This window comes from Emticicia sp. C21 (genome assembly GCF_003418935.1).
Lineage (GTDB): Bacteria > Bacteroidota > Bacteroidia > Cytophagales > Spirosomataceae > Emticicia.
The window spans coordinates 1,153,428-1,211,098 of record NZ_QVMT01000001.1 but is presented as its reverse complement, the minus strand read 5'-3'; the positions used below and the strand labels follow the sequence as shown (position 1 = coordinate 1,211,098).

Sequence of the window (57,671 nt, the reverse complement as noted above, 5' to 3'; positions counted from 1 at the left end):
AATACCCGGATTCAATACATCATATAGAAGATGGTCGTCGAAACTTACAATGCCTATTTTTGCATACTTACCGCCTAATTTACTGATAGCTTTTAAGCCGCCTAAGGTAAGAAAATTGGTGCTGAAAAATACCGAGTCTAAGGTATCGTTTGTGGTAAGAAATTGTGTGATTTTATGGATAATGCCCTCATAATTCAGCTCATAGGGCAGTTTGAGTATATTCGTGCTGAGATTTTGGGATTCTATAAAATCACTATACCCTTCTATACGCTCATTCTGACTATAGAGGTCGAGGGTGATAAAACCGATATTCCGGAAACCGTTTTCGAAGAGATGTTTCGTAGCCTCGTAAGCCCCACGTTTATTATCTACAACAATATTGTAAGTATCTAATTCAGGAAAAAAACAATTATAAATCACCATCGGCTTTCCCTCTTTTTTAAGATCGGCGATAGTTTCTTCTATCCCTGCAATGGGCGAGATAATAAAACCATCTACATTACGGTCGTTCAATAGCTTTATCACCGATTTCATCTGGTTCAGTTCGTTGTTAGAACTGGCCACGATGAGGGTGTATCCGGCCTTTACTGCAATTTTTTCTATCCCGCTGGCTACTTCTGAAAAAAAAGGATTATTGATGTCGCCCACAATCATCCCGATTGTTTTGCTTTTTCCGGTACTTAAGCTACGACCTAAATGATTGGGCTGATAGCCGACTTCTTTTACATAAGCTTCAATTTTTTGAATAACTTCCTTGCTGATTCTTTTTTCTTGTCCTTTGCCATTCAGTACAAAAGATAGGGTAGTAACAGAAACTTGCAGCTCACTGGCCACATCGTAGATGGACTTCTTCTTTTTCAATGCAGTTGGTTTGATTTAATTTCTCAAAAATAGAAATAATTCCTGGTATTTGAATAGAGGAGAAAGGAGAATGGAACAAGGAGAATGAAGCAGAGAGTGCTAAGGACATAAAAAAAGCCCTTGAAAGGGCTCCTTTGTTTGTCGAACAACTTTTTTTATTCCCCTTTAGAGGTTAAGGGCGTGCTATTACGCCAATCTGCCTTTCTGTTTCCAAAGAAAGCTGATGCCCTCTGAACCGAAATCAAGGAACAGAAAATCGAACGGGTCGATAAACTTATTGTTTTTCTTTAAGGTGTAGTGTAAATGCGGGCCTGTTACTGTGCCTGTAGCACCTACTTTACCAATCAACTGGCGGTGTGAAACTTTTTGTCCTCTCTTGACAGATATTTTACTCAAATGTCCGTAAATTGATTCAAAGCCATAGAGGTGTTTGATTTTAACATAATTACCTATATCGCTTTTGTAACCTGCTTCTACTACTTCGCCCTCGCCGGTTGCATATACTTTTTCGCCTGTACCACCTTTCAAATCAATACCTCTATGAAACTTCGTCACTTTGTGAACGGGATGGTTGCGTGAACCATAAAAGGAATTGATGTGAATGTCTTTGTCTAATGGGTAGCCTGCAGGTATCGTCTGTATGTAGTTTTCCTTAAAAGGATCGCTGTAAATGTAGCGCAGAATGTCGTTTACTTCGAGTAGTGAATTTAAACCTTTCCAGTTGTCTTCTTTGATTGTTTTGGTTGAATTGTTAAGGGCAATGTTCTGGGAAAATCCTGATGTGATACATCCAAAAAACATTAAAAATCCTAACACTGATTTCTTCATTCCTGACAGTTTTTATTAAAAGATTTGCAAAAGTAACCAATTTCTATGAAACGCAGTTATTAAATTATTATTGCGTAACTGAATAAATTGGACAATTTTAAGAGATAAAAGTTTAATCTATATTTAAATATTATTTATATTCAGACATTTTTGTAGAGGTTTTTCCTCGAAAATGTTTAAAATATTTATAAAATTGTATGCCCTTACGTATATTAGTGTTTGTGTTATTGTATGCATAATTGAGTAATAAATTGTATTTTACCACTACGTACTCTAAAGGCTCAAAAATGTGCGGTCTGGGATAAATTATATTGACAACCCAAATATCATTTTGGCATCTTATCTTTGGCATTGAATTTACTCATGAAACAACACAATGAATATTGAAATAACGAACCACAACGGTATTTTTATGGCCGAACTGATAGCAGAAGAGATTGTAATAATAGAAGTACAGGACGCTCTCGACATCATGGCCAATGCCGCTTATGCAGGTGCCACAAAACTGATATTACACGAAAAAAATATTACACCAGATTTTTTCGACCTGAAAACCAAAATAGCCGGAGAAATTCTGCAAAAATTCTCCAACTACAATATGCCCCTGGCCATTGTCGGCGATTTCTCTAAATACACCAGCAAAAGCCTGAGAGATTTTATTTATGAAAGCAATAATGGCAGAAGCGTAAACTTTGTGAGTAGTGTTGAAGAGGCCAAAGAGAAGTTGGCTAGGAGATAGAAATATATATAAATGTAACCATTTTCGTAGAGACGACCGATTCGCTGCGCGATGTAGGCGTCTCCGTTGGTCTATGCAATTACAAAAGTGTTATTTAAGAAGATAAAAAGAATAGCGATTTTCTTAAGCTCATATGCCTCTGGAGACGCCAGCATCGCGCGGCGAACCGGTCGTCTCTATAATAATGGATTTTAATTGATTTATTACCTCAGTCAGGCATAAACCCAAAATCTATAAACCCGGGAATCGAATGCGTATTATCTTCTATATCCGGATATTTTGCCGCTGAAGTTAACATAGGTTGAATGGTAGTGGCAAATGCCAGCACTTTCAGATTTCCTTTGATTATCGGATAAGTAATGGTTGAACCTGCTTTGGGATAAGCCTCATTCCAGTTATCAGAGATTATCGAAATAAAATATTCTTTGTTAGCCGCTAAGGCTAAAGCCGGAATATCTGCCCAACCTTGTACATTATCAATCATTTGATAGACATATTGCTGAACAATAACAGTCCTGGTCGCAACATCCCATACAGAAATACGATAGATACCTGCTTTGGGCAATCTGGAACCTACTTTTACCATTCTACCTTTTCTGGTTACAACAAACCTCAGACCATGTTCAAAGATATTCTGGTCGGGATTCGCCGTAGCCGTTACATTCATCGTATTATCAGCTAAAAAGTTCGAAAAAACTTCTGCCGACTTTAGTACTGATTTTGATTTGGTAATGATAACGGGTACACAATTTCTGGGCAGACAAGCTACAGTATTATTATTTTGATTAGCTGATACATCAGTATTTTCTTTAACAATTCCGGTCGTTTGTATAGATTTCCCTTTTGAAGGATTATCGCCGGAGACACAATTAGCCAACGCAGAAGCATTGCTGGTAAATAGCATAAAAATGCAAAATGCATAGCGCATATGTAATGATAGGTAGATTGTGGTTTTCATAAGAGTATTTTGATAAATACAGCAAGAGTTAATATTTAATAATCTTTTGTCAAAAACTATACCAAAACAATAAAGCCTATCTCCGTCAGGAAACAGGCTTTATTGCTGAATGAATCTAATCGGAATTAAATCTCTCTGATTCTAAGATTTTTAAACCATACTTTATTGCCATGGTCTTGCAAAGCAATTTTACCTTTCGCGTATTTGCCGAAACCCTCCCAGGTTTTAAATTTGCTGTTGGCTACCATATTATCCCAACCCGGGCCAGTCAAATCAAACTGAACGGTTTGTTTGCCATTCAACCAGAAAGTACCTTTATTCGCCTTATGGTCGATTCTCATTTTGGCAGTATTCCACTCGCCTGCAGGTTTTACGATATCAAAACTTGTCGGAGGAATCATGTCATATAACGAACCCGCTTTGTGGTTACCATCTTTACCTGCTTTAGCATCTGGGTGTCCCTGGTCGTCCAATACCTGCATTTCAGGGCCTGTTGAGTATGGGCAGCAGAATTTTTTATCTTCAACTACGCCCCACATTACGCCACTATTCCCTTTTTCTGAAATTTTCCAGTCCAGTTCAAATTCAAAGTTTTCGTATTCTTTATCGGTTACCAGGTCTCCGCCACCTCTGCCGGTTAATACCATAGCGCCATCTTCTACCTGCCATTTGTCTGAAACAGGCTCGGTTTTATTATAGGCATGCCAGCCGGTAAAATCTTTACCATTAAAAATTGTTACCCATTTGCCTGGTTTGTTGTTTACAAATGCTGTGGTAGCGCAGGTAACCATAAGGGCCACGGCTACAACACCTAATTTAATTTTTTTCATTGTAAATATGTAAGATTGAGGTTGATTTGAGTTCAAATTTCTTAATAAATCAAATGCAAACCAAGTGCAGGAAATTTATTATTCTTTGAATCGGAAATTATAACGAATGAGGATGGTTAATTATACGCTTGTGTAAAGGTTTTTATTTTTATACATCAAAGCCATGTATGAGTATCAGCGAATGAATTCGCCGTCTAAGAAAACAATGGATTTATTGCATACATCGCCGGACTTAAGCGGCCGTCGCGCGGTCCGGCTTACATACAAAACTGTTCCTTTGTTAATTTAGACAACGACCGCGACGGCGGACCGTTTCATTCGGTGAACAAGGGATGGTGGGTTACTTATCTAATCAAATCCCCAGAGCCTTACGGTTCACCTTTTCGTCAGCACCTGTTGCTGCAAAATCATCGAATGCACGTGTAGCTACCTGAATGATATGGCTGGCAATGAAAGGCGCACCCTCTGCCGCCCCTTGTTCAGAGGATTTAATGCAACATTCCCACTCCAATACGGCCCAGCTATCGTAGTCATATTGAGATAATTTGCTGAAAATACCTGAGAAATCTACCTGACCATCACCCAACGAACGGAAACGTCCGGCGCGGTCTGCCCAACCGGCATAACCACTATACACACCTTGACGGCCCGATGGATTAAACTCAGCATCTTTGACGTGGAATGCCTTGATGCGGTCATGATATAAATCAATGAAAGCTAAATAATCTAATTGTTGCAACACAAAGTGACTTGGGTCATAGTTGATACAAGCACGTTTGTGACCTTTCAGGTAATCAACAAACATCTCGAAAGTGGAACCGTCATACAAATCTTCTCCCGGGTGCAACTCGTAGCAATAGTCTACCCCATGTTCGTCAAATACATTCAGAATTGGTTTCCAACGGCGTGCCAATTCTTTGAATGCCGTCTCAATCAAACCTGCCGGACGTTGCGGCCACGGATATAAAAATGGCCACGCCAAAGCACCTGAGAAACCTACGTGTGTAGAAAGACCCAGGTTCTGAGAAGCTTTAGCTGCCCATATCAATTGCTGCTCTGCCCATTTGCGACGTGCCTTTTCGTTACCATGCACTGAAGCAGGTGCAAAAGCATCATACATGGCATTATAGGCTGGGTGAGAAGCAATCAACTGGCCTTGCAAGTGCGTGGATAGCTCAGTAATCGCCAGACCTTTGTCGGCTAATTTGCCTTTCAGTTCGTCGGCATACGTTTTAGATTCTGCTGCTTTTTGCAGGTCAATTACACGGCTATCCCAGGTAGGCAACTGGATACCTTTGTATCCCAAGCCTGCCATATAGTCGGCAATAGTATCTAATGAATTAAACGGGGCCTCATCGCCCAGAAATTGTGCTAAAAATATCGCTGGTCCTTTTATTGTTTTCATTGAATGTATTTTTGTTTTTATTGAGGGATTAGTCTTGAACTTTGCTGCGACTATATATCTTTTACCTGATTGGATTGATTAATATTTTAATTAAATAAATAATCCACTTTTGTAGAGACGCAATGCATTGCGTCTTCAAGGGACTATGCATAAATTAGAATTATCAATTATTTTCAAAAATCTACTCTCAAATAAAATTCGTCGAATTGGATAGACCAATGAAGACGCAATGCATTGCGTCTCTACAAAAATTCAATTCCTACTAAGATTTAAACTTTACCCATTTTGAATTGCTTTTTCCAGATGCTATAACCGTCTCCACAAACTGCATTCCACGTATCCCATCTTCTATTGTCGGGAAATCCAGTTCTATTTCTGTTGGTGTTTCGCCGTTCATGCGTTTACGAACAGTTCTGGCAAAATTGCGGTAGATATTGGCGAATGCCTCTAAATATCCCTCCGGATGGCCAGATGGAAGGCGGATATTAGCCTTGGCTTCCGGACATAGATTGCCTACTGACGGACGATACAAATGATGAAACTCCTGCGTTTTATGAGCCAGCGTATTGGGCTCCATTTGCTGCCAATGCACACTACCCAACTCACCATAAACTCTGATATTCAGGTTATTCTCATCACCATTGGCAATTTGGCTGCAATGCAGAATACCTTTGGCACCGTTATCGAAATGTAGTAGAATGTTGGCATCATCGTCCAGCAAACGTCCTTCTACAAAAGTGCTTACATCGGCACACATTTCCGTAATTTTCAAACCTGTGATGTATTCAGCCAGGTTTTCGGCGTGCGTACCAATATCACCTACCGCACCTGCAATACCTGAACGCTTAGGGTCTGTGCGCCATTCGGCTTGTTTGTAGCCGCGTTTTTCTTCCAGAAACGCCAGCCATCCCTGAGGATATTCTACAACTACTTTGCGGATGGCACCCAAAGCTCCGCTTTTTACTAAATGACGCGCCTGTTTCACCATCGGATACCCCGTGTAGTTGTGAGTAAGTGCAAAGGTCAATCCGGTTTTTTCTACCAGGTCTTTGAGTTTTCTGGCTTCAGAAAGCGTGAAAGTTACCGGTTTATCACAAATCACATGAAAGCCGTTTTCCAATGCCAGTTTAGCAGGGGCAAAGTGCATGTGGTTAGGTGTAACAATCGACACCGCATCCATTTTGTCTTTGCGGCGTTTTTCTTTCTGAATCATTTCTTTGAAATCGCCATAGCAGCGGTCAGGAGCAATCATGAGATCTTCTCCTGATGCTTTTGATTTCTCGGCTGTAGAACTAAAAGCCCCACACACTAAATCGATTTCGCCATCAATGGCAGCAGCTGTTCGGTGGACAGCACCAATAAACGCACCACGTCCGCCACCGACCATTCCCATTCGGATTTTTCGTTGCATATTGTAGACTAAAGGGTTGAAATTATGACTAATCTATCTATTAAAACCGCCTTTCATAAATCGATTCATGAAAAACGATTGGGTTTAATGCGCTTACAGCCTATTTTACTCCTATTGATTGTGAGAAGACCTATCTTGTTGAGTAAAACTTTGAATATATCGTCCCTACGGGACTTGAAACTTTATTCTATGGCCCCTTAGCTACCGATATATCATCCCTACGGGATATGGCGGCAGCGTTTTTGCAATTTAAGTCCCTTAGGGACGGTATATCTGTAAAAACAATGACTAATTACGTGCCTTGTATCCCGTAGGGATAATATATTTAAATTTTGCCAAACTTGCCTTTTAACCTATCCTGAATTATATTTTTCTTAACTCAAAATCGCCGCTACTCATCCCCCAATCCCAATCTCACCCCTCAAAAACCACTTTACAATATCATTAAACACATGAATTTGCAAATGCTAGGCAAAATTCTAACTTTGCGTAAAATAAAAAGGTTTCCTCTGATTTTACAATGAACACATTCCTTTTATTTATCTGATTTACTCCCACTTTTTATGAAAACCTGCCTTAATTGCGATAAGAAATATCAAGAATCTTATAAATTTTGCCCTACTTGTGGACAGAAATCGAGCGTTCATCGCATAAATACACATTTTCTGATTCATGAGGTGATTCATGCTTTTACGCATGCCGATACGGGTATTTTTTATTTAGTGAAAGAGTTAGCTATCAAACCCGGTATGGTAGTAAAAGAATATGTAGCCGGAGCCAGAAAAAAATACTACAACCCTTTTAATTTTTTCCTGATAACCGTTGCCATTTCCACTTTCCTGGCAGCCTATTTTCATATATTTGATGGAAACCCTCAATCCCCTAATCCGATTTCAAATCTGGTTACCAAATACGTGAACTGGATTTTCGTTGCTTCGGTACCATTGCAGGCGCTTTTTACCTGGCCGTTTTTCCGGAAAAAGAAATACAACTATGCCGAAAACATCATTTTTCACTTGTTTTTAGGCGGATTCAGGATTGTATTCTACGTTTTGTTATTTGTTGTCTTTATTACCCTTTTCAGGCAATACTACAATGTTATTTTATATTCTTACTTCTTCATTTATATACTATATGTTACGTGGGCGGCTAAGCAGTTTTATGAAGAAAATGTATACTTTACCTTTCTGAAAATTTTACTCTCCTTTGCACTTACACAAGCCCTGATAAGCGTTGTCATTGGCTTTATCTATCATGCATTTTTGAAGAATCAGCACTAAATAGCATGATAATTGTACAAATTACAATTATAAATATCATTTTCTTTTGAAATAATATTAAAAAAGTTACTTTTACGTTAGAAATTTATTAAACCCTAAAAAATTAAACACTATGAGCAATCAGTCGATTAACCAATCGCGCCTTTTTCTTGGAAGTTGTTTTGCTTTAATTACTACAGCTTTTTCATTCAGTATCCGTGCAGGTATCCTTAAGCAATTAGGTACAGAGTACGGCTTCTCTGCCGAGCAATTAGGAACTATCAACCAGATGTGGTTTTTGGGTTTTCCAATCGCTATGATTGTGGGTGGTTTAATCTATAACTCGGTAGGGGGTAAAAGAATTATGCAGTTTGCCTTTTTAGCGCATGCTATTGGGATTCTATCAACTATTTTCTCAGGCGGTGATTATACCGTTCTTTTAATCTCTACACTTTTCATTGGTTTGGGTAATGGTTGTACAGAGGCTGCTTGTAACCCAATGATTGCCGATGCCTACGAAGGCAACAAAATGAGCCAGATGTTAAACCGTTTCCACATGTGGTTCCCGGGTGGTATTGTAATCGGTGCCTTGATTTCTTATTTTATGACTGGCGCAGGCATGTCTTGGCAAACTCAAATCTGGATTATCATGATCCCGACTATTATCTATGTAGTTCTTTTCTGGGGTCAGGCGTTTCCTAGACCAAAAGTACAGGCAGCTGCTTCTATCAGCGAAAACCTGAAAGCAATGGCTACACCGCTTTTCATTTTCATGTTCTTGTGTATGGCCCTTACCTCAATTTCAGAGTTCGGCCCACAACAATGGATTGATTTGATTCTGGGTAGAAGTGGGGCAAACCCAATGGTATTATTAGCCTTGACTACTGGTACTATGGCTGTAGCCCGTTTCTTTGCCGGACCAATCATTCACAAAATCGACCAGACTGGTGTATTATTGATTTCAGCCATATTAACTGCTATCGGTTTATATATGTATAGCACCATGACAGGCGGTATATTATATGTAGTGGCTATTATTTATGCTTGCGGAATTGCTTATTTCTGGCCAAATATGGTAGGCTTTGTAGCAGATAAAATCCCGGCTAGTGGTGCTTTGGGTATGTCAATCATTGGTGGGGTAGGTATGTTCTCAAGCTCAATCTTCCAGCCAATCATCGGTCGTTGGATCGACAGTGCACGTGAAGAAAAAGCAGCCGAAGGCTTAACCGGAGACGCACTTGAACTGGCAGCAGGACAAGCTACCATCAGTACTATGGTGTTATTCCCTGTTATTCTTATTGTAGCATTTACAGGTCTATATTTCTACATGAAAAACAGAGGCAACAAAGTAGCTGTTGGCGCGTAATAAGTAGATTATATTATAAGTTATATAGGTTGGGGTTCAGAATTCTGAACCCCTATTTTTTTTAATACACACACTGTCATCGGTTAATTATACGCTTGTATGAGTACCTATAAATAATTCTAATTAAATTCTAACCTGTAATTGTTGTATTTTTCATAATATTCTATAAAATTTCTAATAAAAATTACAGGATATATCCCTGCCAGAGATTTTCTGAATAACTTTTGCTGTAAGACGTATCTAGCAGATACTACTTACAATTCCATGTTTTTTTTATTATGGTATGCCAGGCTAAAAACAATAAATAGCCTTTAGGATACTATTCAAAACAAGCAAGCCTGTCAACCGACAGGCTTGCTTGTATAGCTTTAGCACTCAATAGTTGCAAGCAATAAAAACAGGAAGGGATTCAATACGTATTGAATCCCTTCCTGTTTTTATATACCACTTTCTTTATAACCTCGTGGTTCTGTTCCCCGAAATAAGTCTTAAAAGAATCGCTATTACAGCAATAACTAAAAGTATATGAATAATGCCACCGGCACTATAAACAAAGAATCCTAATAACCATCCAATGATCAGGATTACGGCGATTAAATACAGTAAATTTCCCATTGTGTTTGAATTTAGTAGTTTAAACAATATTTTTCTGGCACTTATTCTTGTGCCTTTATGTCTAATAATACAAAAATTCCATGCCAGCTACTTCTTAATCATTTTAATATCTATATTCTGTACAATTCAAACATCAGAACGTATATATATCTGGTAAACAGTGTGGTATTTACTCCTCAATTTTGAAGAATAGAGGAAATAAGCCTGTCACATCGCCGGAAAGATAGAAATTACTTTTTTTAATTATCAGAGACCGTAATATCAAAGGCAGTTTTTTGCATTTGATAGAAAAAGCCACCATATATAATAATAATCAGGTATATTTATGAACCTTATTCGGTATGCAAGCATAATTTGAATAAAGTCAGTGAGTGGCGTATATTGGTGTATTTGACAGTATGTCAGATAAAGTGTTGTATTTGAATGACTATATTTTAATTATGCAAATTACCTGTTATGAAAGATTACCCATTAAGTATTGCCTTAATTGAGGAGGATGAAGACGACCAGTTCATATTTTCGTCAATTATAGAAAGTACTTCAATACCTGCTGCAATCAGTTTTTTAGAATGTAAAAAAGATATACAAACTAATTTAAGCACGCTTGAATCTCTCTTTCCTGATATTATTTTTCTTGGTTGTCCTTTAAAACATATAGCAGAAACCGAATATCTGGAAAAAATAAGGGACAATGCTATTTTAAAAGAGACTTTTTGTGTCATTATTTCAGGTTACACGCACAATAAATATTTAAAAGGAGTATTTAATGCCGGAGCTAATTTACACATCAATAAATTTAATGATATAGCCGTGCTGAAAAATATCATAATCAAAGTCTTAAAATTGGATTTAAAAAATTGTCCTCCTCCAACGTATGAGACTTTTCATGTAACAGAAAACTAATAAACGCTGGGGCCGTCCTTTCATGTTCATTTATCGGAGTTCAGCACGCTGAACCCCGATTATTATTTTACAGATTATCCTCCACAAACTTCCGGCAATACTCTTTTATCAGTCCTCTCACGCGCCTGAACTCCACTTTCGTTTCTTCCACATCTCCCTGAAATTTGGCAGGGTCAGGAAAATTGTAATGAAATTTCTTTGCCTCAGTCGGGAAATAGGGGCAACGTTCTTTGGCGTTGTCGCAAACCGTAATTACAAAATCGAAATCAATGTCCAGATATTCATTGACATTGTTCGACGTATGCCCCGAAATATCAATCCCATCTTCCTGCATGGTAGCTATGGCTTTGGGGTTCACACCGTGTGTTTCAACCCCTGCGCTATAAACCTTTGCCTTATCACCTGCAAAATGCTTCAGATACCCTTCAGCAATCTGGCTTCTGCACGAATTACCCGTGCATAAAACTAAAATGTTTTTCATATGATTAACAACAACCCGATTCAGGCGGACAACAATTAGATTTCGATAGAGCCTCTTTTTCGGCATAGACCGTTACACTGAAAATCCCACCTTCCTGATTTTTGAACGACTCAATTTCCTCAGCATTCAAGTAATTTCCAAGAATATCATCAGGAATCAGAATAGGCTTTTCTTTCTGCAAAGTTATATTCTGAAAACCACTTTCTTTAATAAGATTCAGATATTCAGTTTTTTGAATAGCCCCGGCTACACAACCGGCATACATTTCTGCCACATCTTTAATCTTATCAGGCAACTCACCCACCAATACAATATCCGATATGCTGAAATGTCCGCTTGGTTTTAGTATTCTTCGTATTTCGGCAAAGACTGCTTTCTTGTTTGGTACAAGATTCAATACACAGTTGCTCACCACTACATCAGCTAAATTATCTTTAAGCGGTATATCTTCAATATCTCCCAATCGGAATTCTACGTTCGCAAAACCCAGTTTTTCAGCATTCGCCTTAGCCTTTTCAATCATGTTTGCTGTGAAATCGATGCCATACACTTTGCCGGTTTCGCCCGTTTCAGCTCTGGCAACAAAACAGTCATTACCCGCACCCGAGCCTAGATCCACTACGGTATCGCCTGTTTTGATTTTAGCAAATTTAGTGGGTAGGCCGCAGCCAAGACCTAAATCGGCATCGGTAGCGTAGCCATCCAGTTCATTGTAATCATCGGCCATGATATTGTATACTTCGGTCGAGCAACCACCTGCACCACAGCAGGAGGCTTTATTGGTTGCTACCTCCTGTAAGGCTATTTCGCCGTACTTTTGCTTAACAATTTCTTTTAACTCTTGTTCAGTTGCTGTCATAACTATAATTGTTTATGGTTTATAAAATTGATTTCGTATAACGTAAACATACGACATAATAGGGTAAAAAATTTTAACAACAAGAGCCAGACTGATCTGAACCTGACTGCTCTTTCATGGTATTTTCAAAGAAATTACCAAACAGGGTTTTGATTTGCTCCAATACTTCTAAATCGAGGCAATAACACACATTCAGGCCACTTACTTCGCCCTGGATAATGCCCGATTCTTTCAACTCACTTAAATGCTGCGATACCGTTGTGCGGCTCAAGGGCAATTCATTAGAAATATCACCTGAAATACAGACCTGTTTGCGAGCCAGCAACTGGATAATAGCTATGCGTGCCGGATGCGAAAGCACCTTGGCAATTTTAGCTAGCTCTTGTTGGTCTGCCTGAAAAAGCTCTGTTTTGGCGTATGTCATTAATTATTTTTAATTATGACGTAAATATACGACATAGTTTTTGACTGATACAAGTATTTGAAATTTTATTTCTTTAAATTTTATTGAGAGGTTAAATTTTAATAGTTGTTATCCTCAACTTCTTTGTTTACCATGATAGTGAGTTATACTTATTTTGGGTTTTTTATTTAGATTTAATCAAATATAAAATCTTATTTGAAAAAATATACACTAATACAAGTCGTTAAATAAATGGTATTAAATTTGCTCCATTATTTGTATAATCACATTTAATAAGTTTTCACCTGAGAATATTGGCCTTCATATTCGGAGTGTTTACTCTAATCATGACAATGCAACCCGTATTGTTGCACAGTACTTTTTTTGCTAAAGAAAAGGGTTGTGATAGAGAAGGTTTTTGCTTAAAAGCGGTTTCTTGTAATGCAAAGAAAAAGTTGATTTCTGAAAAACAAGATATTAACGAAAAGTCTTGCCATGCGAAAAAAGAACTGGTATCTGAGAAAAAATCCTGCAGTTCCAAAAAAGCTCCTGCATCAGGCAAAGATGATTCAGAAAAAGGTTGCACTAAAAAAGATTGTGGCCCCTTTACCATTTGTTCTTATTGTTGCATTATACCGATGGACAGACCCGTTTTTTCATTTTCTTATTTCGTTGAGAAAGCTGAAAAAGCAAGGCTGATAAATGAAAATATTTCAAGTAACTACATTTCTGATTTATGGCATCCGCCTGAGTTTGTTTAAAATTCCCTGTTAATTTATTTCTTTAAGATTACCGCTATTCAAAAAAAGTCTGAGGCAGTATACTTCAGACATGGAGAACCTATGGCTAATCTGAAAAGAAAAACAGTCATTTTAAATCAATTCAAACATTCAAAATAAATACAGAAATGAAAAAAATATTTTTTAGTATCATTTGCTCAATGATTATGATAAGTGTGGCAGTTTATGCAGACAATGGTGGAACCAAAAAAACTTCCAAAAAGGCTTTGGCTAAAAAAGAGAGCGTGAAAGCCTGTTGCTCAACTGACCCGGATTGTGCTAAAAAAGATTGTCCGGTTACACCTGAATGTAAGAAAACAAGTTGCTCCAGTACACCAAGTGGTAGCAAGTAAAATAGATTAGTTAAAATAGCCCGTCAGATTTGATGGGCTATTCTAATAATAATAGATATTAGAATCATGTTCTGCGCTTTTTGAATATGCTACTCACATTATCCACCGTAACAATCGCCCAAAGAAAATTATAATAATCAATTTCTTTACCTGAGTTCCGTTCCTGAATACCCCATACATAGCCCAGACTACCTTTTATATAGGGCGAAAAAGTATAGTTTAACCCGGCATAGACCCGATTCTGATCAAATATATTAGGGTTCCCCCGCACAGCCTTGCCAAACTGGATAAAGATTTCATCATTCAGCACAGCCGTAACAGGTCTTTTTAAACGATTGAAATAAATTGGTTTTTCCAATCGCACCATATATCTAGCCCGGAAGTTTGGCTGAAAAATGCCATTATTTAATAAATCTCTCTGGCGGTATTCGAGACCGTAGCGATTGAATAGATTAAAGTATTTTACCCTAGTTTCCTGTTCTATCCTAGCTGAAACCCGCCATTCTTTTATCGGTTCTTTATGCACATTAGAGGGTTGGGCAATCAATATCCAACTTTCAAAATAGCCGATTGGAGAGAAAGATATTTTAGTAGTGGGGGTAAGGGTATAATGCAACCACGGCCAGTAACTATTAAACTGGTTTGCTGCAAATACATTCAAATCATTTTCTTCAAGATTTTGTCGGCGGTGTTGCAGCAGCATTTCTACCCGCAGGTTTTTATTGATGGTATCTGCCAGTACCAATCGCCCCCAGATAACATTGTGATGATAATTCGTTTGTGCGTGTAATTCTAATAGACTAGAAACAGTCAAGAAGAAAACAACAACCTTTTTCATAAAGTATTTATAAGATAAGTAGTAGGTATTCTGTAGTGAAAATACAATATAACTACTTTTAATCGATATAGTAAAATAAAAATTCTATAAATCCTATAGAGATGATAAACTACAAGAAGATTTGTTAATATTCTATTTGAAATAGTTGGAGGCTTTCTCTTTTTGCTATTTTTGTCTTTAAGTCAAGAATTAATGTTCTTTTGTAAAGATGATCGGTTCGCCGCGCGATGCATGGCGTCTCTACGAGAAAAACAATATAGTCAACACTACCACATTCATAACATGCTAACTATCTCTACTCCGGGCAGGATATGCCTTTTTGGTGAACATCAGGATTATTTAGGACTACCGGTTATTGCAGCGGCTATTTCCCGTCGAGTACAAATCAAAGGAGAACATCGGAACGACAACAAAATCATTATCCACCTGCCGGATATTGCTTCAGAACTACAGATGGAGGTTTCAGACAGCCGATTACCTTATATCGAAAAACGCGATTATTTCAGAAGCGGCTATAATGTATTGATTGATAAAGGCCTGCGCTTTTCGAAAGGCATAGAATGTACCGTCAATGGCAATATTCCTATCAATTCGGGCACCTCAAGTTCATCGGCCTTATTAGTTACCTGGATTCATTTCTTGTCTAAAATGGCTGATAATCCTTATGAATTTACCGAACAGGAACTAGGAGAACTGGCTTTTGTAGCTGAAATAGTGGAATTTAACGAACCGGGTGGGATGATGGATCACCTGTCAACAGCCATAGGCAATGCCGTCTATCTGGAGTTTGAACCAAAAGTAACAGCAGAGGCATTGCAACCCAATCTGGGTGCGTTTGTCCTGGCTGATTCCCTCGAACCAAAAGATACTATCGGTGTATTAAAACGTGCCAAATTTGCACGCTTAGATTTAATTGAAAAGATAAAACAGCATTTACCCAATTTCTCATTGCATACTTTTGAAACAGCTGATAAAGAGCAATTAAAAGAAGTATTAAGTGGAGACGAGTATGAATTGCTAAGCGGAACACTAAGAAACCGTGATATTCTGACCGAAGCGCTGGAATTATTCAGAAATCAGGCAATGACAGATGCGAAGGTGGGTGCCTTATTATCAGAACATCATGGTATTCTGAGAGATTTATTAGGCATCTCAACCCCAAAAATCGAACGTATGCTTTCAGCAGCCATAGAAGCAGGCGCATTAGGTGGAAAAATTAACGGCTCAGGTGGAGGGGGATGTATGTTTGTGTATGCGCCAAACAACCCTGAGAAAGTAGCCGCTGCCATTGATGCTGTCGGCGGAAAAAGCTTTGTGATTAAGATTGATAAAGGGACAATGAGCCTCTGAGAAAATAAATATTTCGTATAGGGGTAGTTTGGCATAAGTTTTCTATATAGTCATATGTGTACTTGTGTTTAATTAATCTATATTAAAAATAGTCATTTGTTAAACAATTTGGCTGAATCTGATTTTTAATGTCTGATTCTTCTGTTTTTTTTAAAACTAGTATAATCTTTGCCCAATAAATTTAGAAAAATACAACCTAATGAAAATACGTCAAACTAAATTTGTTGGTGACAACTGGAAAGAATTATCAAAAGAAGAAAATTTCTCGGCAGCAAAGGCCCAGTTAGTACTGGCTTTTGGCGAAAGAAAATTATTGGAATCGAACGATCCTTATCCATACCTACACCAGGAATATCCGGCTGCTGAGATTATTATCAATTCTACTTCTGGCGAAATATACGACGATAGTGTGCACGACGACTCTATCATTGTAACAGCCGTAGAATTTGACAAGACTATCGTTAAAACCACCAAAATTGATATTCACGACCATACAGAGAGTTTTGTAGCCGGAGAAACCATTGCCCGCAATTTAAAAGGCGATGATTTAGCTGCTATTCTGATAATCTCGGATGGAGGCAAGGTAAATGGCAGCAAGCTGATTGAAGCGCTGAATATAGCTACTAATCACGAAATACCGATTTCGGGTGGTTTGGCAGGTGATGCAGGTCGCTTTGAAAAAACATTGGTAGGCCTAAACGAGCAACCTACCGAGGGCCGCATTGTGGGTATTGGCCTCTACGGCAAAGACCTCAAAATAGGTCATGGCACGATGGGTGGATGGGATGTTTTCGGCCCTGAAAGAGAAGTGACGGAGTCGGAATACAATGTATTGTATAAAATAGGCGATAAAGCCGCTCTTGATTTGTATAAAGAGTATCTGGGTAAATATGCCAAAGAATTACCCGGTGCTGCGTTACTATTCCCGCTTTCGATGCGGGTAAAACCAGATTCAGAACCGATTGTACGGACGATTCTGACGATTGATGAAGAAAATAAAAGTATGACTTTTGCAGGAGAACTACCCAAAGGTGCGATGGTAAGATTTATGAAAGCCAATTTCGACCATCTGGTAGATGCTTCCTCTACAGCTGCCCAGAGTTCCATTAAAAACATGAAGCAATCGCCTGAACTTGCCTTATTGGTGAGTTGCGTAGGCCGAAAACTGGTTTTAGGACAGCGTACGGAAGAAGAAGTAGAAGCCGCCAGAGAAGTTTTCGGTAAAGATACGGTCATGACTGGTTTCTATTCGTATGGTGAGATTTCACCGCTTCATCCGAGTGCGCAATGCGAATTGCATAATCAGACCATGACAATCACTACCTTTTCAGAAAATTAACCAATGGAGCTTGAGAATTTACATAAACTACTTGCTAAACAATTAAAGAAATATCTGTCGGAAGAATGCCTTCAACATGAGGCATTTCAGAGTTTTATAAAAGTTGTCAACGATTCGTACCATAGTTTCGACCGCGATAAAGAATTATCAGAACACTCGGCATCTTTAAACGAAGTAGAATATTACGAAATCAATCAGAAATTAAAAAGTGAGATAACCCAGCGCCGTCAGTCAGTTGAAAAACTGATTGAGGCCATTTATTTGCTGGAAACCCCTGAAAGTGGTGAATTGGGTGAAGTGGATGACAGAAATCTATCATCATTGGTCGATGTGCTTCAACGCCAGATACAGGTCAGGAAACAGATTGAAGCTGAATTGATTCATGCCAAAGAAGTAGCCGAAAACGCTACACAGGCTAAATCTGAGTTCCTCTCAATGATGAGCCACGAAATCAGAACACCGCTGAATGCCATTATCGGTCTTACGTACCTCATGCAACAGGAAGAACAGACACCATCGGTGATGGAAAACCTGAAAACCTTGCATTTTTCAGCCGAAAACCTGCACATGTTGATTAATGATATTTTGGATTTCAGTAAGATTGAAGCCGGGAAAGTAGACCTGGAAGAGGTGCCTTTTGATCTGAAATTGCTGGTATCTAATGTGAAGAAAGCCAATCAGGTAAAAGCCGAAGAAAAGAGCAACAGAATTAAACTGATGCTCGACGACGATATTCCGAATACTTTAATCGGCGACCCGCTGAGAATCGCACAGGTATTAAACAATCTGGTCTCCAACGCCGTGAAGTTTACTATCAACGGTAGCGTAACCATTGAGGTATCTGTGATGAAGAAAAATGCTGAACATGTAAGCATTTATTTCTCAGTAAAAGACACTGGAATCGGGATTTCTCCGGAAAAGCAGAAACTCATTTTTGAAAGATTTACGCAGGCCAATTCTGAGACTACCCGTAAATTTGGCGGCACAGGCTTGGGCCTTGTAATCAGTAAAAAACTAGTGCAATTGCACGGCAGTGATATTGAGCTCGAAAGTGAAGAGGGTAAAGGTGCACAGTTTTCATTTACCCTGGATTTAAGAATAGGTACCACTGTTAAACAACAGATGGCCATCGCTTTATCGGAGACAGAAAATGAGGACGTAAGTCTGGAAGGTGTAAAGCTATTGCTGGTAGATGATTACTTTGTAAACATCAAAGTAGCTACCAAGTTTCTTGATAAATGGAAAGTTACCTACGATACCGCAGACAATGGTCTGGTAGCGATAGATAAGTTTAAAAAGAATGAATATGATTTGATTCTGATGGACTTACTGATGCCCGAAATGGATGGCTACACGGCAGTAGAGAAGATACGCGAAACAGGGGCAGAGATACCAATTATTGCCCTGACTGCCTCGGCTACCCTCAATAATCAGGACAGAGCCTTTAATGTAGGCATGAACGACTACGTAACCAAGCCTTTCAATCCAAAGGAATTGTATATGAAGATTGCTAAGTATAGTGGTAGGATTTAATTATAGGTAGATTTAAAGAAAAATCCTTTTGTGAAAACGCTATACTAGCTTTTTTACGAAAGGATTTTTTAGTTTACTAGATTAAGCTTTTACCCATTTACCATGCTCTGGTAACGCCACCTCATCCCAATGAGCAATTAATTCATCCAACCCTCTTTTTAATTCTTCACTCTGCATAGCTGTGCCATGCCCGGAGATAACTGTTTCAGGATTCAACTGTGCCAATCGTTTGACTGATTGATAGGCCGCCGCCCAATCGGTAGTTAAATAGACCGGAGGGCCACTCACTTCTTCTTCCTGCGTAAGCACTTTATACAAAGAATCCTGTTTCACCGTTACAAAGGCATCGGCAGAAATCAGTAGTCCATCTTCTTTTCGAAAAAGAGCAATTTGTCCGGGTGAATGTCCGGGCACATGAATCCATTGCCAGTCAGGCAACTGCGGAACTTTGCCATTGGCCGGTAAGCTTTGTAAAGCTTCCTGAATATTAATGGGTTCGTGTGGAAATAAGAATGATATTTTTGCAATTAAACCACCCTCTACCGAAGTATCAGGTTCAGGATAAGCCTGCTGACCCGTCAAAAAAGGAAATTCCAGCAAATGAGCATAAACAGGCACACGCCATTTGGAAAGCAGATAGACAATACTACCCACGTGGTCAAAATGCCCATGCGTTAATATAATAGCCGATGGCGGATTATTTTTGCCATATCGTAGTTCAACTGCCTCAATGATTTCTTCACCTGATTGAGGCATGCCTGCATCTACCAATACCCACGAGCTATCAGGTTTCCCAATCATAATCAGGTTCACAATCTGATTGGTAAAATAAGCCACATCAGGCGCCACCTCCCGAAGTTTTCCACTATCCACCGATGTCATCGGAATCATTTTATTGTCTTTACTCTGCTCCATAATCTTTTTTCGCTGAAACGCCCAAAGTCTATGCCAGTAGCCTTAAGTATATGGTTATGCTAGATGTTATAGAATGGCGGGTAAATGGTTACGCATGAAGTGGGGAGTGAGAATTTGGTAAAGAAGAAGACGAATGAATATAGTCTTAATCATAGTTAAATAAATAAGAGAATAATAGAGCCGTGAGGCGCACCACCGACATGCTGGCTCCTCTACGAAATCCGCGCACTTGCAAACTCCAAGAAAATTCCCTAAATTAGTAAACCAGACAGCATCCAGGAGACACAAACCTTGATAAAAACCATAGTAATCTCAGAATTCGGCACCATAAAAAAAGCAAGTGATTATGACTCGCCTGTGGATTCCTTTGCTGAAATTTTTGTTGCAGACAATGTCTTTCTTCGTATCAAAGAACTGGTATTCGGCTATGCCAATGATACCTTATTTTCTTACTCGGCTCAACGAGGCAAAGAACAGATAAAAGTCAAAAACTATGTGGGGCTGATACCCATTTCTGAAACCATTCAGATAGAAATTCTACCGAAATCTACTGCCGATTCCCCCAAAGAAGCCCGACGCATATTGCTGAAAATGCTGCAGAAGATACCCTCGTATCAGGCACTGGCCAAAGCACATCTGGCCATCAGTAACCTGCCATTATTGGAAATCTACGTCAAGGTTTTCTTAGATGAACTGGAAAGACTATTAAGCGCGGGGCTCGGCAGAAACTATGAGCCCATAGAAGCCAACGAAACCTTTATTAAAGGTAAGGTTTTAGTAGCCGAAAATATCCATCAGAATATGCTGAAACAGCATACAGTCTTTACCTCATACGATGATTTTATCCATGATATTCCGCAGAACAGAATCCTGAAAAGCTGTTTACATCGGCTGAAAAACTATTCTTTTTCTAACCCAACCATACAACGCATCTGGCAGAATCTATCGGTTTTCGATGAAATCAGTCTTTCAACCAATCTCAATCAGGATTTTACCAGAAGTACTACTGCTAGTCCGCATTTCGAGCGTTACGATAACCTCCTGCAATGGGCGTGGGTATTTCTGAATGAGCAATCATTCTTACCTTTTTCAGGAAATTATGCACAAATATCTTTGCTCTTCCCGATGGAAGTCTTGTTTGAAAACTATGTGGGCAAGCTCTTCTGTAAATATGCCCAGTCAGATTATCACGTAAGATTGCAGGACAGGCGCAAGCATCTGGTATCAAAACACAGGGAAAACGCCCGGTTCAGGCTCATCCCTGATATTGTGGTAGAAACGCATGCCGGAGAAATCTGGATTTTCGACACCAAATGGAAACTGATTGACGGCTCGAAACCTAAACAAAACTACGGCATAGAGCAAGCCGACTTATACCAGATGTATGCCTACGGCAAAAAGTATCAGGCCAGAAAGCTCTTCCTGATTTATCCTGCCAACGAAAACTTTCAGCAACCTCTGGAGGTATTCGACTACGACGAAGATTTAGTGCTTCACGTAATGCCTTTTGAACTCATGAACGAAGGAGAAGCTGAGGTTCGGAAAATATTGGGGTGAGTTTAAAGTGCGATAGGTGCTTTAGACATTTTTACTTATCTTGCACATCAAACCTTCAATCTATTCTAACCGATGCCTATTGTACTTACCCTGATTGCTATCGTAGCACTTGTAGTATTGGTAGCTTTTGTAAAACTCGATACCTTCATTTCATTCATTCTCATAGCTATTTGTCTGGGTCTGGCAACAGGCATGGATGTTCCTGCCATTGGCAAGGCCATTCAGACAGGTATAGGCGGAACCTTAGGCGACCTGATTCTGATTATCGGTTTCGGTGCCATGCTTGGTAAATTAGTGGCAGAAAGCGGTGCCGCCCAACGCATAACCGATACGCTCATTACTATTTTTGGTAAAAAATACCTCCAATGGGGGTTAGCTTTGGCGGGCTTCATTATCGGTATTCCTTTGTTTTATAATGCAGGTTTCATCATTGTAGTGCCCTTGATTTTCTCTATTGCGGTTTCAACAGGCATGCCTATTTTGTATATAGGTATCCCGATGCTTTCGGCTCTGTCTGTAGCACACGGGTATCTGCCGCCGCACCCATCACCTGCAGCTATTGCGTCTCAACTCAATGCCAATGTAGGGCAAACCCTCATCTACGGTATCATAGTAGCCATTCCTGCCATCGCCATTGCCGGGCCGATATTCGGACGTACCCTCAAAAAATACAAACCACAGATTGATAGTTCTCTTTTCAATTTAAAGCCTATCCCAAAAGAAAAACAACCAAGCCTGACAGAGAGTCTTCTGGTAGCATTAATGCCTGTGGTATTACTCACTTTGACCTCTTTCATTAAAGGTTATTTTCCTGATAACCAGATAGTATTATTGATTGCAGAACCATATGTCGGCATGTTACTTTCCTTATTGTTAGCCATGTATTTATTGGGCATCAAACAAGGCAAAAACATTAAAGAAGTCAGTAAACAACTGGAAGAAGCCTTTAAAAGTTGCGCGGGAATATTATTGATTATAGCCGGAGCCGGGGCATTAAAACAGATATTAAAAGATAGTGGTACAAGCGATTACATAGGAGCACAATTGCAAGGCTTTGATATCAACCCATTGATATTGGGCTGGACAATCGCCGCTGTGCTACGCCTATGCGTAGGCTCGGCAACTGTGGCAGGTTTAACAGCCGTAGGTATCCTTGCCCCACTGATTCAACACCAGACAGGCGTAAAACCGGAATTGATGGTATTATCGATTGGTGCCGGAAGTTTATTATTTTCACACCTGAATGACGGAGGATTCTGGTTATTCAAAGAATATTTCAATCTTTCTATCAAAGACACCATCAAAACCTGGTCAGTGATGGAAACCATTGTTTCTGTAGTAGGTCTATTGGGCGTTTTGGTTTTGAATTTGTTTGTGTAACAGATATTTTTGCCACAATGGAATTGCCACAATGGAATTGCCACAATGTACACGAAATTCACAATGTTTCACAATGAATTTAATAGTGAAACATTGGGGTACCATAGTGTACATTGTGGCAAAACGTTATTCGAACCCAATTGGATATTAATAAATCGTTTGTATAAAAATCACAGTAAAAATGACAGCTGAAGAAAATTTCGCAAAACTGAATTTAGATTTACCACCAGCACCAGCACCCAAAGGCGTATATAAACCCGCCGTTATTGTTGATAAATTTTTGTACGTATCAGGGCATGGACCTGTACAAACTGATGGCTCACTTATTATTGGTCGCGTTGGAGACGATATAGACATTGAAGCCGCAAAACTGGCTGCCCGTCAGGTAGGATTAACGATTCTTACTACCATAAAAGCAAAATTGGGCAGTCTTGATAAAATTAAACGGGTAATAAAAGTATTAGGTATGGTAAATGGCAATAGTAGCTTTGAAAAACACCCTTATGTAATTAATGGTTGTAGCGAATTATTTGCCGAAGTGTGGGGGACTGAAAATGGTATTGGCGTACGCTCGGCAGTAGGCATGGGTACATTGCCTGATAATATTCCAGTTGAGATTGAAGCAATGTTTGAAATAAATGAAGATTGAAAAATGCTGAAAATTAATAAGGTACATCACATTGCCATCATCTGTTCTGACTACGCCAAATCCAAACACTTTTATACAGAGGTTTTGGGTTTGCGCATTATCAGAGAAGTATACCGCGAGGCACGTGATTCTTATAAACTGGATCTTGCGATTGATGATAATTACGTGATAGAACTGTTTTCGTTCCCAAATCCGCCACCGCGCCCATCAAGACCGGAATCTTGTGGCTTAAGGCATCTAGCCTTTGAGGTAGCAGATGTAGAAGCTGCTAAAGCAGCGATTGAAGCAAAAGGCGTAGAAGTGGAACCTATCAGAATAGATGAATTTACAGGCAAAAAATTCACCTTCTTCGCCGACTCGGATGATTTACCGATTGAGTTTTATGAGGGGTGATAGTTAAGAAGAGATTCCGTTTTTTCTTTAATTTCTCCTCCTTTTTAAGGAGGAGTACCCTAAAACAATTTTTCATTGTTTTAGGGGGAGGTGGTTGTAAGGGCCTGTTAAACTATTCAAAACTAATTTATAATCCCGCGCTCAACCACCCCGTCAATTTCCCAACTGCGTCAGGGAAATTGCCTTCCCCTCCTTGAAAAGGAGGGGAAACTTAACACAGTTTTACATCCTGAAAATTAATCCCCGCTATGCCCTGGTACAAAATAACCAACGAAAACGAACTGGATTCTCCGTCACTGCTGATTTACAAAGAGCGGGTACGTGAGAATATCAGAAAAATGATTGACATTGCCGGAAGCGCCGAGCGCCTTTTTACGCATGTGAAAACCAGCAAGATGCCCGAAATTGTGAAGATGATGTTGGAAGAGGGCATTACCAAATTCAAATGTGCTACCATTGCCGAAGCTGAAATATCTGCTATGGCCGGAGCAAAGTTTGTCTTGATAGCCCATCAACTGGTTGGCCCTAAAATCGAACGATTAATTGAGCTTTCGAAGCTATATCCCGACGTAACCTTTGCTTCTTTAATTGATACTTTAGACATTGCCAGAGCACACAACCGGGCTTTTGGAGCCAATGGCCTGATATCTCATGTTTTCATAGATGTCAATAGTGGCATGGATAGGTCAGGGCATCCGTTGGATGAGAATATTATGGATTTGTATCGTTATCTCTCCTCACAGGCTGATATTAAACTACATGGGTTGCATGTATATGACGGGCATATAAGAGCCGATGATTTTGAAAGTCGTAAGCACGAAATAGATGAGGGTTTTGTAGATGTAAAACATTTCTTAGAAGCTATTGAAGCGGCAGGCTGGCCTAAACCGATGGTGATTGCCGGAGGAACACCAGCATTTACTTCTCACGCATTGCGCGCTGAAACCTATTGCAGTCCGGGTACCTGTGTGCTATGGGACTGGGGCTATGGTGATAAACTAAGCGAACAGCCCTTTGAATATGCAGCATTGGTATTAACGCGTGTTATTTCAAAACCTCAGAAAGGCATTGTAACAGTAGATATGGGTCACAAGGCCGTATCGGCCGAAAATCCGATTGATAAACGCATACGCTTTCTAAACCTGACCGATTACGAATTAATCGGGCAAAGTGAAGAGCATGGCGTATTGAAAGTAAAAGATTGGGATGCCCTGCAAGTAGGGGATGTATTATATGGAGTACCGTTTCATGTATGCCCTACCGTTAATCTGTACGACGAGGCCTATGTGGCTGAAAACCAACAGGTTAACCAGGTATGGCAGGTATTGGGTAGACGTAGGAAAATCAGTGTTTAACCAGTAGGTGTGACCTGCGTGATCTGCCATCGTCTTAATAATAAATTTTTAATGAGTTACAGCGGGAATAAACTTCCCCGATATTTGGAAAATATAAGTTTTTGTAGAATATTTACAAAAAAACACTCACCTAAAATTTAAAGACAATGAGCAAATTTGCAGAAGCAATTGAAGATTACAAAGCACAGGTATCAGATCTTGGCCTGGGCATTAGTGAAGAATTACTGACAGCCGTTGCTAAAGGTTTAGGCCCGTCTATTTACAATGCAGATTCTTCAAAAATATCATCTTCAGATCCTGAAGAATTAGCACGCGTAAAAAACAACTTTCTTATCGGTAAATTAGGATTAGCAGATGGCCCTGCATTAGATGCAGCAATCGACGAAGTAGTACAACAATTAGGTGCTTCTAATCGTAACAAATACCGCGCAGTATTCTACGCGTTACTGGTAGTTAAGTTTGGTAAAGAATCTGTTTACGAAGCATAAGCCAAAAAGAAAACAAAGGCATTAAAAAAGCGGCGCTGAATTTTAGTGCCGCTTTTCGTTTCTATCTCCAAACTCCAAAAAATTAAAATATCTGCTTAGCTACTGCCAATGTCGTATCCGACTTGCTCATGGTATAAAAATGCAGGGCAGGTACACCAAAGTCAGCCAATTCGCGGCATTGTTGTACACACCATTCTATACCCAGTTGCTTGGCCTGTTTGTCGGTTTCGCAGGCATCCACTTCTTTTCTGAAAGCCTCCGGCATATCCAGATAAAAAAGCTTAGGCAATACACTCAGTTGCTTTTTAGTAGCCAGTACTTTCAATCCCGGAATAATCGGTATCGTAATACCTTCTGCCCGACAGCGATTGACAAAGTCAAAGTATTTCTGATTATCAAAAAACATCTGGGTTACTACATAGTCGGCACCTGCGGCTATTTTGCGTTTCAGGTTTACAATATCCTGGTCTAAATCCGGTGCTTCAAAATGTTTTTCAGGATACGCCGCCACACCAATACAAAAATCACTGGCATTGAGGTATTCTGCCTCTTCGTGCAGATACTTGCCATTATTCATATCATTAATCTGGCTTACCAGTTCGTTGGCATAGAAATGACCGTCTTTCTTGGCTTTAAACGAGTTATAAGGGCGGGCATAGTCACCTCTCAATGCCAACACGTTTTCAATACCCAGATAATTCAGATCTATAAGCAAATCTTCGGTTTCTTCTTTGGTAAATCCACCGCATAGCACATGAGGCACAGGGTCAATCCCGAATTTATGTAAGATTGAAGCACAAATACCTACTGTACCCGGGCGCTTACGAATTTTTATCTCTTTTGTGCCACCGTCAGGCAGGTTTTTCAGAATATATTCTTCTCTATGAAAAGTAACATCAATAAATGGCGGTTTCAACTCCATCATCGGCTCAATCGATTTCAACAAATCATCAATATTACTTCCTTTTACCGGAGGTATGATTTCGATGGAGAAAACGGGCTTTCCTTGGGTATTACTCAGATGCTCAGTTACTTTTGCCATTGCCTTGATTTAAGAAATATATCTTTTTTGTCAGGCAAAAATAGATATATTATTTATTAATACAAATTATTTTAGGTAAATTATCTTTAATGTTTTATTTAAATAGTTTTTATATCGGCTTTATGGCTGATTTTCAGATAACTAATCATTATTCAGTAAATTTCTTATCGAATCCTTTTTTTAACCGCCTTTTTGATTTTTTAAGGTTTTTGAGATAGTCCTTCAAACTCCAGACTATATTATACATGGCTGCATATTCCTGAATTGAATTTAAATTCATACTTTGCCTTCTTTGAACAAGATGCTGAATATCTGCAATAGGATAGAAATAATAAGTAGAATCTGACTTATCATAAAATAACTGCGACCCATAGAGTTGTTCTTTTTTCTCAAAAACCAATATCCTGTCTTCCAGAAGAGCCAGCAGTTTATTATCAAATAGTCCTCTTTCAGCGGCATCCTTGAAAAGCCCGAAGTACTTTTTCTGGGTTGTCAGGTTAGAATGTTGTATAACCAAAAACGGAACCTGACTCGCTTTCGTACCAACCATCAGCTTACTGATAAACCCCTTTGTATCCAAAGCTTGAGTTATGATTTGTAAATGTGCATTTTGCATAGAATCCTGTATAACAACCATACTATCCAGAACGGCCTTGTAATTCGGAATTTGAGGATTGATGGATGATATGTTTTGAATCATTTTCTGATCATTTGCATAAATCATCAAAAGCTTTTTTTGTAAAGGTTCATCGACCCCTTTTTCTATGGCTGCAAAATTATTTTTCCATTGATCAAATTGGTGCAAGTATAAGAAACCCTCATTTTGCACGATAGCAACGGGGTCATCCCAACCTTTTTCAATGGCTAGCCGCAAATATTTAAAAGCGTTTTCCTGATTTTTGTTCATGGAAGATATCAACGCTGCATTATATAGTTCATGTTTGGCAGGAGTTCCCAGCTTAAATGCCTGCTCAAAGTATTGCTCCGAAAGCGCATAGTCTCTATTGGAATAGGCTTTCATCGCAAGTTTTATTATATCCGCGTAGCTTTGCGAAAAGCACTGTGAACAATAAAAAAACAGAATAATTGTAAATCGTTTCATGATTAATTTCGAAATTTTTTAGTCACATTATATTTCATTTCCCCCTTAATTGGAGCTCAATTTAATACTATTTCAAATAAACAATCTTTAGTTGATCGCCACTCCGTAAAATTAATCTTTCTCTAACTGCATTTTTGTTTTTGGTTTCTGTAAAATAATTATCTTGCAGAAACATTATTTATTTTCAACATCAAATCATTGAAACAAATGAAAAAACTATTCGTACTATTATTTATTGGCTTATTTGCCTGTACTTATGAGGCATCTGCACAAACAACGGCCTCTACAACCATTGCACTAGACACCGTAGCTGCAAAGAGTTACGTGGGTAAATATAAAATGAAAGATTCACCTTTCGAAGAAATAATTGTGACACTACAAGGCGGAAAACTAACTGGCGAAGCCGTAGGTCAGGGCTCGGCACCATTAGCACCTACCAAAGATGTAGATGTTTTTGAAGTAGTGGGCTATGATGGAAAACTGGAATTTGTAAGAAACGAAAATAAAGTGATTACGAAGCTAAAACTCACTATGCAAGGCTCCACGATGGAGGGAGATAAACAGCCCTGAGTAAACTTTTTTGTATAAAAAAACTGTTAAAGCCTGAAAGCCACTCAATAAAGCTCTCAGGCTTTTTAATTGCAAAGCAACACATTTTGCTTACTTTTGTAGGAAATTTAAGAACAAGCATACTCAATGGATTTAGGACAGCAACCTTATTGCTCTTTCTGTGGTAGAAGAAAAAACGAAGTAGAACTCTTAATATCAGGAACAGAAGCAAATATTTGTAACTACTGTGTAGAGCAAGGGCACCAGCTTGTGCAACAGGAGTTGTATGGCGTTGTGAAAAAGGAGAAAAAGAAAAAAAGCGATTCACCAAGATTTGACTTGAAACCTCCGGCCGAATTAAAAGGCCATTTAGACCAATACGTAATCGGGCAGGACGAAGCCAAGAAAGTATTGAGCGTAGCTGTATACAACCACTACAAGCGCCTGATGCAGCCTAAAAGAGAAGATGATGTAACGATTGAAAAATCGAATATCATTATGGTAGGAGAGACCGGAACAGGTAAAACATATCTGGCACGCACCATTGCCAAAGTATTACAGGTGCCTTTCGCTATTGCCGATGCTACAGTGCTGACAGAAGCAGGTTATGTAGGCGAAGACGTTGAGAGTATCCTGAGCCGCTTATTACAAGCCGCTGATTATAATACCGAATTAGCCGAAAGAGGTATTGTTTACATTGACGAAATAGATAAAATTGCCCGCAAAAGTGATAATCCTTCTATCACCCGTGATGTAAGTGGTGAAGGTGTTCAACAGGGTTTATTGAAATTGTTGGAGGGTTCAATCGTAAATGTTCCACCGCAAGGAGGCAGAAAGCACCCTGAGCAAAAGCTGGTTCAGATCAATACTGAGCATATCCTGTTTATCTGTGGTGGTGCCTTTGATGGTATCGACCGCCATATCGCCAAGCGTATTAATACCCGTCCGATTGGATTCTCGAACGATGCCAAACGTCTGGAATTGTGGGAAAATACAAGCCTCTTACGTTTTGTAACCCAGCAGGATTTAAAATCTTATGGCTTGATTCCGGAGTTGATAGGTCGTTTGCCTTTATTGACTTACCTGAATCCACTTGACCGTGAGGCTTTAAGACGTATCCTGACAGAACCAAAAAATGCTTTGGTAAAACAATACAAAAAGCTTTTTGCGATGGAAGACGTGACTTTAGATTTTTCACCGGAAGTAATCGAATACATCGTCGATAGAGCCATGGAGTTCAAATTAGGCGCCAGAGGGCTACGCTCTATCTGCGAAGCCATTATGACCGACGTGATGTATGAAATACCATCAAACAAAGAGATTAAGCACTTTACGCTAACACTCGACTACGCACAAAATAAATTCGAACACTCGGCGTTCTATCAATTAAAACTGGTAGCATAATCGGGTAGATTAAATAAAAAAAGCCCTATAAGACTTGCCAAAGTTTTATAGGGCTTTTTGTTGCCTTTTATACTAGTTATCCTATCGGTTTCACCTTTTCGTAACCTATTCGCTATTTCAGGATATTACTAACATGCTTAAATTCCTAATGCTTGCCTGCGTGCTATGCGTTGCCTTTGGTTGCAAACGCGAGTATGCTCACTTTCAGAAAACTGCTTCAGAAAATTATCATCAGCCTAAAAAACAGAAAATCCAACCTTTAATAGTTCACGAAAAGGAAATAAGTACACTTAATGAAATAGAAGAAATACCGCTTTTAACAGCGCCGGAGATAGAAAATGCTGTAGTTGGTATTGGTGAAGCAATTCCTCTCGGAGACAATCAGTTAAAAGAAAAAACAGATTTGTTCCCAAGATGGTTATTTAAGAAAAAGAGAAGAATTTTATCGAACGATAGAAAAAGAGGGATATTCCAGAAGCAGGAGAAAAGAGGGATTTTTGAGAAGAAAAAAAAGCATAAAAGACATAATGGTTTTGAGCGTGCCTTCAATGAACGATTAAAAATAGGTTTGGTACTACTAGGAATTGCCATAGTTTTTGCGTTGCTTCACATTAATCTTTTAGCGATTATCTTCGGTCTGCTATCCGCCTTCTTTATTATCAGAGGATTAAGAAAATTATTTTAGTTGTAATTATTATTAAACCGAGTAAGCAATTAATTAGCCATTGTGTAGGTAAAAAGTGTCTTCTTATTCACTCAATCACTAATTCGCTAATTCACTAATTAGATTTTGCCTATGAATATTATTCTGATACACGGCTTTGGAGAAGACCATTTTGTATGGAAAGAGTTTATGACATTACTTCCCCCAAAGCACGCATACTATACGCCCGACTACGCCACTTTTACCGATTGTGAAACGATTGACGACTACGTAAAATGGCTTAAAGAATTTCTGAGAGAACGGGATATTGAAAGATGTGTATTAATAGGTCACTCCATGGGTGGATATATAGCCCTGGCTTTTGCCGAAAAATACAACGAAATGATTGATGGCCTCGGGCTTTTCCATTCATCTGCTTATCCCGATGATGAAGAAAGAAAAGCCAGCCGACTAAAGACTATAGAGTTTATTGAAAAACACGGGTCAGAAGAATTCATCAGGGATTTTTATCCGAAAATGTATACTGATGCTTTCAAGAAGAAAAATAAAGAACTGATTGAAAGACATATTGAGCGATATAGTGTATTCTCAAAACGCTCGTTGAAAAATGCCCAGATGGCTATGCGCAATCGTAAAGATACCACCGAGGTATTGAAACAGGCTGTTTACCCGGTGATGATTATTGCTGGGGAAGAGGATAAGTTTGTACCAGTTGAGGCAGCCAAAGAGCAGATAAAATTATTGAAAAAAGGCTACACTGACGTATTAAGCGGGGTAGCCCATGCAGGTATGTTCGAAAGACCGCAGGAATGTGCGAAAATGGTGGAGAAGTTTATTGCGGCGTGCTCGCATATTCCGGTTTAAATGAATAAAAACAATATTTAAAATTGCCGTAATATTAGATATTACGGCAATTTTAAATATTTATATCACATAATAGATTCCCCATCAATTCTGGCATCCATCAAACGATGTTTCAAATACCGCTCCTTGTTTTACTTCAAAAATAGGCTTTAATTCAACAAAATTCCTGGCACTATAACTTACTTTTCCTCCCGAAATAGTATTCTGTCCGATGATAGATTTATTGGCTACCAGACTTTTTGTACCGGTTGAATAATCATCTTTGGTACTGGTTAAAGAAAGTTGGTTTGGACAAAGCAGCGTTATCTGGTGCTGTAAATTGTTATAGCCAGTGGCCGCTTCCCACATATTTGTATTTGCCATTCTGATAGCATATAGTGGATCTGAGGTTAAAGAGAGGTAGGGGTCGGCTAGTTGTAGCCACATACTATAGATACCTTGCTTAAAATCGCCCGGTATAGCTATATTTCTATAAATATCTACCTCATCAAAAACACTCTGAAAAGGTTCCCAACGCCTGGGGTCTATATCGTTCAACGGGATAGAATATTCATTGTTATTACTCGTATTTCGTAGTATAAGTATAACTTTCCTGGCATTGAAAGCGGAGGCAAAACCCACGTTTTTCAGACGAATCTGAAATTGAAGAAGTTTTCCGAGCTCAACACTATTCGCAAAAGTGCCACTAATCATCTCAAACCGATAACCTAGCCCTAGTCTGATATTATTCATGCAAGTGCCGGGCGAACTCCATCGGTCTAAAACTTCTGCTCTATAATCTGCATTCAGAAAAGACCAGTGAAAACGTGCCAGCTCAGTATCAGCATCTCCTCCTAAATTGATACAATCAGAGCGTGGCGAATTAACTACACAGGTTTCGCCGCCCATTACCAGATATTTTGTTTCAGCTTCCAGATAATTTTTATCTTCGGTTATGTTCAGATAGGTGCCAAAATCGGTGGAACTAGCCAGAAAACAATCGTTATGATGCCCTAAGCGAGCAACAGGGCTGCCATTGTAAGAAAGAATCGGGTTTATTGCGGCCGCACTGCCTGTTGAGCCATTACCATACATATTTTGCTTATAATAAGGTGTACGAATCTGTATCATACGGCTTGTGGGCACAGCGCTCAGCAGTGAATCTACCACTCTTTTTCGATTGATATAATTGGGAGAATTATCTGGGTTAGTGAAGTCAGGATGTGTAAAATACCATTCCCCCCAGGTACCAATAAAACTAGCCTGAATAGCCGCAATGACATCAGCATTGGCCTGAAAGATAGGTTTTAATTGCGCGATATGTTGCAAAACAATAGCCAGAGAAGCATCATCAGAATGCCGCATAGTCTGATTAGTGCTGTTATAAGCAAATCGTAAAATCAGTTTTACACCTGCCTGGCGGGCTGTATTCATATCGTTCTGAATACCATTCAGATAACTTGCTGCAATTGCTGTATTTTTAAATTTATTAAGGTAAAATAAGCGCAATGCCAGAGTTTTGTTGTCTCCTCGGGCAACCATCAGCTGTGCTAAATCTAATTGGGGAGAAACATTATCACTGGTAAAATCTGTCGTTTCGTAATGTTTATAAAATCCTCTTTCCGGGTTCGGGAAATCACTATAATCTACCTGATAATTGATTGTGGTAGTCTGCGCTAATGTTTGGTTAGTAACCGAACAATAGACGCATAGTAAGCAGATACTTACTTTGGTTAATAGCTCTTTATAGAAGTTTTTCATGGACGTAACCTTATGAAGATATATCAAACTTATAAAATAAAAATGATTGAATAAAGTGTTTCTTATTATTCGGTAGAAAAATAATAGGATTGACTGAAAAAAAAAGCGAAGTAGTACTACTTCGCTTTTGATATACCAGATAATTCTCCTTTGCTGTACCACTTTCAGTGTATCCATCACTCCACATACTTCGCCAGTTTCTCCAACGTCATTTCAGTACCTTTTTCATTATCTTCCGGCTTAATGCCCGGTGGAATATTTTTAAATACAATCGTAACCGTAGTAGCCTTACCTTTAGGCGTCAGCGTCACATCCATAATCATTTCGCCCGTGTTCTTTTCATCTTTTGAGTCAAAATTGATAGCCAGAACAATCTTTTCGTTGGGTTTCAATTCAACAAAGCGAGCGGTGTATTTATCTTCATTATCTCCGGTTTTGCCATAAGGCTTTCCTGCATCGTTCTTTTGTGATTCAGGATAATAAAGCGACATCTCATAACTTCCGCCCTCTCTAAGGTCAAATTTATGTATTTTCCCGGTCATCTCACCGGGTGCCATCCAGACTTCCAACGCTTTGGGGTCAGTAAAAGCTTTATAAAGCACTTCGGCTGAAGCTCTAATGTCTCTTGAATTTTTAGTTGTAGACATACACTTGCTGAAAATTGTATAAGTGTATATATAACAAGGGCGGCTCCTGATTGTTCAGCAATGCGCTGAATCAACAAAGAAGCCGCCCTTCAACTATATAAAATCTCTTTCTTACTTCACTACTTTCAATGTCCCCTGCATAACCGTATAATGCCCCGGATAGGTACAAACAAAGGTATAGTTGCCCGGTGCAGTTGGTGCTACAAAGTAGATAGACTCCGAAGCTTCCGGTTGCATTAAGGCTGTATGCGCAATTACCTCAGGTAAATTTGGTACATAGGCTTTGCTTTCGCCATCTAAGCCCATTTTAAAGGCTGCTTCGCCCACTTTACCTACGGTGCCCGGTTTTACTACTACAAAGTTATGTAGCATATCATCGTTATTATTAAAAATGATATGGATTTTAGCACCTGCTTTTACCTGAATATTGGCAATATCAAATTTTAAACCCGGCTTCGTACCTACTGAGATAGTCTGGTCGGCTTTTCCGCCCCAGCTTTCCGGCATTTCGGTTACGCGTTTGGCACTTGCTTTCATTTCGGTTTTAGGTGCATTGTTCATCGAGTGACCAGCATGCTCTTCGGCCGCTTTTTTCTCAACAACTGCATATTTCTTCACATCTATTGCAGGAGCTGCATCGTTGATATTATTCAAGGTATAGTACCCGAAATTATGCAGTAACGGACGGTCTTCTGCGCTTCTGATACCCTCTAATTTTAGCTCATGAATATAACCCAAACGCAAAGAATCAATAGCCAGACGAACACTCATGCCATCTTCTGCCACCTGAATAGCCTTGATTTTTAAGGCTTTGGCATTGATAATCGGGCTGCCATAATTGTGATGATATTTATAAGTAAAGCTATTGGCTTTATAAGATTCTATATCTTTAGCAATATCCTTATTAACTGGTTGAGTAAACTCTATCAAAAATCCATCAGGCATCGATTTGATGGTTTTCATTTCAAATGGCGTTCTGCCTGTCCATTCCAGACGTTGTAAACCAAATTCATCTTTCCCTGTAGACGACCATCCACGGCTGGTCATACCCACAAACATCGAGTTATCCAGACCCCATTTCATGCGTAAAATACCCGATTGGAAACCCTCACGGAATGGGAAACAAGCCCCCTGACTTTTGCCTTTTACTTTCTCCAGAAATACACGCATAATCTTGCTATGCCCCTGGTCACCAACAAAAAGCTGTCCCTCAAATGGTCCGAATTTTCCACCTGATAAATCTTCGGCTATATCAGAAGTCGAAATACCCATCAACGTGTGTGGAAACCAGATAGCAGGCACTTTCAGGTTTGGTACTTTAGGCGCAATATCATACATCGGTTCGCCTGTATCCAAGACATTAGAAGCCTTTAATTTCAATGGAGAATCAGGCTCTGATGTCCAGATTAAACCCTCTGGATTTCCGGCAAAATCGCCTTCTTCCAATTGAGTCATCCGTCCTGAACCTACCCAGTCGCCCTGGTTTTCAGTATAATAAATATCACCGTTTTTCAATACGGCAAATCCTGCCGGAGAGCGTAAACCTGTTGCCCAGGGGGTCATTTTCCCATCAGGCGTCAAACGCAACATCCAGCCACGCCATTTTGATAAACTGGCGCCATGACCAATCCAACCCAGGTTCAGCGTTATCAGCATATCGTTGTTGGGCAATAAAACCGGGCCATAAGAGTATTCGTGATAATTACCCGAAAGCGGGAATTTGTAGAACGCCTGATAATCGTCGGCAACACCATTACCATCGGTATCTTTCAGAATTGTTAACTCGCCTCTTTGGGTAGCCCAAAGGTTACCGTTGATATAATTCAAGCCCAATGGCTCGTGTAAACCCGTAGCAAATCTTTTGTAAGTAGGGGTAGTACCATTTTTCATATAAGGATTTGAAACCAGCCATACATCGCCGCGACGGGTACAAACACCCAGGCGACCATCTGGCAAAGTAGCTAATCCGCCCACTTCTAACTGAACACCCTCCGGTATGGGAAGCGTGACAATACGATAAAAATCTTCTTCAACTAAAGGGCGGTTCTGCCCAAATACTCCCGAGACAGTGAATAGGAATAAAATGAATATTTTTTTCATTTCTAATGGTTTGGTTGAATAGTTTTAAGCTTTTGCAAGCTATAATCTTATTAAAAATGATGGTTACCACAAAGTAGTAAAACTAACACTACCCCCCAATGGCAGAATAATTTCCTGTCCGCCTTTAGAGGCGTTTCTTACCACAGGTTTCAATTTCGGGTCTAGCTGAATATAGCTATCATTATCAGAGCTTTCTAATAGGTAGAATCCTTTATTAATCATCGTGATGGTTTTAGCTTCGCCTAATTTTACATAAAGATTGCTGCCACCACTAGCTGTAATGGTTGTAGTAATACCGCCATCTGCCGACGGAACAAGCTTTTGTGTCAGTTCAGCACCTTTGTATTGATATTTGAAACCAGGTAAACCTGCTTCATCTAACGAATATCCTTTGAAAACCAGGTCTTTATATTCATCCAGCGTATCCGGCATATTGGCATTGGCATCTGCCAGAATTGCTACCGTTGGTTTGCCCGAGAAAGTAGTTTTTACTCCTCTTGGTCTTAATAATTGAGGCTCGCCGCGCTGATAGAACATTTCAGTTACATCAGCAAAATCTCCTCTCCAGGCATACAAAGGAGTACCCTGATTTAAATCATAGGTATAATGCGTGCCGGCAGGTGTACCTACTGAAATGACATGTGTACGTTTTTTACCATTAAACATCACAAACGAACGAATCAATTCAACCTGGCTAGTTGGCGTAATATCAATTTCACCAACCGCTTGTGGCGATGGAAGAGACGTTTCGGCATGCAAGGCATAGGGTCTGATTTCCGGTCCTGCGGCAAATAAGCCTAATTCAGCTTTCCACCATACTTTATTGTAGCGTAGTTCAAACGGGTGTTTGCCTTTGGTTAATTGTACATAAGCCGCTCTTGGTTTTCTGTAGCTTTCGCCACTTTCTGTAGGCAATACCTCTTTGCCATCCACTTTCAATGAGCCTTTACCTGCATAATCAGCAATTAATGAATAACTGCCATCTTTCTCTACATCAATATTTCCTCTGAAAATCAATAAGAAACGATTAAAGCCTGCACCGAAATCTTTGGTTAATGCAGTAGCAGTACCTTTGTCGTTAGGTGTATCCTTCTTAGGTGCAAACTGCTGATTCCAGTCCCAGGTTTCGTACATTTCGTAGGTCAGATCGCTTAGTTTTATAGGCTTTTCTTTGCTATATTTCAGATACTGAACATTTCTTACGGCAACAGTGCCGCTTTTATTTTCAAATGCCAGCGGGCCTTCGTTCGTGCCAGTTGTCGGAATCACATAGCCTTGGTGAATCACCACGCCATTCAATGTTACTTTTTCTATGATTAATGAGCCACCGAATGAGGCATCAGAAAAAGTTACTTCTAAACTTTGCCATAAGCCAACAGCTTTACCTGCATTTTGCTCAGGCAATTGCAAAGTGCCGTCTGGTCTGATGATAGCACCTGTTGCACGCGTATTGCTCAACACAATGCCGTGACGACCCTGGATATAAAACACTCCATCGCTATTGTTGCCCAGCAGAAACTCAAATCTTACTTTGGCATCGGCAGTAATGAGTTTTGAAGTGGTTTTGCCGGGGGTGTTTGAGAATAAGAGTTTGTTGCCGGCAGTGAAACCTGCTTTCTTGCCGAATGGATTATCAACACTTTCGGCTGGTTTCCAGTTACCTGAATCCCAATTGTCGGTTGGTAATTGATTAAGCGGAAAATCTTGTGCAAATACTTGAAAACAAAGAAATAATGCCCCAAAAACAGGCAGTAAGCGTAGGTTCATGGTTGAATCTGTTAGAGTTCTGGAAACCGTAAAAGTTAAGGTTTTAGTGCCAAAACATACTGTTTTGAGCAAAACGGGACTAGCTTAAGCAGTTTCTTTCTACAAAACTAGGCGATTAACTGTATTTTTTACAATTAAAATCGAAAAAACTTTTTGATGGTTAACGAAACAGTTTTGTACTTTTGTTGAGAATTAATGAAACCAAAGCATTTTATGTCGAAACCAACTTTATTGATTTTGGCGGCCGGAATGGGTAGCCGCTATGGAGGTATTAAACAATTAGATAAGTTTGGCCCTAATGGCGAAACAATTATCGATTATTCATTAAACGATGCTATCAAAGCCGGATTCGGCAAAATAGTATTCATTATCAGAGAAGAACTCAGAGAAGATTTTCAGGAAATATTCGGGCCTAAATTAGCAGGCAAAATTGATTATGACTTTGCTATTCAGAGCGTACAAAGCTATGTGCCAGCTGAATTAGGCACAATTGAACGTACCAAACCCTGGGGTACAGGCCATGCCGTATTATGTGCGTGGGAGCAAACCAGCACCCCGTTTGCAGTAATCAACGCCGATGATTTTTATGGCTATGAAGGCTTTAAAATTATGGCTGATTTCTTGTCAACTAATACCGACGAAACCTGTCAGGCCATGGTAGGCTACCAGATTAAAAATACATTATCAGAAAACGGTTCGGTATCCAGAGGGGTATGTGAGTTAGATAAAGACGGATTCTTAGAGGTAGTGAATGAACGTACCAAAATTTATCGCCAGCCAAACGGACAAATCGTATTTGAAGAGAGCGATATTCTGACTGAGTTAGAAGATGATACCATTGTATCGATGAATTTCTGGGGTTTTATGCCTAGCGTATTCCCGGTTATCAATGACATGTTTAAGGAATATTCTGCCAAAAATATCAATTCTCCTAAAGCAGAATTTTACATTCCTAACGTGATGACTTACCTTATTCAGAATGGTCTGGGCAAATGCAAAGTATTCTCCAATGCTTCAGAATGGTTTGGTGTAACTTATCCGGAAGATAAACCAACCGTTACCGAAGCTTTGAGGAAACTGCATGAGAGTGGGTTGTATCCGGTTGAGGCTTGATTGTACTTAAGGATATTTGTATAATTTGAATATATCGTCCCTACGGGACTTAATTATGACAGATTAAATTTCAATTGTAGTCCCGTAGGGACGATATATCGGTAGGAAGATTATAGTTTTAAAATTAAGTATCCCGTAGGGATAATATATTTAAAATGACACTATTTGTTCGCCCACAAATTAGAACTGCCATAAATGAAAATCACTTATCGTAAAGCCACCCTTGCCGATATACCCGATTTAGCAAGATTAAGGATTGTATTTTTGAAAGAAGTACAAAGTCCTGAAACGCACCTCGTGAGCGAAGATGGTCTGGATAAAATCTTACAAGACTTCTTTCGGCAATATCTGGCTAACGATGAAATTGTGGTATGGGTAGCAGAAGTTGATAATGAAATCGTGTCAACCAGTGGGCTATGCTTCTCTAAAATCATGCCGGGCTTTACGTTATTAGATGGTCGTGTAGCCTATATCATGAATATTTATACATTACCCGAATGGCGCAAAAAAGGCATCGGCAGACAGGTTTTTCATCATATTCTGGAAGCCGCTAAGGAGCGGAATTATAAACGAGTGCTTTTGCATGCCACTGAGGACGGTAGACCTATTTATGAGAAATTTGGATTTAAGGCTACGAATGATGAGATGGAATTGAGAATTGAGTGATTGAGCCTGCGCGGCCCGGTGTTGAGTGATTATTTTTTGAGCAATTAGCTTTGGGACTTCATAGAAAGAAGATCTAAAATTTTTAACTTGACACTTTATGAGTTTTTTTCTTGAAGACGCTATGGTTGCTTATATGCCCAAAGAAGAGTTTGCTGAATTAATGATGAAGCGAATTAAAACTTTTGCCATAAGATGTATTAAAGTATCAGAATCTCTTCCTAATTCAATAGAGGCCAATGTGTTTAAAACCCAATTAGTCAGGTCATCTTCTTCAACGGCTGCCAATTATAGGGCTGTCAGGAGAGCCCGAAGTCGTAATGAATTTTTCTCAAAGATTTCTATCGTTATTGAAGAATTAGATGAATCTATTTTCTGGTTAGAAATGATTATAGATTTAGGTTACCAAACTCAGGAACGTCTAAATGATTTAATTAAAGAAGGCTATGAACTCCTGTCAATTCTCTCGAAAGCCAGAAAAAACACCAAGCAATAATCACAGCGCAGCTATAATTAATCACTAACTCACTCAATCACTCATTCACTAAATAAATATGCTAATAATCGACGCACACCTCGATATGGCCATGAATGCCATTGAATGGAATAGAGACTACAGAAGATCGGTAGAAGAAATCCGGACGATGGAAAAGGACATGACCGATAAAATTGACCGTGCCAAAGGAGTAGTCTCATTGCCTGACCTGCGTAAAGGCAAGATTGCAGTAGTGGTAGCCACCCAATTAGCCCGATATAGCGAAAGCAATGGTAATATGCCTGGCTCCGGCTGGAACTCTCCGCATCAGGCATGGGCTATGACACAGGCGCAGGTATCATGGTATCAGGCAATGGCAGAGGCCGGTGAAATGGTGCAGATTACAACTACTGCCCAATTAGATAGCCACATTGATTTATGGGAAAATACGACCATTGACGATGCCACTAAGCCCGTAGGTTTTATCCTGAGTCTGGAGGGCGCTGATTCTCTGGTAAATCTATCTTATCTCGAAAAAGCCTATGCTTATGGCCTACGTGCCATTGGCCCTGCACACTATGGCCCCGGACGTTATGCACCCGGCACAGGTATGACAGGCGGGCTCACCAAAGAGGGTAGGGAACTGGTAAAAGAAATGGACAAACTCGGCATGGTGCTGGATGCTACGCACCTGACTGATGAAGGTTTTGATGAAGCCTTAGAGCTTTTCAAAGGACAGGTATGGGCAAGCCATCACAATTGCCGTACACTGGTACCGCACCAACGCCAGTTAAACGATGAGCAAATTAAAAGACTGGTAGAAAGAGATGCCGTGATTGGCGGCTGTCTGGATGTATGGATGCTGAAACCGGGCCTGACACAAAGAAAGATAAACCCACGTGAGATAGGCGCTAATCTGGAAGTATTGATTGACCATTACGACCATATCTGCCAGATGACAGGCAATAGTCTGCACATTGCCATTGGCAGTGATTTGGATGGTACTTTCGGTACCGAGCAGTCACCGTATGACCTGGATACCATCGCCGATTTACAAAAATATCAGCATCTGCTAGTCAAAAGAGGCTATACAAATGCTGATATAGAAAATATTTTTCATAAAAACTGGCTAAGAGTCATGCGTAAGGCATTGGCTTAACCATTGGCAGAAGTTTGAGGGGCTTGCTCTTCAAACTTCTTCAGCTTTCTTCTGGATACAAAAATCCTTTCTCCGGTTGATAAGTAGGCCCAGTTCCCATCGGGATTCTTTTCAAATTTGGTCAGATACTTCAGGTTTAGTAAGGTTCCTCTGTGAACACGCGAGAAATCGCCCATATCTGTCAATTGTTGCTCATAGATTTTCATCGTATGAGACGACATAAACTGCTTTCCGTTGCTCAGATAAAATCTGGTGTAGTTTTCAAAACTCTTCAGGTAGACTACCTCGTCGGCAGGGATACATTTTTTCTTGTGGTCAAACCATAACAGGTTAGCTTCTTTAAATAATTCGGTTCTAGTTTTCATGATTCAAAAGGGATTTTAAAGGCGTATATATTCAACTTATTGGTTTGTGTGGACTCCTTTGACTAAGAAGACAAAATTCGCTTATTAAACATTGTCTGTCAATCACGGTAAACCGTGATTTATTACTACAGGTTTATCTGTAGATGACCCTTGAAGGGGTGGGCATATCAGCAAAGCCAATATGCCCCTTGTGTATAATTCAAATAATAGAATGATTAATTACAAAAAGGATTAGATTTAACAGATACTTTTCCACCAACAGCGGGCGAAAACTTAGTGCCTGATCTGAGTGATACTTTTTTGGCCTGAAAAAATTGCTGAGCTGTACCATTTACTGTCAGATTGGCATTTCCATCCGATACAAAAACCCGATCTCTGGCCAAGGTATAACCCTTACCACTTGAAATGGTAACATTGCCAAAGACTGGTGTATAGAGCACATCATGTAAAGTAAAGGTTTTCAGGTCGTTATTGGTTGTCAGAAATGTTCGCATTCTATCGCCCTGTCCGGCCGTAAAAGTATCGTTACAAGCCGCATTGCCATAGCCCATTACATTGTTGGTCAAGGGAGAATAAAAAGCATTACACGCATCTTTTCCTGTGCCTGTATAAACGCAGGCTGCATTTACACCGCCATTATCATCGGCAGGTGTATCGCACAATACGTCTCCGGCGGTTGTACAGTTCTGGCAATTGCCCGCACGGGCGACGTTCTCTTTGTTGGTAGGGTTGCCGTTGTTATCTAACCAAGGCTCAAAAGTGTGGTATAAGCCTAAGCAATGACCCATTTCATGTGCTAAAATCACATCTTCAAACAGATTCCCGACGATACTCAGAAAAGTATTCGGAATATTATAGGCATAGCCTGAATAACCGGGCAAAGTTCTGTGAACGAAAATATTCAGAAATCCAGGTTCTATATAGGGTGTCAGCTCACTTTCCTCAGTATCCACGTTCTGGTTATTAAGGTCAGTATTATTTATCTGTTTGATACCTCCTAACAGAAAACAGATATTATGCGCCTGAAAAACGTTTGTCATCACCTGCATATAATCATTAATGTGCGCATCTGTATCCGATCTGTTGGTACCGTTATCATCAGCAAAAATGGTCACATAAACTTTTACTGTATAGGGCGTATTAATGGCATTTGTCAATTTGAGGCTATCCATCGTTTGTTTTGAAAAAATAATGGGCTTGCCCTTACCGACTGTACCACATATCTTGTTTTGTGCCTGCGAAACTATACTTGCAAACAGTATAAAGAAGAATAGGAGTGTTTTCATAGCCGTATCAGTTTTGGGATTTAGTAGCGAGTAAGGCTTTCTTTAGCTGTGCGTTTTCTTCTTCTACTTTTTGCAATCTTTTATTGATTTCTATTAAGTAGAGCGTCAGTTCCTCTATTTTTTCCATTTGCAGTTTACTCATATTACCCACTGCCAATGATTTGTTTTCAATTTCTTCTGCTTTCGGGATATTAGGCAAATGTCCGTTGGCCTGAATAAAGTTTTCTACTTCATGTAAGGGTTTCAGGCGATAATCAGACTTGAAAACATAGTCAGGCCAGGGAGTAACCAGTACCTCCAGTTCGGTGCAGATAACCTTGCCATCTACACTCATTTTATACCCTGCCGGAATGGTTGACCCACCAAACTGAAAACGCTCGTCGGCGGTGATAGTAAGGGCAGGCTGGCCGTTATTCACAAATAAAGCCAATGGGTGATTAGAGAATGTCCCCAACCATCCCATGTTATAGCCTATATAAGTACCTACCTGAACACCTACATTATTGGCATGAACAATACCCGAGTTGTTTCCGGTGGTATTTACCTGTAATTTATGGGCAGGTACTGCTGTACCAATGCCCACATTGCCTAAGCCAGCCAAATCATTAAGAAGTACATGCGCATTGGCTTTCCCTCCTCTGATAAAGGTATTCTCTTCTGTACTATAATTGAAATGAGAGGTATGTGTGGTACCATAAAAGGCGGCTGTACCATTTACCCCTGTTCCCCGAGTTACTTCCAATGACCCCTGCGGATTATTCTTACCGATACCGACATTTCCGGCACCTGTTATTCTGACTTTTTCTGTAAAAGACGCACTTCTGCCTGTGCCAAATACAATATTATCGGTATTGGTTGGTACATAAAACTGAAAAGCTGCCCCCTGCACACCAATGCCATAATGATTATCGGTAGTAGCAATATTGCCCCCCCAGAACGAAATCTTATCTCCCACCGCATTCGGGAATGTCAGAGGGTGTTTAGGTGTCATAGTTCCGATACCCATTTTGGTATTTACCAGGTCAAATCCGAATTTCCAGCTGGATACTGTTCCCATGCCAAATAGGCCATAGATGTCGTTGTTATACATCCCTACAAAAGCACCCTCGGTATTATCGGTTTTATTATACCATATCCCGGCGCTTTCGCCACTGAAATGTTTGATTCTTGCCCGACCTTTCACATCCAGCCAATAAGACGGAATATCAGCGCCTATCCCAATTTTGCCATCAGTATTAAGAATAAACTGCTGACCGACACTATTAGTACCAAATCTTAGGGCGTGATTGGTGTAGGTCTGAATATACGCTAAACTGTTATTGACAAAAGTACCTAACTTAACTGTACCGCTGCCATCTGTCTGCTCAAAGCCCCGTCCTGTTTTTGTAATGAAAGTGTTAGGTTGAAGTCCATAAGCATCGGGTCTGATTTCTACCGATTGCCCTAAAGCCGATGCGGATACAAAGAGTAATAATAAAAGTTTTTTCATGGTTTATATAAATTAAGAGATATTTGAAAAGGTTGAGAAAATTCCGGGGATTAATTACAATAAGGATTGGATTTGACTGATACTTTACCACCAGCAGCAGGTGAGAACTTAGTCCCTGATTTGAGGGATACTTTTTTAGCCTGAAAAAACTGCTGAGCCGTGCCATTGACAGTCAGATTGGCATTTCCCTCCGATACATAGACCATTTCGCGGGCTAAAGTATAACTTGTGCCACTCGAAACCGTATAATTGCCGAAAACCGGTGTATAAAGAATATCATGCGCTACCAGAGGGCTTAATGAATTATCGGTAGTCAAAAAGGCATGCATCCGGTCGCGTTGGTCAGTAGTAAAGACACTTCTGCATGGTCGGTGTCCATAGCCCATCATATTAATGGTCATGGGCGCATAGCTTACATTACAGGCGTCTGTGCCGCCACCAATATAATTACAGTTAATGTCTACGCCTCCATCATCGTCGGCAGGGGTATCGCATAGTACATCTCCGGCTGTGCTACAGTTTAAACAATTACCCGAACGGTCAACGTTCTCCGGATTTGTGCCTTGCCATGTCTCAAATGTATGATAAAGCCCAAGGCAATGTCCCATTTCATGCCCTAGCGTAGACGTATTGTCGAGGCTGGCAATGGCTCCACCTGATAGGCTCAGATATGTATTCGGAATACCATAAGCTGTACCATTAAGGCCGGGTAGTGAACGATGAATGAATATGTTTAAAAATCCACTTACTCTGTAAGGAAGCACTTCTGCGGCTTCATCTGCTTTCACATGGTCGTTCAGGTCAGAGTTGTTTACCTGTCTGATACCCCCCAGAATGAAGCAGATATTCTGTGGTTGATACTGATTGACCATATTCTGCACCTGTCTTAAAATATCCGCATCGGTAGCCCCTCTGTTGGTACCATTATCATCGGCAAAAACAGTGACAAAAATCTTTACGGTATAAGGTGCATTAATGGCATTGGTTAATTTTAAACTATCTTTTTGTTTCTGGCTAAAAATAATAGGCTTACCTGTAGCATGCATATCACACTCAATAGTCTGGGCACTTACATGGGTATAAACCAATGTTAATAGTAGCAATAGGAGTTTTTTCATGGGTTGATTAGTGCTGAGATTTAGTAGCGATTAATTCTTGTTTCAGTAATTTGTTTTCTTCTTCTACTTTTTTCAACCTCTTATTTGTTTCTGTGAGGGTTTTATTCATTTCTATCATGTATAGTGTCAGTTCTTCTATTTTCTCCATTTGCAGCTTACTCATATGCCCCAGGGATACTCCTTTGGTTTCCATATCTTCTGCTTTTGGAATATTGGGCAGATGCCCGTTGGCTTGTATGAAATTTTCTACTTCATGTAAGGGTTTTAGTTGATAACCAGATTTGAATACATAATCAGGCCATGATGAGGTAGGCAGTGTAGTTATATCAGTGCAGATAATCTTACCATCAACACTCATTTTATATCCTGTAGGCGTACCGGCAGCACCAAACTGAAATCGCTGGTCGGTGCTGATTGTTAAAGCAGGATAGCTATTTACTGTTAAAGCCAATGGGTAATTATTAAAAGTTCCGAAATAACCTTGGTGAAAGCCGGCATAAGTGCCCATCTTTAAACCTGCTTCATTTGTATGCAGAAGCCCATAAAAATCATTGACGGTATGTACATGTAATTTGGTATTGGAACTAGGCCTATCGGTACCAATACCCACATTGCCCAAACCAAATACATCATTAATAATGACGTTTGAATTAGCCTTTCCGCCCCTGATATACGTATTTTCGTCGGTACTATAATTGAAATGTGAAGTGTGCGTAGTGCCAAAAAAGGCGGCTGTACCATTTATTCCTTCTCCTCTGGCTACCTCTAAAGTACTCTGTGGGTTAGATCTGCGAATCCCTATATTGCCTGTACCGGTTATACGCATGTTTTCAGTAAAAGCGCCGCTTCTGCCTGTGCCAAAAACAATATTGTCGTTGGTAGTTGGTACATGAAACTGGAATGCAGACGATTGCACACCAATGCCATAATTGTTGTCAGTAACGGCGTTAGTACCACCCCAGAATGAAATTTTCTGCCCTATAGTACTCGGAAATGTCAAAGGGTGTTTGGGTGTCATGGTGCCTATACCCATTTTGGTATTCACCAGGTCAAAACCGAATTTCCAGAGTAAATCTGAACCCATACCAGACAAACCGTACATTTCATCGTTATACATACCTGCAAAAACCCCCACTGAATTATTAGACTTATTATACCAGATACCTGCTGTTTCATTGACTGATGGAGATGCTGAGGTATAATGCTTTATTCTTGCCCGTCCGTTTACGTCTAACCAGTAAGCAGGCAGATCGGGACCGATACCTACTCTTCCGTTAGTATTAATAACAAACTGCCTGTTACCATCATTGGTAGCAAATCCTAAGGGGTGATTAGAATGTGTCTGAATGAATGCACCATAGGCACTATTTACATAAGTACCTATTCTGATGGTACCATCGGTATGTTCAAAACCTATCCCCACTTTTTTTATAATAGCATTTGAAGACCCAGAGGAGTTATTTGGAGCTATCTCTACTGATTGCCCCAAAGCTGATGCTGATATGAAGATAAATAATAGGAGTTTTTTCATGGCTGACCAGTAAATAATAGTAGACAAAATTGGTTTAGCAAAACTCCGATATTATCCCATAGCAGTCAATTACGGAAAACCGTTATTTAACTCACGGAAAACCGTGAATTTTAAGTAAAGCCTCTTGTTTTTTAGAAGAATCAGTTAATTTTATGGAGGATTAAGGTTTAAAATAAGCACTCTTTAAATATATCCATTTCCGTAGAGACGACTTGTAGGCGTCTCCTTGGGACGATGAGAATAAGAAAATTTTCTATTCTTTTTATCTTCCTGACATAGCATTCTGGGATTGCATAGACTCTGGAGACGCCTACAAGTCGTCTCTACAATAATGGATTTAGAACTACCACCATTTAGATGAAATACAGCTATAGTTTCTTCTTGTGTTTTCTATTATTACCTGTTCTGTCGGCTTATGCACAGAACACAAAACTTCATATCCCTAAATTTCTACCCAGCCGAAACGGAGAAAAACACTATGAAGATAGCCTAAAAGTAGTGGGTAAGTTGCTGGAAAAAGAACTAGCCAGCAAACCACAGACACCGGCGTACGATTCCTTACGCATTGCCCTATTTACCATGATGAGCGAAGTCTATGTAGATGCCAACCGTTTTAATCTGGATACGGCTGCTATCTATGCCGACCAACTGTACAGGTACGCAAAAAAATATAATAAAAAGCGATTGATGATGGATGCCCTTTTCAGAAAAGAACTCAGGCATAATCGCTTACACGAGTATTCAGAGTCGCTGAAATTGTGTTTTGAAGCCATTGATTTATGCGAACAACTAGGAAAAGATTGTGGGCAACGGTGGAAAATTGAACAGATAATGGGCAATATCTTTCTGTATTCCGGCGATTATCCCAACGCCGAAAAGTATATTCTGCAATCGCTGAATAGTATTAATGACCCTGCCAGCAATGTAAAAACCATGCTTGTGATTAACAAGGGTAATCTGCAAGGCACTTTAGCCAAAATTTACAATAGATGGAAAAAGATACCCGAAGCCGAAAACTCCTATCTTTTGCAATTGGAAATGATGAAGAAAACCAAATGGGATATTGCCATTGCCAATGCCAATGAAGAACTGGGAGATTTCTACAATGCCAACGGAAACGCCAATAAGTCACTACCTTATTATGATGAAGCTTTGAAAATAAATTTTGCTAATGCGAATGAAGAAGGTATAGCAACGGTGTATAATAGCATTGCCTGGGCAAACCTTAATCTGAATGATAACCGGAAAGCCTTAGAATTTGCTGATAAATCTTTGGCGTATTCAATAAAAAATAAGTTGATTTTGTTACAGCCCTTTACTTATGATATTATTTATAAAGCTCATAGGGCTATGGGCAATGAACTGGAGGCATTAAGGGCCAGCCAGAAATACTGGAGATTAAAAGATAGCAACGATATAAAAAAGAGGATTATTGATCTGGGCGATGTGAGACGTTTGTACGAATTGAATCAGGCAAAAATTCAACGGGATAAAGAAAAGATTATTGAAGAGTACCGAGTAAATGCGATTCAGAAGCAATATGAACTGGCAAGCCTGAAAAGTGAAAAATTGATGCAGGAATACCGATTGACAGCCATCAGCGAAGAACTGGAAAAAGAAGAGGCGCTGGCCACTGCACAACAATTGAAGATTCAGTCTGAAAGGCAAACGCATGAACAGGAAAAACTACACAAACAAATAAAACTCAACGAACTGGGTAACAAGCTGACACTTGAAGAACAAAGACGGACATCGTTATGGTTGATTATGGGGCTGATATCCATATTAGGCATTTCGGCCATTATCTATAGTCTGGTGTTGCAGAAAAAAAACAGGCAATTAAGGGCAAAAAACCGCGAAATACAGGAAGCATTACTCAAAGGACAAACCATTGAACGAAAACGTGTAGCTTCCGAATTGCATGACAATGTCGGCTCATTGCTCTCCGCTGTAAGAGTCAGTTTATTAACCTTAAACAGCGAAAAACTGCCTAATCAGGATAAAAAAGTTTACGGGCAACTCCAACAGATGGTAGAAGATGCCTGCCGGGAGGTACGATTGATTTCTCATAATCTATTACCGGAAGAACTGGAGAAATTCGGACTCGAAAAGGCTCTCGAGAAAATGATAGAAAGATTGAATTTTTCGACAAAAATAGAGTTTACCTTAAATACCAAAGGCTTAAAAGATATTTCGTTAGACAAAACCGTAAGCTTTCACCTTTATTCTATCTGTTTAGAACTCATCAATAATATACTGAAACACGCTGAAGCTACCGATGGGGTTATTACCTTTCGTCAGAATAATAATACACTGGAACTATTTGTCCGTGACAATGGCAAAGGCATAGAATACAGCGTAACCGAGGCACAATTGAAAGGGAAAGGACTAACCATTATTGAAGAAAGGGTAGAAGCTATGGGCGGGTTCATAGATATTTCGTCTAATGCAGGCAACGGCACTGTCACTCATATCAGTATACCAATTAATCAACCAGTTTATAGCGCATCGCAAACTTGATAAGACCCACTACATTTTTGGCGTCCAGCTTTTTTATCAGGCTTTTTCTATGAGACTCTATCGTATTTACACTAACAAATAGTTTCTCGGCTATCTCGTTGGTAGAATATTCCTGTGCAATGAGTTTCAATACATCAATTTCGCGGTTAGATAATTGCGAAAGCTCGTTACCCGGAAGCCCATTATGGTTTTTTTCACTTGTAATCAGTTTTAAAACTTTCTCGCTATAATAAGGTAGACCCTGATAAAGCTTTTGTATCGCCTCTTCCAGTTCGGCTTTGTCGGTATCTTTCAATAAATAACCCGATGCACCTGCCGCCACCGCTTGTCTGATTTTGTAGGGTTCATCGTCAATAGTAAGAATCAATACCCTGATTTGCGGATATTGTTCATGCAATTTAGCCGTCAGTTCCAGACCATTCATTTCAGGCATTTGCAGATCTGAAATTACCACATCAGCCTCATTTTCTGTTAAATACCCCAGAACTTCTGATGCCCTCCTGAATACATTAATCTGCTGTACTCCCTTCATTTGTATGAGCAGAGAATAAAGTGATTGTCCGAAAAGGTAATGATCATCTAGCAGAATCAGGCGCATTGATGTTTTTTAAAAAGCAAAGGTATAATCAGAAGCAAGTTAGGTTTTTTTTCGTCTTGCTGAAAAAAAAATTAAAAATACACCTGGTAACAGAGTACAGGGTACACTATTAAAGAAAATACCTCTATATTTGGTGAAAATATAACAGGAAAACTATGGTAAAATGGGTAAAAGTTTTTGAGACTCCCAATGTTTTTAAAGCAGAACTTCTCAAGAATGAATTGCTGACCCACGAAGTGATGGCTGTAGTTTTAAATAAAAAAGACCGCAATTATCTTTGGGGATGGTGCGAAATACAAGTGCCGGATCACCAGGAAGATATTGCCAAAGTGATTATTGATATATTTAACCAAAATGACACAGAAACTAAACCAACTCTCTAACCTTACCCAACGAATCATTGCTGCTGTTATCGGAGTAACTATTATCCTGACCGCTGTGCTCTACAATGAATGGACATTCTGGATTTTGTTTCTGGCCATCAGCGTACTCACCCAGCGGGAGTTTTATAAGCTATTAAAATTAGACGCCAATCTGCCCCTGACTTTCTACGGAACATTCTGCGGTATCGTGCTGAATGCCCTTACTTTCTTTATTGAGAAAGACATGATTCCGTTTAAGTTTTACTATATAATTGTGCCTCTGCTTACTACGACTTTCTTTATAAAATTGTATAAAAAGAGAGATTCAAAGCCCTTTGCCAACCTTGGGTACACTTTTTTAGGGATTACTTATGTGGCAGTACCCTTTGCCTTAATCAACGAACTGGTGCTGACTGATAGAGGCTATGAGCCTAAATTATTACTGGGTTGTTTGTTTATTTTATGGGCCAATGATACAGGCGCCTATTTTGCCGGAAGATTCCTGGGCAAACGCAAATTATTTGAGCGTGTATCACCTAAAAAGACCTGGGAGGGCTTCTTTGGAGGGGCAATATTGGGTTTGTTTATAGCGTTTATATTAACACGGTACTTCGATTGTATCTTGCCCTGGCAATGGTACGGAATCGCTGCCATTATTTCTGTTACAGGCACCCTCGGAGATTTGGTAGAATCATTATTTAAGCGTAGTATTGCTATCAAAGATTCAGGAAGTATGATTCCGGGGCATGGTGGATTTCTGGACAGATTCGATGGACTCTTACTTTCAATGCCTTTTATCGTTACGTTCTTAAAGATTTTTGCTTAATCTTTTTTGAACCTATCCGACTGAAAAAAATGTTTTAAACTCTGTATGATTGTACCCTTATTGACTATACTATGAAAAGAAATCTTACATATCTGTTTATATTTATTTGCCTGATAACGAGCCAGTTAGTGCATGCTCAGGGCGAAATAAAAAATGTTACCTTTTCGGGTGTAGTCATTGACGGACAAACCAAAGAACCCCTACCAGGAGCCTATATTACCCTCCCACAAGCAGGTAGAGGTACCTTATCGAATAACAGAGGTTATTTTGCTTTATCAGTATTTCCGGGTGATACAGTGGTGTTCAGCTACCTGGGTTTCAAAAAGCAATTCCATGTGATTCCGAAGAAGACAGATATTGATTATTCGGTATTCGTAGAGCTACAGGTAGACTCTAAATTGTTAAAAGAAGTTAAAGTTTATCCGTTCAGCACCGAAGAAGAATTCAAGCAGGCATTGGTAGATATGAAGCTACCGGACGAGCGTGAAAGACAGATTCTGCGTGAAACTTATAGTGCTGAAAATATAGCCAAAATGGCCGCCGTGCATGGGATGACTTCTTACGATAACTTCAAATATGGACAAAACCAGTTTATCAAACAGATAGAGAGCAGAGGACAGCTGACAACCAACCCGTTATTGAACCCATTCTCATGGGCCAATTTCGTGAAATCAATTAAAAGCGGGGCATGGAAAGATAAATCATGGAAAGCAGGTGCCGAAGCTGCCCCAAGCGATAACGTAACCAGAGACCAGTATTTCAGAGATAATCTGAAGAAGAATAATTAAATAAGGGAGATATAATTATCTGATATTGTGGTAGGGACAGGGCAATGCCCTGTCTCTACTCATTTACTCATCGGACGGGGGTTCAAAATTTTGAACCCCTACTTATATATACCAACCGTTATTCGAATATCACTTTCCTTTACAATAATTGTACTTTAAAAAGAAAAGATACGCACTATCATAGATTTCTTCCCAACTTATCCGATTTTTCTATAACTTTGTTCTCCGATACTGTACTTGAATTGATGGCTACAAAATAGCAGACAAGACAGATTTATTCATATTTATCGGAACATATACAATCTTCTCTCAATGACTCATATTCCTTCTGACGCCATTTTACTCCTTGAAGATGGTACTTTTTTCAAAGGTAAAGCTCTAGGTAAAATTGGTACTTCGGCTGGCGAAATCTGTTTCAATACCGGTATGACCGGCTATCAGGAAATTTATACCGACCCGTCTTATTTTGGCCAAATCGTTGTTAACACTACTTCGCACATTGGTAACTATGGCGTAGTATTAGACGAAGAGGAAGAATCCAAGAGTGTGACAATCAGTGGTATGGTTTGTAATGCTTTTGCCAACCATTATTACTCACGCACAACGGCCGATTTTTCTTTGCAGGAATATTTTGAACGCGCAGGTATTGTAGGCATCTGCGATGTAGATACACGCCAGGTTGTGCGCCATATCCGCGATAAGGGGGTTATGAACTGTATTATCTCTTCTGAGATTCTTGATCCGGAAGATTTAATGGTAGAATTAAAAAAATGTCCGTCGATGGAAGGTCTTGAACTTTCGTCGGTAGTAAGTACACCTGAGCCTTATACGCTTGGTTCGGAAGATGCAAAATATAAAGTAGCCGTACTAGACTTTGGTGTAAAGAAAAGTATCCTGAATAACTTCACGCAAAGAGATTGTTACATCAAGGTCTTCAATGCCAAGTCAAGTCTTGAAGAGATTAAAGAGTTTAACCCCGATGGCTTCTTCTTATCAAATGGCCCCGGCGACCCGTCGGCTATGCCTTATGCAGTTGAGACCATCAAAGAAGTAGTAGAAGAGGGTAAACCGGTATTCGGTATCTGCCTGGGACATCAGCTATTGGCTCTGGCCAGTGGTATTGATACCTACAAAATGAAAAACGGTCACCGTGGCTTGAATCACCCGGTTAAAAACCTGATTACAGGTCTTTGTGAGGTGACTTCTCAGAATCATGGTTTTGCCGTAAAACCGGACGAGGTAAGAAACAATGAAAATATCGAACTGACACACGTGAATCTGAACGATAATACAATTGAGGGTATCCGTCGTAAAGATAAACCGGCTTTCTCGGTTCAGTATCACCCGGAAGCCTCACCAGGCCCTCATGATTCAAGATATTTATTTGATGATTTTGTGAAAATGCTTGATAAATAATACGCTCGGGCGTAGCATTAAAAGCGAAAAGATAAATTGATAGGACGGTTTTTCAAATCGTCCTATATTTGTAAACAGGGGAGACAAACAATTATTTATTGTTTTCGTAGAGACGTGGTGACGACCAACCGAATGCATTGCGTCTTCATTGGTCTGTAAATTCGAAAATCTATATTTGGTTTTCAGAAATCCCTCCCCAATTAAAATTTATAGAATAGGATAATCCCCTGAAGACGCAATGCATTGTGTCTCTACAAAATTGGACAAAATCATTTTCTGACAACCATCCCTATGCAATTATACAGTACCAAACATCAAAGCCCTGATGTAGCCTTGGAAGAAGCCATTTTCCGTGGATTACCCCCTGACAATGGCCTATATATGCCTACCTCAATCCCAAAATTACCACCATCGTTCTGGGATAATGTAGCTAATCTAAGCCTACAGGAAATTGCTTACGAAATAGCCCATGCCTTAATTGGCGATGATGTGCCTGCCGATGATTTAAAAGATTTAGTAAACAAAGCCATTGATTTTCCGGCTCCTTTGGTAGAGGTAGAAGACGATACTTATTGCCTTGAGTTGTTTCATGGCCCATCCATGGCATTCAAAGATTTTGGTGCCAGATTCATGGCTGCTTTGATGTCGTACTTCCTGCAAAAATCTGAAAAACAGATACATATTCTGGTAGCAACTTCAGGCGATACGGGTGGAGCAGTAGCACAAGGGTTTTATCAGACACCTAATATTGATGTCACTATTCTTTACCCAAGCGGCAAAGTAAGCGACATTCAGGAAAAACAATTGACTACTCTCGGCAAAAATGTAAGTGCACTGGAAGTGGAAGGTACTTTTGATGATTGTCAGAAACTGGTTAAACAGGCGTTTTTAGATAAAGAGTTAACATCCCTATTCTCTTTAGCTTCGGCAAATTCTATCAACATTGCCCGTCTCATTCCACAGGCATTTTATTATGTGAATGCCTATGCGCAATTGAAGAAAAAGGGTCTGGCGAACGAATTGGTAATATCTGTACCTAGTGGTAACTTCGGCAACTTAAGTGCCGGAATCATTGCCTGGCGTATGGGTATGCCTGTCAAACAGTTTGTAGCTGCTACCAATGTCAATAAAGTAGTTCCTGAGTATCTCGAATCAGGTATTTACGAACCCATTAGCCCATCATTATCAACCATCTCTAATGCAATGGATGTAGGAAATCCAAGCAATTTCCCACGTATGCAGGCTTTGTTTGATAATGATTTAGCAGTCATGCAGAAAATGCTGAAAGGCTATTTCTATTCAGACACCGAAACCCGTAATGCTATGCGTGTGGTATACGAGCGCACAGGTTATGTGATGTGTCCGCATACAGCTGTGGCTTATCTGGGTCTGCAGGATTATATTAAAACCCTTGACCAACCCGTAACGGGTGTATTTTTATCAACAGCCCACTATGCCAAATTCCTCGATGTGGTAGAGGAAGTAATCGGCGAGCAAACCATTCCTGAAAGATTGTCGGCCTTATTAGATAAAGAAAAACAAGCTACCAGAATAAGCACCGACTACGATGAGTTTAAACAAACAATAGTAAAAGCTTTCTCAAAGGCTTAACAGATAAGTCAAATTAGTATTATAAAAAAGCCTTGCTGTATTTATACAACAAGGCTTTTTTACTTAATTTAGCCCATCATTTACAACCTTATTCTCTAAGAATCATGATTAACGTAGCCTTAGTAGGTTTTGGATTATCAGGCAGATATCTGCAAGCCCCTTTCTTTGAAGCTAATCCGAATTTCCGTTTAAAGACCGTTGTTTGCAATAGTCAGGACCCACGCGCTATTTTTCCTAGTGTAAGCGTAGCCAAACATATTGATGAAGTATTGGCCGACGCTGAAATTGATTTGGTAAGCATCTGCACACCAAGCTCAACACACCACGAATTAGCCATCAAAAGCCTGAATGCTAACAAACATATTCTGGTAGAAAAACCTTTCACGTCTACAGTAGCGGAAGCAGAAGAAATCGTTGCGTTGGCTAAGGAAAAGAATAAAGTAGTATACATTTTCCAGAACAGACGTTTCGATGGTGATTTCAGAACCGTAAGAAAAGTAGTAGATAGTGGCATATTAGGTGAATTAATCAGCTACGAAGCTCATTATGATCGATATAAACCTGTGCTGAATCCTAAGAGATGGAAAGAAGTAGTAAGTCCTGCCAATGGCATTCTCTATGATTTAGGAGCCCACATCATCGACCAGACTATCACACTTTTTGGTGCACCGAAAAATGTCTGGGGAGAAACTTATGTTCAACGCGAAGGCTCAGAAATTGATGATGCTTTTGACATCAGACTTGATTATGGTAAATTAAAGGTCACCCTTAAATCAAGCCTTCTGGTGAGAGAAGAAGGCCCAAGATATGTGATACATGGCACGAAAGGCTCGTTTATAAAATATGGCCTGGATGTACAGGAAGATAACCTCAAAGCCGGATTAATGCCCAGCATGGAGGGCTTTGGCATAGAATCTAAGGCGAATAGCGGCATATTGAATGCAGAAATCAACGGCGTATCTTTCAAAGGACATGTAGACACTGAACCCGGCAACTGGGGTCTTTTATTCCAGAACCTCTACGAAACTATCGCCGAAAGCAAAGACCAATTCATCAAACCCGAACAGATTATAGAGCAGATGAAGATTATTGAGGCGGTGAAGAAAATCTAATGAGTGATTGTGTGATTGTGTGAATGAGTGATTAGATTTTGATATAACAAATAAAATTAAAAATTCATTTTTGTAGAGACGTATTGCGATACGTCTTCATTGGTCTATCCAATCTAATAAATGTTGTTAGGGCAGATAAACCCTGATATTATGTTTATCTGAAATTCACAGACCAATTGAGACGTATCGCAATACGTCTCTACAAAAAAATCTCCCAACAATCTTTTACATTCAATTTACAATCTTTTACCAAACTTCTGAGGAAATTTAGTTGAGAAGCATTTGCTTTGGATAATCCTGTGTGTCACGCGTATACTCGTCCGTAAAAGCGCGTGGCACGCATAAGCACTTAGTAGATTATCTTTAACAAATTATTAAGGTAGCATATGCTAAAAAACTATCTCAAAATAGCCATACGTAATCTTGTCAAAAACAAGATTTATTCCTTTATCAATATAATCGGACTGGCTATCGGTATGAGTTGTATGCTACTGGCTTATCTATTTGTGAGAGACGAGCATAGCTATGACACGTTTCATGAGAACAACCCCAATCTTTATCGGATAACGACAACCCTCACCGAACAACCAGGCGCAGAAAGACAAATAACCGGAGGCACCGGAATGGTGCAGGCGTCCGTCTTCAAACAACAGATGGCCGAAGTAACAGCCATTACCCGTGTAATGGGTGGAGCCATCAATAGCGATGTGCGCTCAGCAGATAAAGCGATTCGTCTGCAACCCTTATTTGTAGACAGTACTTTTTTCGATGTGTTTTCCTTTCAGTTATTGAGAGGCACAAAAGAAAATAGCCTCAATGCATTGAATTCGGTAATTCTTACTGAAAAAACAGCCCTTCGCTTTTTCAATAGTATCGATGTTTTGGGGAAATTACTTGAACTGGACGCCGACCCCTCTGCTAAACGATTGGGTAAACCCTTAGTCATAACCGGGGTTGTAAAAGACCCTCCGGTAAACTCATCGCTTCAATTCGAAATGCTGATCCCATTTCGGTTTATGCAATTGTCATTTGATGATACCAATTGGCTGAATAGTTATCTGGGAACATTTATGGTACTGAACCCAAAAGCTAATACCCAAAATGTCATCAATACCATGAATAGAATCTATCGCGTTTATGCGAAAGATCAATTGGCCGAAAGCCTTAAAAACAAATTTGACCCCAATATAACCTACGGACTGCAACCCATTACAGATATCCATTTAAACCCTTTGCAACTGAGTGGCGAGTCTGGCGTGGTTAAAACAAGCTCACCTATTTTTGGCTACATGTTCATAGGCATTGCTGCTTTTATACTCATTATGGCAAGTATCAATTTTATTAATATCAGTCTGGCCAATTCATTTTCACGTTTCAAAGAGGTGGGTATCCGCAAAACAACAGGGGGGACACAGCGGCAAATCATCTTTCAGTTTCTGAGCGAATCTGCTATGGTTTGTCTGATGTCACTTGTGCTGGCTATTAGCATTGTATTGATGGTTCTGCCCACGTT

The 57,671-nt window shown here is 39.7% G+C and carries 55 protein-coding genes (2 of these 55 cut by a window edge); 31 read left to right on the top strand and 24 right to left on the bottom strand.

The genetic code is table 11. The features are described from left to right. Window positions 1-861 carry the 5' portion of a LacI family DNA-binding transcriptional regulator gene (locus D0T08_RS04900; RefSeq protein ID WP_116981451.1) on the bottom strand. The gene continues 150 nt to the left of window position 1, outside the view, so only the first 861 of its 1,011 coding nucleotides appear in the window; its start codon is at window positions 859-861; the stop codon falls past the left edge of the window. 186 nt (window positions 862-1,047) lie between these two features. Next, window positions 1,048-1,689, bottom strand: a complete 642-nt coding sequence (locus D0T08_RS04895) for a M23 family metallopeptidase (RefSeq protein ID WP_116981450.1) — start codon at window positions 1,687-1,689, stop codon at window positions 1,048-1,050. Between the two features lie 376 nt (window positions 1,690-2,065). Between D0T08_RS04895 and D0T08_RS04890 the strand changes: the two genes are divergently transcribed. After that, a complete protein-coding gene (locus D0T08_RS04890) occupies window positions 2,066-2,428 on the top strand; it encodes a DUF4180 domain-containing protein (protein WP_116981449.1) in 363 nt (120 codons plus the stop codon). 208 nt (window positions 2,429-2,636) lie between these two features. Here D0T08_RS04890 and D0T08_RS04885 read toward each other — a convergent pair whose 3' ends face one another. The 4 genes from D0T08_RS04885 to D0T08_RS04870 all read right to left on the bottom strand — a co-directional run bounded on the left by D0T08_RS04885 (window position 2,637) and on the right by D0T08_RS04870 (window position 7,032). Further along, window positions 2,637-3,386 (bottom strand): hypothetical protein, encoded by a 750-nt coding sequence (locus D0T08_RS04885; protein WP_147322709.1) that lies wholly within the window; start codon window positions 3,384-3,386, stop codon window positions 2,637-2,639. A 125-nt stretch (window positions 3,387-3,511) separates the two neighbouring features. Then, a complete protein-coding gene (locus D0T08_RS04880; protein WP_116981447.1) occupies window positions 3,512-4,216 on the bottom strand; it encodes a DUF1080 domain-containing protein in 705 nt (234 codons plus the stop codon). A 352-nt stretch (window positions 4,217-4,568) separates the two neighbouring features. Beyond that, a complete protein-coding gene (locus D0T08_RS04875) occupies window positions 4,569-5,621 on the bottom strand; it encodes a sugar phosphate isomerase/epimerase (protein ID WP_116981446.1) in 1,053 nt (350 codons plus the stop codon). A gap of 262 nt (window positions 5,622-5,883) precedes the next feature. Continuing rightward, on the bottom strand, window positions 5,884-7,032 hold the full coding sequence (locus tag D0T08_RS04870; protein ID WP_199538112.1) for a Gfo/Idh/MocA family protein: 1,149 nt from the start codon (window positions 7,030-7,032) through the stop codon (window positions 5,884-5,886). 563 nt (window positions 7,033-7,595) lie between these two features. Here D0T08_RS04870 and D0T08_RS04865 point away from each other — a divergent pair. Together D0T08_RS04865 and D0T08_RS04860 are read left to right on the top strand one after the other, a co-directional pair. Then, window positions 7,596-8,312 carry a DUF3667 domain-containing protein gene (locus D0T08_RS04865; RefSeq protein ID WP_116981445.1) on the top strand — a complete coding sequence of 239 codons (717 nt, stop codon included), beginning with the start codon at window positions 7,596-7,598 and terminating at the stop codon, window positions 8,310-8,312. A gap of 112 nt (window positions 8,313-8,424) precedes the next feature. Further along, window positions 8,425-9,657, top strand: coding sequence for a sugar MFS transporter (locus tag D0T08_RS04860; RefSeq protein ID WP_116981444.1), 1,233 nt, complete (start codon window positions 8,425-8,427; stop codon window positions 9,655-9,657). 453 nt (window positions 9,658-10,110) lie between these two features. Here D0T08_RS04860 and D0T08_RS04855 read toward each other — a convergent pair whose 3' ends face one another. After that, window positions 10,111-10,272: a lmo0937 family membrane protein gene (locus tag D0T08_RS04855; RefSeq protein WP_116981443.1), complete on the bottom strand. Its 162-nt coding sequence runs from the start codon at window positions 10,270-10,272 to the stop codon at window positions 10,111-10,113. A gap of 456 nt (window positions 10,273-10,728) precedes the next feature. Between D0T08_RS04855 and D0T08_RS04850 the strand changes: the two genes are divergently transcribed. Next, entirely contained in the window at window positions 10,729-11,175 is a 447-nt protein-coding gene (locus D0T08_RS04850) for a response regulator (RefSeq protein ID WP_116981442.1), read from the top strand. A gap of 67 nt (window positions 11,176-11,242) precedes the next feature. Here D0T08_RS04850 and D0T08_RS04845 read toward each other — a convergent pair whose 3' ends face one another. The 3 genes from D0T08_RS04845 to D0T08_RS04835 form a co-directional block, all read right to left on the bottom strand. Then, window positions 11,243-11,656 (bottom strand): arsenate reductase ArsC, encoded by a 414-nt coding sequence (locus D0T08_RS04845; protein WP_116981441.1) that lies wholly within the window; start codon window positions 11,654-11,656, stop codon window positions 11,243-11,245. A gap of 4 nt (window positions 11,657-11,660) precedes the next feature. Then, window positions 11,661-12,515, bottom strand: coding sequence for an arsenite methyltransferase (locus D0T08_RS04840; protein ID WP_116981440.1), 855 nt, complete (start codon window positions 12,513-12,515; stop codon window positions 11,661-11,663). A 73-nt stretch (window positions 12,516-12,588) separates the two neighbouring features. Beyond that, window positions 12,589-12,939: a helix-turn-helix transcriptional regulator gene (locus tag D0T08_RS04835; RefSeq protein ID WP_116981439.1), complete on the bottom strand. Its 351-nt coding sequence runs from the start codon at window positions 12,937-12,939 to the stop codon at window positions 12,589-12,591. Between the two features lie 326 nt (window positions 12,940-13,265). Here D0T08_RS04835 and D0T08_RS04830 point away from each other — a divergent pair, with 326 nt between their 5' ends. Next, window positions 13,266-13,679, top strand: a complete 414-nt coding sequence (locus tag D0T08_RS04830; RefSeq protein WP_147322708.1) for a hypothetical protein — start codon at window positions 13,266-13,268, stop codon at window positions 13,677-13,679. A 146-nt stretch (window positions 13,680-13,825) separates the two neighbouring features. Beyond that, window positions 13,826-14,050, top strand: a complete 225-nt coding sequence (locus D0T08_RS04825) for a hypothetical protein (RefSeq protein ID WP_147322707.1) — start codon at window positions 13,826-13,828, stop codon at window positions 14,048-14,050. A gap of 64 nt (window positions 14,051-14,114) precedes the next feature. Here D0T08_RS04825 and D0T08_RS04820 read toward each other — a convergent pair whose 3' ends face one another. After that, window positions 14,115-14,888: a DUF2490 domain-containing protein gene (locus D0T08_RS04820; protein WP_116981436.1), complete on the bottom strand. Its 774-nt coding sequence runs from the start codon at window positions 14,886-14,888 to the stop codon at window positions 14,115-14,117. Between the two features lie 192 nt (window positions 14,889-15,080). Between D0T08_RS04820 and D0T08_RS04815 the strand changes: the two genes are divergently transcribed. The 3 genes from D0T08_RS04815 to D0T08_RS04805 all read left to right on the top strand — a co-directional run bounded on the left by D0T08_RS04815 (window position 15,081) and on the right by D0T08_RS04805 (window position 19,110). Then, window positions 15,081-16,238: a galactokinase family protein gene (locus D0T08_RS04815; RefSeq protein ID WP_310586251.1), complete on the top strand. Its 1,158-nt coding sequence runs from the start codon at window positions 15,081-15,083 to the stop codon at window positions 16,236-16,238. Between the two features lie 199 nt (window positions 16,239-16,437). Beyond that, a complete protein-coding gene (locus D0T08_RS04810) occupies window positions 16,438-17,577 on the top strand; it encodes an FIST signal transduction protein (RefSeq protein WP_116981434.1) in 1,140 nt (379 codons plus the stop codon). A 3-nt stretch (window positions 17,578-17,580) separates the two neighbouring features. Continuing rightward, window positions 17,581-19,110 (top strand): ATP-binding protein, encoded by a 1,530-nt coding sequence (locus D0T08_RS04805; protein ID WP_116981433.1) that lies wholly within the window; start codon window positions 17,581-17,583, stop codon window positions 19,108-19,110. Between the two features lie 81 nt (window positions 19,111-19,191). Here D0T08_RS04805 and D0T08_RS04800 read toward each other — a convergent pair whose 3' ends face one another. Continuing rightward, window positions 19,192-20,025 (bottom strand): MBL fold metallo-hydrolase, encoded by an 834-nt coding sequence (locus D0T08_RS04800; RefSeq protein WP_116981432.1) that lies wholly within the window; start codon window positions 20,023-20,025, stop codon window positions 19,192-19,194. Between the two features lie 291 nt (window positions 20,026-20,316). On the opposite strand from D0T08_RS04800, the gene D0T08_RS04795 reads away from it, so the two are divergent. The 6 genes from D0T08_RS04795 to D0T08_RS04770 all read left to right on the top strand — a co-directional run bounded on the left by D0T08_RS04795 (window position 20,317) and on the right by D0T08_RS04770 (window position 25,847). Then, window positions 20,317-21,582, top strand: coding sequence for an McrC family protein (locus tag D0T08_RS04795; RefSeq protein ID WP_158561195.1), 1,266 nt, complete (start codon window positions 20,317-20,319; stop codon window positions 21,580-21,582). Between the two features lie 72 nt (window positions 21,583-21,654). After that, window positions 21,655-22,962: a gluconate:H+ symporter gene (locus tag D0T08_RS04790; protein WP_116981430.1), complete on the top strand. Its 1,308-nt coding sequence runs from the start codon at window positions 21,655-21,657 to the stop codon at window positions 22,960-22,962. A gap of 181 nt (window positions 22,963-23,143) precedes the next feature. Further along, window positions 23,144-23,611 (top strand): RidA family protein, encoded by a 468-nt coding sequence (locus D0T08_RS04785; RefSeq protein ID WP_116981429.1) that lies wholly within the window; start codon window positions 23,144-23,146, stop codon window positions 23,609-23,611. A gap of 3 nt (window positions 23,612-23,614) precedes the next feature. Continuing rightward, window positions 23,615-24,004, top strand: coding sequence for a VOC family protein (locus D0T08_RS04780; RefSeq protein ID WP_116981428.1), 390 nt, complete (start codon window positions 23,615-23,617; stop codon window positions 24,002-24,004). Between the two features lie 248 nt (window positions 24,005-24,252). Continuing rightward, window positions 24,253-25,359, top strand: a complete 1,107-nt coding sequence (locus D0T08_RS04775) for a D-TA family PLP-dependent enzyme (protein ID WP_116981427.1) — start codon at window positions 24,253-24,255, stop codon at window positions 25,357-25,359. Window positions 25,360-25,505: 146 nt separating this feature from the next. Then, complete coding sequence (locus D0T08_RS04770) at window positions 25,506-25,847, top strand: DUF2853 family protein (RefSeq protein ID WP_116981426.1); 342 nt, start codon at window positions 25,506-25,508, stop codon at window positions 25,845-25,847. Window positions 25,848-25,929: 82 nt separating this feature from the next. Here D0T08_RS04770 and metF read toward each other — a convergent pair whose 3' ends face one another. Together metF and D0T08_RS04760 are read right to left on the bottom strand one after the other, a co-directional pair. Further along, window positions 25,930-26,889 (bottom strand): methylenetetrahydrofolate reductase [NAD(P)H], encoded by a 960-nt coding sequence (gene metF / locus D0T08_RS04765; RefSeq protein ID WP_116981425.1) that lies wholly within the window; start codon window positions 26,887-26,889, stop codon window positions 25,930-25,932. 148 nt (window positions 26,890-27,037) lie between these two features. Next, window positions 27,038-27,910: a DUF6624 domain-containing protein gene (locus tag D0T08_RS04760; RefSeq protein ID WP_116981424.1), complete on the bottom strand. Its 873-nt coding sequence runs from the start codon at window positions 27,908-27,910 to the stop codon at window positions 27,038-27,040. A gap of 288 nt (window positions 27,911-28,198) precedes the next feature. Between D0T08_RS04760 and D0T08_RS04755 the strand changes: the two genes are divergently transcribed. The 4 genes from D0T08_RS04755 (at window position 28,199) to D0T08_RS04740 (ending at window position 31,472) form a co-directional block, all read left to right on the top strand. Continuing rightward, window positions 28,199-28,561 carry a hypothetical protein gene (locus tag D0T08_RS04755; protein ID WP_116981423.1) on the top strand — a complete coding sequence of 121 codons (363 nt, stop codon included), beginning with the start codon at window positions 28,199-28,201 and terminating at the stop codon, window positions 28,559-28,561. A gap of 126 nt (window positions 28,562-28,687) precedes the next feature. After that, entirely contained in the window at window positions 28,688-29,944 is a 1,257-nt protein-coding gene (gene clpX, locus D0T08_RS04750; protein ID WP_116981422.1) for an ATP-dependent Clp protease ATP-binding subunit ClpX, read from the top strand. Between the two features lie 133 nt (window positions 29,945-30,077). Then, window positions 30,078-30,629, top strand: coding sequence for a hypothetical protein (locus D0T08_RS04745; protein WP_116981421.1), 552 nt, complete (start codon window positions 30,078-30,080; stop codon window positions 30,627-30,629). Window positions 30,630-30,740: 111 nt separating this feature from the next. Continuing rightward, the gene (locus D0T08_RS04740; protein WP_116981420.1) at window positions 30,741-31,472 is read left to right on the top strand and encodes an alpha/beta fold hydrolase; all 732 of its coding nucleotides are present in this window, start codon (window positions 30,741-30,743) and stop codon (window positions 31,470-31,472) included. A gap of 84 nt (window positions 31,473-31,556) precedes the next feature. Here D0T08_RS04740 and D0T08_RS04735 read toward each other — a convergent pair whose 3' ends face one another. The 4 genes from D0T08_RS04735 to D0T08_RS04720 form a co-directional block, all read right to left on the bottom strand. After that, window positions 31,557-33,212, bottom strand: a complete 1,656-nt coding sequence (locus tag D0T08_RS04735; RefSeq protein WP_158561194.1) for a DUF4832 domain-containing protein — start codon at window positions 33,210-33,212, stop codon at window positions 31,557-31,559. Window positions 33,213-33,388: 176 nt separating this feature from the next. Then, window positions 33,389-33,859, bottom strand: coding sequence for an SRPBCC domain-containing protein (locus D0T08_RS04730; RefSeq protein ID WP_116981418.1), 471 nt, complete (start codon window positions 33,857-33,859; stop codon window positions 33,389-33,391). Between the two features lie 111 nt (window positions 33,860-33,970). Continuing rightward, complete coding sequence (locus tag D0T08_RS04725) at window positions 33,971-35,959, bottom strand: plastocyanin/azurin family copper-binding protein (protein ID WP_116981417.1); 1,989 nt, start codon at window positions 35,957-35,959, stop codon at window positions 33,971-33,973. Between the two features lie 63 nt (window positions 35,960-36,022). Then, window positions 36,023-37,726 carry a family 16 glycoside hydrolase gene (locus D0T08_RS04720; protein WP_116981416.1) on the bottom strand — a complete coding sequence of 568 codons (1,704 nt, stop codon included), beginning with the start codon at window positions 37,724-37,726 and terminating at the stop codon, window positions 36,023-36,025. 213 nt (window positions 37,727-37,939) lie between these two features. On the opposite strand from D0T08_RS04720, the gene D0T08_RS04715 reads away from it, so the two are divergent. From D0T08_RS04715 to D0T08_RS04700, 4 genes are all read left to right on the top strand, one after another. Next, a complete protein-coding gene (locus tag D0T08_RS04715; protein WP_116981415.1) occupies window positions 37,940-38,839 on the top strand; it encodes an NTP transferase domain-containing protein in 900 nt (299 codons plus the stop codon). Between the two features lie 195 nt (window positions 38,840-39,034). Next, on the top strand, window positions 39,035-39,505 hold the full coding sequence (locus D0T08_RS04710) for a GNAT family N-acetyltransferase (RefSeq protein WP_116981414.1): 471 nt from the start codon (window positions 39,035-39,037) through the stop codon (window positions 39,503-39,505). Window positions 39,506-39,602: 97 nt separating this feature from the next. Further along, window positions 39,603-39,998 carry a four helix bundle protein gene (locus D0T08_RS04705; protein ID WP_116981413.1) on the top strand — a complete coding sequence of 132 codons (396 nt, stop codon included), beginning with the start codon at window positions 39,603-39,605 and terminating at the stop codon, window positions 39,996-39,998. A 58-nt stretch (window positions 39,999-40,056) separates the two neighbouring features. Then, window positions 40,057-41,136: a dipeptidase gene (locus D0T08_RS04700; protein ID WP_116981412.1), complete on the top strand. Its 1,080-nt coding sequence runs from the start codon at window positions 40,057-40,059 to the stop codon at window positions 41,134-41,136. Here the strand turns inward: D0T08_RS04700 and D0T08_RS04695 are convergent. From D0T08_RS04695 to D0T08_RS04675, 5 genes are all read right to left on the bottom strand, one after another. Then, on the bottom strand, window positions 41,133-41,501 hold the full coding sequence (locus D0T08_RS04695) for a LytTR family DNA-binding domain-containing protein (protein ID WP_116981411.1): 369 nt from the start codon (window positions 41,499-41,501) through the stop codon (window positions 41,133-41,135). The two genes, D0T08_RS04700 and D0T08_RS04695, sit on opposite strands and share 4 nt — an antisense overlap. 215 nt (window positions 41,502-41,716) lie before the next feature. Continuing rightward, a complete protein-coding gene (locus tag D0T08_RS04690; protein WP_116981410.1) occupies window positions 41,717-42,787 on the bottom strand; it encodes a M43 family zinc metalloprotease in 1,071 nt (356 codons plus the stop codon). A 7-nt stretch (window positions 42,788-42,794) separates the two neighbouring features. Beyond that, complete coding sequence (locus tag D0T08_RS04685) at window positions 42,795-44,276, bottom strand: hypothetical protein (RefSeq protein ID WP_116981409.1); 1,482 nt, start codon at window positions 44,274-44,276, stop codon at window positions 42,795-42,797. 50 nt (window positions 44,277-44,326) lie between these two features. Beyond that, complete coding sequence (locus D0T08_RS04680) at window positions 44,327-45,394, bottom strand: M43 family zinc metalloprotease (protein ID WP_116981408.1); 1,068 nt, start codon at window positions 45,392-45,394, stop codon at window positions 44,327-44,329. Between the two features lie 7 nt (window positions 45,395-45,401). Then, entirely contained in the window at window positions 45,402-46,925 is a 1,524-nt protein-coding gene (locus D0T08_RS04675; RefSeq protein WP_116981407.1) for a hypothetical protein, read from the bottom strand. 357 nt (window positions 46,926-47,282) lie between these two features. Between D0T08_RS04675 and D0T08_RS04670 the strand changes: the two genes are divergently transcribed. Next, window positions 47,283-49,445: a sensor histidine kinase gene (locus D0T08_RS04670; RefSeq protein WP_116981406.1), complete on the top strand. Its 2,163-nt coding sequence runs from the start codon at window positions 47,283-47,285 to the stop codon at window positions 49,443-49,445. On the opposite strand, the gene D0T08_RS04665 is transcribed toward D0T08_RS04670, so the two are convergent. Continuing rightward, the gene (locus tag D0T08_RS04665) at window positions 49,411-50,043 is read right to left on the bottom strand and encodes a response regulator transcription factor (protein ID WP_116981405.1); all 633 of its coding nucleotides are present in this window, start codon (window positions 50,041-50,043) and stop codon (window positions 49,411-49,413) included. The two genes, D0T08_RS04670 and D0T08_RS04665, sit on opposite strands and share 35 nt — an antisense overlap. 155 nt (window positions 50,044-50,198) lie before the next feature. On the opposite strand from D0T08_RS04665, the gene D0T08_RS04660 reads away from it, so the two are divergent. From D0T08_RS04660 to D0T08_RS04630, 7 genes are all read left to right on the top strand, one after another. Further along, the gene (locus D0T08_RS04660; RefSeq protein ID WP_116981404.1) at window positions 50,199-50,426 is read left to right on the top strand and encodes a DUF2007 domain-containing protein; all 228 of its coding nucleotides are present in this window, start codon (window positions 50,199-50,201) and stop codon (window positions 50,424-50,426) included. Further along, complete coding sequence (locus D0T08_RS04655; RefSeq protein WP_116981403.1) at window positions 50,398-51,231, top strand: phosphatidate cytidylyltransferase; 834 nt, start codon at window positions 50,398-50,400, stop codon at window positions 51,229-51,231. Before D0T08_RS04660 ends, D0T08_RS04655 begins: the two co-directional genes overlap by 29 nt. Window positions 51,232-51,302: 71 nt before the next feature. Further along, complete coding sequence (locus D0T08_RS04650; RefSeq protein WP_116981402.1) at window positions 51,303-52,019, top strand: carboxypeptidase-like regulatory domain-containing protein; 717 nt, start codon at window positions 51,303-51,305, stop codon at window positions 52,017-52,019. A gap of 312 nt (window positions 52,020-52,331) precedes the next feature. Further along, window positions 52,332-53,435, top strand: coding sequence for a glutamine-hydrolyzing carbamoyl-phosphate synthase small subunit (gene carA, locus D0T08_RS04645; RefSeq protein ID WP_116981401.1), 1,104 nt, complete (start codon window positions 52,332-52,334; stop codon window positions 53,433-53,435). Window positions 53,436-53,726: 291 nt separating this feature from the next. Next, complete coding sequence (thrC, locus tag D0T08_RS04640; RefSeq protein ID WP_116981400.1) at window positions 53,727-55,046, top strand: threonine synthase; 1,320 nt, start codon at window positions 53,727-53,729, stop codon at window positions 55,044-55,046. Between the two features lie 104 nt (window positions 55,047-55,150). Beyond that, window positions 55,151-56,158, top strand: coding sequence for a Gfo/Idh/MocA family oxidoreductase (locus tag D0T08_RS04635; RefSeq protein ID WP_116981399.1), 1,008 nt, complete (start codon window positions 55,151-55,153; stop codon window positions 56,156-56,158). A gap of 386 nt (window positions 56,159-56,544) precedes the next feature. Then, a protein-coding gene (locus tag D0T08_RS04630) for an ABC transporter permease (RefSeq protein WP_116981398.1) crosses the window boundary here: on the top strand, window positions 56,545-57,671 show its 5' portion. Its footprint extends 1,285 nt past the window's final position; 1,127 of the gene's 2,412 nt are visible here — the first part of the coding sequence; the start codon lies at window positions 56,545-56,547; its stop codon lies off the right edge, out of view.

Excerpts from the sequence above, each read along its gene's own strand:
- D0T08_RS04635 (WP_116981399.1), top strand. The coding sequence starts at position 55,151 with ATGATTAACGTAGCCTTAGTAGGTTTTGGATTATCAGGCAGATATCTG.
- D0T08_RS04675 (WP_116981407.1), bottom strand. The coding sequence starts at position 46,925 with ATGAAAAAACTCCTATTATTTATCTTCATATCAGCATCAGCTTTGGGG.
- D0T08_RS04730 (WP_116981418.1), bottom strand. The coding sequence starts at position 33,859 with ATGTCTACAACTAAAAATTCAAGAGACATTAGAGCTTCAGCCGAAGTG.
- D0T08_RS04695 (WP_116981411.1), bottom strand. The coding sequence starts at position 41,501 with ATGAAAACTAGAACCGAATTATTTAAAGAAGCTAACCTGTTATGGTTT.
- D0T08_RS04755 (WP_116981423.1), top strand. The coding sequence starts at position 28,199 with ATGAAAAAACTATTCGTACTATTATTTATTGGCTTATTTGCCTGTACT.
- D0T08_RS04850 (WP_116981442.1), top strand. The coding sequence starts at position 10,729 with ATGAAAGATTACCCATTAAGTATTGCCTTAATTGAGGAGGATGAAGAC.
- D0T08_RS04785 (WP_116981429.1), top strand. The coding sequence starts at position 23,144 with ATGACAGCTGAAGAAAATTTCGCAAAACTGAATTTAGATTTACCACCA.
- D0T08_RS04660 (WP_116981404.1), top strand. The coding sequence starts at position 50,199 with ATGGTAAAATGGGTAAAAGTTTTTGAGACTCCCAATGTTTTTAAAGCA.
- D0T08_RS04845 (WP_116981441.1), bottom strand. The coding sequence starts at position 11,656 with ATGAAAAACATTTTAGTTTTATGCACGGGTAATTCGTGCAGAAGCCAG.
- D0T08_RS04825 (WP_147322707.1), top strand. The coding sequence starts at position 13,826 with ATGAAAAAAATATTTTTTAGTATCATTTGCTCAATGATTATGATAAGT.
- D0T08_RS04875 (WP_116981446.1), bottom strand. The coding sequence starts at position 5,621 with ATGAAAACAATAAAAGGACCAGCGATATTTTTAGCACAATTTCTGGGC.
- D0T08_RS04830 (WP_147322708.1), top strand. The coding sequence starts at position 13,266 with ATGACAATGCAACCCGTATTGTTGCACAGTACTTTTTTTGCTAAAGAA.
- D0T08_RS04860 (WP_116981444.1), top strand. The coding sequence starts at position 8,425 with ATGAGCAATCAGTCGATTAACCAATCGCGCCTTTTTCTTGGAAGTTGT.
- D0T08_RS04685 (WP_116981409.1), bottom strand. The coding sequence starts at position 44,276 with ATGAAAAAACTTTTATTATTACTCTTTGTATCCGCATCGGCTTTAGGG.
- D0T08_RS04880 (WP_116981447.1), bottom strand. The coding sequence starts at position 4,216 with ATGAAAAAAATTAAATTAGGTGTTGTAGCCGTGGCCCTTATGGTTACC.
- clpX (WP_116981422.1), top strand. The coding sequence starts at position 28,688 with ATGGATTTAGGACAGCAACCTTATTGCTCTTTCTGTGGTAGAAGAAAA.
- D0T08_RS04700 (WP_116981412.1), top strand. The coding sequence starts at position 40,057 with ATGCTAATAATCGACGCACACCTCGATATGGCCATGAATGCCATTGAA.
- D0T08_RS04760 (WP_116981424.1), bottom strand. The coding sequence starts at position 27,910 with ATGAAAGCCTATTCCAATAGAGACTATGCGCTTTCGGAGCAATACTTT.
- D0T08_RS04770 (WP_116981426.1), top strand. The coding sequence starts at position 25,506 with ATGAGCAAATTTGCAGAAGCAATTGAAGATTACAAAGCACAGGTATCA.
- D0T08_RS04740 (WP_116981420.1), top strand. The coding sequence starts at position 30,741 with ATGAATATTATTCTGATACACGGCTTTGGAGAAGACCATTTTGTATGG.
- D0T08_RS04650 (WP_116981402.1), top strand. The coding sequence starts at position 51,303 with ATGAAAAGAAATCTTACATATCTGTTTATATTTATTTGCCTGATAACG.
- D0T08_RS04810 (WP_116981434.1), top strand. The coding sequence starts at position 16,438 with ATGAAAATACGTCAAACTAAATTTGTTGGTGACAACTGGAAAGAATTA.
- D0T08_RS04895 (WP_116981450.1), bottom strand. The coding sequence starts at position 1,689 with ATGAAGAAATCAGTGTTAGGATTTTTAATGTTTTTTGGATGTATCACA.
- D0T08_RS04855 (WP_116981443.1), bottom strand. The coding sequence starts at position 10,272 with ATGGGAAATTTACTGTATTTAATCGCCGTAATCCTGATCATTGGATGG.
- D0T08_RS04680 (WP_116981408.1), bottom strand. The coding sequence starts at position 45,394 with ATGAAAAAACTCCTATTGCTACTATTAACATTGGTTTATACCCATGTA.
- D0T08_RS04780 (WP_116981428.1), top strand. The coding sequence starts at position 23,615 with ATGCTGAAAATTAATAAGGTACATCACATTGCCATCATCTGTTCTGAC.
- D0T08_RS04820 (WP_116981436.1), bottom strand. The coding sequence starts at position 14,888 with ATGAAAAAGGTTGTTGTTTTCTTCTTGACTGTTTCTAGTCTATTAGAA.
- metF (WP_116981425.1), bottom strand. The coding sequence starts at position 26,889 with ATGGCAAAAGTAACTGAGCATCTGAGTAATACCCAAGGAAAGCCCGTT.
- D0T08_RS04735 (WP_158561194.1), bottom strand. The coding sequence starts at position 33,212 with ATGAAAAACTTCTATAAAGAGCTATTAACCAAAGTAAGTATCTGCTTA.
- D0T08_RS04725 (WP_116981417.1), bottom strand. The coding sequence starts at position 35,959 with ATGAAAAAAATATTCATTTTATTCCTATTCACTGTCTCGGGAGTATTT.
- D0T08_RS04705 (WP_116981413.1), top strand. The coding sequence starts at position 39,603 with ATGAGTTTTTTTCTTGAAGACGCTATGGTTGCTTATATGCCCAAAGAA.
- carA (WP_116981401.1), top strand. The coding sequence starts at position 52,332 with ATGACTCATATTCCTTCTGACGCCATTTTACTCCTTGAAGATGGTACT.
- D0T08_RS04710 (WP_116981414.1), top strand. The coding sequence starts at position 39,035 with ATGAAAATCACTTATCGTAAAGCCACCCTTGCCGATATACCCGATTTA.
- D0T08_RS04885 (WP_147322709.1), bottom strand. The coding sequence starts at position 3,386 with ATGAAAACCACAATCTACCTATCATTACATATGCGCTATGCATTTTGC.
- D0T08_RS04775 (WP_116981427.1), top strand. The coding sequence starts at position 24,253 with ATGCCCTGGTACAAAATAACCAACGAAAACGAACTGGATTCTCCGTCA.
- D0T08_RS04805 (WP_116981433.1), top strand. The coding sequence starts at position 17,581 with ATGGAGCTTGAGAATTTACATAAACTACTTGCTAAACAATTAAAGAAA.
- D0T08_RS04790 (WP_116981430.1), top strand. The coding sequence starts at position 21,655 with ATGCCTATTGTACTTACCCTGATTGCTATCGTAGCACTTGTAGTATTG.
- D0T08_RS04840 (WP_116981440.1), bottom strand. The coding sequence starts at position 12,515 with ATGACAGCAACTGAACAAGAGTTAAAAGAAATTGTTAAGCAAAAGTAC.
- D0T08_RS04720 (WP_116981416.1), bottom strand. The coding sequence starts at position 37,726 with ATGAACCTACGCTTACTGCCTGTTTTTGGGGCATTATTTCTTTGTTTT.
- D0T08_RS04655 (WP_116981403.1), top strand. The coding sequence starts at position 50,398 with ATGACACAGAAACTAAACCAACTCTCTAACCTTACCCAACGAATCATT.
- D0T08_RS04665 (WP_116981405.1), bottom strand. The coding sequence starts at position 50,043 with ATGCGCCTGATTCTGCTAGATGATCATTACCTTTTCGGACAATCACTT.
- D0T08_RS04800 (WP_116981432.1), bottom strand. The coding sequence starts at position 20,025 with ATGGAGCAGAGTAAAGACAATAAAATGATTCCGATGACATCGGTGGAT.
- D0T08_RS04870 (WP_199538112.1), bottom strand. The coding sequence starts at position 7,032 with ATGCAACGAAAAATCCGAATGGGAATGGTCGGTGGCGGACGTGGTGCG.
- D0T08_RS04690 (WP_116981410.1), bottom strand. The coding sequence starts at position 42,787 with ATGAAAACACTCCTATTCTTCTTTATACTGTTTGCAAGTATAGTTTCG.
- D0T08_RS04835 (WP_116981439.1), bottom strand. The coding sequence starts at position 12,939 with ATGACATACGCCAAAACAGAGCTTTTTCAGGCAGACCAACAAGAGCTA.
- thrC (WP_116981400.1), top strand. The coding sequence starts at position 53,727 with ATGCAATTATACAGTACCAAACATCAAAGCCCTGATGTAGCCTTGGAA.
- D0T08_RS04670 (WP_116981406.1), top strand. The coding sequence starts at position 47,283 with ATGAAATACAGCTATAGTTTCTTCTTGTGTTTTCTATTATTACCTGTT.
- D0T08_RS04715 (WP_116981415.1), top strand. The coding sequence starts at position 37,940 with ATGTCGAAACCAACTTTATTGATTTTGGCGGCCGGAATGGGTAGCCGC.
- D0T08_RS04865 (WP_116981445.1), top strand. The coding sequence starts at position 7,596 with ATGAAAACCTGCCTTAATTGCGATAAGAAATATCAAGAATCTTATAAA.
- D0T08_RS04890 (WP_116981449.1), top strand. The coding sequence starts at position 2,066 with ATGAATATTGAAATAACGAACCACAACGGTATTTTTATGGCCGAACTG.
- D0T08_RS04745 (WP_116981421.1), top strand. The coding sequence starts at position 30,078 with ATGCTTAAATTCCTAATGCTTGCCTGCGTGCTATGCGTTGCCTTTGGT.
- D0T08_RS04815 (WP_310586251.1), top strand. The coding sequence starts at position 15,081 with ATGTTCTTTTGTAAAGATGATCGGTTCGCCGCGCGATGCATGGCGTCT.